This is a genomic window from Flavobacterium sp. LMO6 (assembly GCF_009495795.1).
In the GTDB taxonomy this organism is placed as follows: domain Bacteria; phylum Bacteroidota; class Bacteroidia; order Flavobacteriales; family Flavobacteriaceae; genus Flavobacterium.
Genome location: NZ_WIBH01000005.1, coordinates 114709 through 172379, shown reverse-complemented (window position 1 = coordinate 172379; position 57671 = coordinate 114709). Strand labels below are relative to the sequence as shown.

Below are 57671 nucleotides of genomic sequence, written 5' to 3'. Positions count from 1 at the left end.
CATTGGTCATAACGCAAATTATCAATGACAACGAAAAGAATAGGCTTGTCTTTTTTACGTATTTCAGGAGCGACTAATTCACCAAAAATTTCATGTGAAAGAAAGGGTTTGTCAGCTTTAGGTGTAAACCAATCTTCATAATTACGTTCAATGAATTTACCAAATTGCATATTGGCCTCAGCTTTTTGGCTTTCCAAAATTTCTACCATGCTTTGGTCTTCAATGTTTTCCAACTCTAATTCCCAGAACAATAGTTTTTTGTACAATTCAACCCAATCTTCATAGGTACGAACCATTGCCATATCCATCGCAATTTTTCGAAATTCTTTCTGATAATCTAAAGTTGTTTTTTCGGAAATCAAGCGCGAATGATCTAAATTTTTCTTCAAACTCAGTAAAATCTGATTTGGATTTACAGGTTTTATCAAATAATCTGCAATTTTAGAACCAATGGCCTCTTCCATGATATATTCTTCTTCACTTTTGGTAATCATGATTACCGGAACCGAAGACTTTTTTTCTTTTAATTCAGATAAGGTTTCTAAACCACTTAAACCGGGCATATTTTCATCTAAAAAAACTACATCAAAATTATTTTCTTCAAATAAATCAATAGCATCTTGCCCGTTATTACAGGTAGTTACATGATAATTTTTCTTTTCTAAAAAAAGGATATGTGGTTTTAATAAATCAATTTCATCATCAACCCAAAGTATTTTTATCTGGCTCATTTCTTCTTAATTTGTGTGCAAGTTACTATTTATTAAACGACGATTGTATTAAATTTAGTATAAAATTTCCCAATAGTTTTAAACAATTCTTTTTGTAAAAAATCGCTACATTTGTTACTCAAAATTTATACTTGTGAGCCAAACCAACAAACTCAAAATATTTAACGATCCTATTTATGGTTTTATTACCATTCCAAATACGTTAATTTATGATTTAATTCAGCATCCCTACTTTCAGCGTTTACGAAGAATTTCTCAAATGGGAATGTCTTATTTGGTTTATCCTGGAGCACATCACACGCGTTTTCATCATGCTTTAGGTTGTATGCATATTATGCAGAAAGCAGTTCAAACGCTTCGTTTTAAAGGTGTTTTACTATCTGAAGAAGAAGAAAATGCTTTATATATTGCTATTTTACTTCACGATATTGGTCACGGTCCCTACAGTCACGCTATGGAACATAGTATTGTAGAAGAAATTCATCATGAAGAATTATCGCTCTTGTTTATGGAGCAATTAAACAAAGAATTTGATGGGAAATTAGCACTTGCGATTCAAGTTTTTAAAGGTGAATACCATAGAAAATTCATGTTGCAATTGATTTCAAGTCAGTTGGATATGGATCGAATGGATTATCTAAAACGCGATAGTTTTTACAGCGGTGTTGCCGAAGGTAATATTAATAGCGAGCGTTTAATTCAAATGATGAATGTGCAAGATGATTATTTGGTTATCGAAGAAAAAGGAATTTACTCAGTAGAAAAGTTTTTGGTTGCCCGAAGATTAATGTATTGGCAAGCTTATTTGCATAAAACTAGCGTTGTTGCGGAATTAATCTTGACCAAAATTCTAAAACGTGCTAAAGAATTAACTCAAAAAGGAATCGTTTTGCCTTCTAGCGAATCGTTACAATTCTTTATGCAGAATAAGATTTCATTGTCAGATTTTGATAAGAATGTTTTAGATAAGTTTTCATATTTGGATGATTATGATGTAATGGGTGCTATAAAATCGTGGCAATTTCATGATGATTTTGTATTGCAATCTTTATGTAAAATGATATTGAATCGAGATTTACTAAAGATTCAAATGACTGATGATAAACCAAACAAAGAGAATTTATTAGCAATCAAGAATAAGTACATTGCTTATGCTGGAATTTCCGATAAAGAAGCTGATTATTTTGTTTTTAAAGGTAAATTAAAAAATCAGGCTTATAGTAAATCCAGTGAACCAATTCGTATCTTAAAAAAGGACAAAACGATTGAAGATGTGGTCGAAGCTTCAGATCAATTACATTTAAAAGCCTTATCAAAACCAGTTACTAAATATTTTATATGTTTTCCAAAAGTGGTCTTAGAAGTATAGCTTTTTAATTTAATTTCCTATTTTTGCCAAGATGAAGTGGAATCAATACTCAGTATTGAATGAAAAAGAGTATTTTTATATCCTAAAATCTATCTTTTTTGATAGTAATACAATTTTAAAATGAAATTTACAGCAGCTCAAATAGCAGGTATTTTAGAAGGTGAAGTAATTGGTAATCCAGATGCAGAAGTTTTTAAACTATCAAAAATAGAAGAAGGAACTAAAGGATCATTGACGTTTTTAGCGAATCCTAAATACAATAATTATATATATTCAACTCAGGCAACAATTACTATTGTAAACCATACATTTGAACCTGAACAAGATATAACAACAACTTTAATTAAAGTTGAAGATGCCTATCAATCTTTTTCAAAGTTATTAGAGTATTACAATCAGGTAAAATTAATGAAGTCTGGTATAGAGCAACCTTCTGTAATTTCACAAAATGTAGTTTATGGAACAGACTTATATTTAGGAAGTTTTTGTTATGTAGGTAAAAACGTTACAATAGGAAACAATGTAAAAATTTACCCAAATAGTTTTATTGGTGACAATGTAACTATTGGCGATAACTGTGTTTTATTTGCAGGGGTTCGTATTTATTCCGAAACGGTTATAGGAAATCGTTGTACTATTCATTCGGGTACTATTATTGGTTCTGACGGATTTGGTTTTGCACCTCAAGAAGACGGAACTTATGTAAAAGTGCCACAAATTGGAAATGTAATTATTGAAGATGATGTTGAAATCGGTGCTTGTACAACCGTTGATAGAGCTACTTTAGGTTCTACAGTTATTAGAAAAGGAGTAAAGCTTGATAATCACATTCAAGTAGCACATAATGTTGAGATAGGAGAAAATACTGTAATTGCAGCTCAAACCGGAATTGCAGGAACCACCAAAATTGGTAAGAATTGCTTAATAGGTGGGCAAGTTGGTTTTGCGGGTCACTTAGTAATTGGTGATGGCGTTAAAATTCAAGCACAATCAGGAATTGGAAAAAATTTAGAAGCAGGAGAAGTGGTTCAAGGAAGTCCAGCTTTTAATTATGGTGATTTTGCGAAGTCATTTGTTCATTTTAGAAATTTACCAAAAATTGTTTCCGATTTAGAAGACTTAAAAAACACAATTAAATAATTTAAATACAATTTTATCATGGCGAAGCAAACAACAATTGCTGCAGAAATATCATTAAAAGGTGTGGGTTTACACACAGGGCAAGAAGTCTCAATGACTTTTAAGCCAGCCCCAGTAAACAATGGATTTACATTTGTACGTGTAGATTTAGAAGGACAACCAATTATTGAAGCTGATGCAAACTATGTTGTAAATACGCAACGAGGTACTAATTTAGAAAAACTAGGTGTTTTGATTCAGACTCCAGAGCATGTTTTAGCCGCTCTAGTAGGAACTGATTTAGATAATGTTATTATAGAATTGAATGCTTCTGAACTTCCTATTATGGATGGGTCTTCAAAATATTTTGTTGAAGCTATAGAACAGGTTGGAATTGTTGAACAAGAGGCTGAACGAAAAATATATGTAGTTAAAGATGTTATTTCTTTTTTAGATGAAGCAACAGGAAGTGAAATTACAATAATTCCATCAGATAAATATTGTGTAACTGCAATGGTTGATTTTGGTACTAAAGTTTTAGGTACGCAAAATGCTACCATGAAAAGCATTAAAGAATTTAAAAAAGAAATTGCTGATTGTAGAACCTTTAGTTTTTTACACGAATTAGAATCTCTTTTAAATAATGGTTTAATTAAAGGAGGCGATTTAAATAATGCCATTGTATACGTTGATAAAGAAATTTCAACAGAAACAATGGAAAATTTAAAAAAGGCATTTAACAAAGAAACTATTTCAGTTAAATCAAACGGAATTTTAGATAATTTAACTTTGCATTTTCCAAATGAAGCTGCTCGTCATAAATTGTTAGATATTGTTGGTGATTTATCTTTAATTGGAACACGTATTCAAGGAAAAGTTATTGCTAATAAACCAGGTCACTATGTAAATACACAGTTTGCTAAGAAAATTGCAAAAATAATTAAATTAGAAGAACGTAATAATGTACCTTCTTATGATATTAATAAAGAGCCTGTTATGGATATTCATGGTATTATGGATTTATTACCGCACAGACCTCCATTCTTGTTAGTTGATAAAATTTTAGAGTTATCCGATACGCATGTAGTAGGATTGAAAAATGTGACAATGAACGAAGATTTTTTCGTAGGACATTTTCCAGGAGCTCCAGTAATGCCCGGAGTTTTGCAAATTGAAGCAATGGCGCAAACAGGTGGTATTTTAATTTTAAGTACTGTTCCAGATCCAGAAAATTACTTAACCTACTTCATTAAAATTGACAATGTTAAGTTTAAAAATAAAGTATTACCGGGTGATACCTTATTCTTTAAATGTGATTTAATATCACCTATTAGGAGAGGAATTTGTCACATGCAAGCGTATGCGTATGCCAACGGAAAATTAGTTTCAGAAGCCGAGTTAATGGCACAAATTGTTAAAGTAAAATAATTAAAACATATGAAATCGCCACTAAAATAACTTTGCGTAAGCAAATACCAAAAATAAAGGCGATAACATATTTTTCCTATAAAAAGTAAAATATTAAAATATGAATCAACCATTAGCTTACGTGCACCCAGGTGCCAAAATAGCAAGAAACGTAGTAATTGATCCTTTTACAACTATTCATAATAATGTTGAAATAGGTGAAGGAACTTGGATTGGTTCAAACGTTACCATTATGGAAGGTGCTCGCATAGGTAAAAATTGTAATATTTTTCCTGGTGCAGTTATTTCTGCGGTTCCTCAAGATTTAAAATTTGGAGGAGAAGATTCTTTAGCTGTTATTGGTGATAATACCACGATTAGAGAATGTGTCACTATTAATAGAGGAACAATCGCTTCTGGTCAAACTAAAATTGGTAAAAATTGTCTTATAATGGCAACGGCACATATTGCTCATGATTGCCATATTGGCGATAACGCTATTATTGTAAATGGAGTTGCTTTAGCAGGACACGTAACAGTAGGAGATTTTGCTATTATTGGTGGTTTAGCTGCAGTTCATCAGTTTATTTCTATTGGTGATCACGCAATGATTTCGGGTGGTTCATTAGTAAGAAAAGATGTGCCTCCTTTTACAAAAGCAGCAAAAGAACCTTTGTCTTATGTGGGAATTAACTCTGTAGGATTAAGAAGAAGAGGTTTTTCAACTGATAAAATAAGAGAAATTCAAGATATTTATAGAATTCTTTATCAAAAAAACTACAATACTACACAAGCATTAAGTATTATTGAAGCAGAAATGGAAGCAACAACAGAAAGAGATGAAATTTTAGATTTCATTAGAAATTCTTCTCGTGGAATTATGAAAGGATACACGAGTTCAATGTAATTTTAGAATTTATAAAAAATAAATAACAAACATCAAATTAAAATAAAATGGCAAGTACATCAGATATTAGAAACGGATTATGCATCAAATACAATAATGATATTTATAAAATCATCGAGTTTCTTCACGTAAAACCAGGTAAAGGACCAGCTTTCGTAAGAACAAAATTAAAATCGTTAACTAATGGTAAAGTATTAGATAATACATTTTCTGCCGGACATAAAATTGATGAAGTACGTGTTGAAACACATACATTCCAATACTTATATGCTGAAGGAGATCAGTTTCACTTTATGAATAACGAATCATTTGAACAAATTACATTAGATAAAAATGCATTAGATGCACCAGATTTATTAAAAGAAGGGACTAATGTAATGATTCAAATTAACGCAGAAACAGAAGCACCATTATCAGTAGATATGCCAGCTTCTATTGTTTTAGAAGTTACGTATGCAGAACCAGGAGTAAAAGGAAATACAGCTACAAATGCTACAAAGCCTGCTACAGTTGAAACAGGTGCTAGTGTAAATGTTCCTTTGTTTATCAATGAAGGTGATAAAATCAAAATTGATACCGCTACAGGAAACTACATGGAAAGAGTAAAAGAGTAATTTCAAAAATCAATACCAAATTCAATAACAATTTTCAACTTTTATGAAATTTTCAAAAACGTTTTCGCTCAAAGAAATAGCTCAAATTATATGTAGTGATTTTGTGGGCGATGAAAATTTTCCAGTTCAAGGTATGAATGAAATTCATGTTGTTGAACCTGGAGATATTGTATTTGTAGATCATCCTAAATATTACGATAAGGCATTGCAATCAGCGGCTACTATTGTTTTAATTAACAAAGAAGTAGAATGTCCGGAAGGAAAAGCCTTGTTGATTTCAGATGATCCTTTTAGAGATTTCAATAAACTAACCAAACATTTCAAACCATTTCAAGCTTCAAATGCAGCAATTTCAGATTCAGCTAAAATAGGAGAAGGAACTGTTATTCAACCTAATTGTTTTATTGGTGAAAATGTTCAAATTGGTAAAAATTGTTTAATTCATCCTAATGTTACGATTTACGATAATACGCTAATTGGAGATAATGTAATGATTCATGCTGGAACCATTTTAGGTGCAGATGCTTTTTATTATAAAAAACGTCCTGAAGGTTTTGATCAATTGTTATCTGGTGGTAGAGTAGTGATTGAAGATAATGTTGGGATTGGAGCTTTATGTACTATCGATAAAGGAGTTACGGGTGATACCACAATTGGTGCTGGAACTAAAATTGATAATCAAGTTCATGTAGGACACGATACAGTAATAGGAAAAAAATGTTTAATTGCTTCGCAAACAGGAATTGCTGGTTGTGTAATTATTGAAGATGAAGTAACGCTTTGGGGACAAGTAGGAACAACAAGTGGAATAACTATAGGTTCAAAAGCTGTTGTAATGGGACAAACAGGTGTTACTAAATCTATTGAAGGTGGAAAAACCTATTTTGGAACTCCTATTGAAGAATCGCGAGAAAAATTAAAGCAATTAGCTAATGTGAAACGGATTCCTGAAATTATTGCAAAATTGAAACAAAATGAAAAATAAAAAACAAATTGAATTTTTGTACAAAGAAGATGGAATACGAAATGCGGCATTTCTTGACACTCTTTTGCACGATGATTTTATTTTAGAATGGGACAGTTCAGAAGGCAATCTTTTTCTTGAAAAAAGTGCTATTATCAATTTAGCGAATGAATTGAAACAAAATTATGAAGATTCATTCATGGAAATTTCACATTTTATTGAAGAAAATAATCAAATTGTAGTTAAATACAATCATAAGGTAACTACAATTGAAAATCCTAAAGAATTCTTTTTGATAGCTAAAGTTGTGGCTATTTGGGAATTTGAAGGTGATAAAATTATAAAAGGATACCAAATTAGCAAACCTAATTAAAAAAACATAACAAAAAATATGTGATTATTTGGTAAAAAACTTACTTTTGCATCACAAATTTAAACACAATTTAATTCATATATCATGAGCGTTTTAGTAAATAAAAATTCAAAAATAATTGTACAAGGATTTACAGGTAGCGAAGGAACTTTCCACGCTTCTCAAATGATTGAGTACGGAACTAATGTTGTAGGTGGTGTAACTCCAGGAAAAGGTGGTTCAACACATTTAGACAGACCTGTTTTTAATACAGTAAAAGATGCTGTTGAAAAAGCTGGTGCTGATACTTCAATTATTTTTGTTCCGCCAGCATTTGCTGCTGATGCAATTATGGAAGCTGCTGAAGCTGGAATTAAAGTAATTATTTGTATTACTGAAGGTATTCCGGTAGCAGATATGATTAAAGCGTATGATTATATTAAAGGAAAAGATTGTCGTTTAGTTGGACCTAACTGTCCAGGTGTAATTACTCCAGAAGAAGCTAAAGTAGGTATTATGCCAGGTTTTGTTTTCAAAAAAGGAACTGTTGGAATTGTATCTAAATCAGGTACTTTAACATACGAAGCTGCTGACCAAGTGGTAAAACAAGGTTTAGGAATTACTACAGCTATTGGAATTGGTGGTGACCCAATCATTGGAACAACTACTAAAGAAGCAGTAGAATTACTAATGAACGATCCAGAGACTGAAATTATCATCATGATTGGTGAAATTGGAGGTCAATTAGAAGCTGATGCTGCTAAATGGATTAAAGCAGACGGAAATCGTAAACCAGTTGTTGGATTCATCGCAGGTGAAACTGCTCCAAAAGGAAGAACAATGGGGCACGCAGGTGCAATCGTTGGTGGTGCTGATGATACAGCAGAAGCTAAAAAACGCATCATGAGAGAAAACGGAATTCACGTGGTAGATTCTCCAGCCGAAATTGGTAAAAAAGTAAAAGAAGTTTTAGGATAATCCTTTAACTTTTAGATATAAAAAATCCCGCTATTTGCGGGATTTTTATTTATATAATTTCTGCACTTAATCCAGCATCTAGTAATGCCGAACATTGTGGTTTTAATTGGTCAATCGGACCTGTTTTAACCGTGCATTGGCCTTTATAATGTACTAATAAAGCACATTGTTCAGCTTGTAACTCATCGTGTTTGCAAACTCTCATTAATGTGTCTATCACATGATCAAAAGTATTTACATCATCATTATGTAATACAATTTCGTTATTTACTCCAACTGATTCTTCTACTAAAACTTCTTCTTGAATTTTTTCTATCGTACTCATTTTCTTTTCGGTTAAAAGTTCTTTGCAAAAATACTGAATCAAATTCAAATTCAAAAATCAAATTTAAAATTCAAGTTCAAAATTCAAGTTCAAAATTCAAGTTCAAATTCAGAAATCAAATTTAAGATTTAAAAAAGTTAAACTCCCAACTTCCATCTCCTAACTATTTCACAAATTTCAATGCTACCCAATTATTGCGTTCGAATTGTTTTACATAAGTTAATCCTTTAGAAGTACAACTTTCCGAAATAACCGGAATATCTTCGGTATAAAAACCACTTAAAAATAAAGTTCCATTTTCGTTTAAACAATCTACATATTGTTGCATATCATTTAATAAAATGTTTCGGTTAATATTAGCAATAATAATATCGTATTTTTTACCAACTAATAAAGAAGCTTCTCCTTCGTAAACTGAAATATGCTTGCAATTATTACGTTCTGCATTTTCAATAGAATTTAAATAACACCAATTATCAATATCTATAGCATCGATAGGTTGAGCACCTTTCATTTCAGCTAAAATGGCTAAAATTGCAGTTCCGCAACCCATATCTAAGGTTTTTTTATTGGTAAAATCGGTTTCTAAAATATGTTGAATCATCATGTGAGTTGTTTCATGATGACCCGTTCCAAAACTCATTTTTGGTTCAATTACAATGTCATACTCAGCATTGGTTTTTTCATGAAATGGCGCTCTAACATGGCATTTTCCATCTACTTCAATTGCTTCAAAGTTTTTTTCCCATTCTTCATTCCAATTTACTTGCTCAATTTCTTCAAAAGTATAACTGATATTAAATTCGGGATTATCTAAAATTTGAATATCTTCTAAAATTGCATCACTCCATAAATCCTTCTGAACATAGGCCGAAATTCCGGTTTCTGTTTCAATAAAACTTTCAAAAGCTTTTTCACCTAATTCAGCAATTAATATTTCACTTCCTAATTCAATAGGTTCTATTGTAAAATGATATCCTATGTATATATTTGACATGATTGTATATTTTTTGCAAAGGTAGTATTTAGTTCATCGTTAAATATTATTTTTACACAAAATATCCAGCAACATAACAAATGAAAAAAATAGTAACCCTTTTATTACTTATATTGACTACTATTACTGTGGCTCAAGATATCAAAGTTGAAACAAAAGACAACGACTTAAAATTGTCAGCACTACCTTATTATAATTACGGAAAAGGATTAGGAATAACATCGCCTGACAGTTTATTTCAATTGAATATTCGATTTAGAATGCAAAATCGTGTAACCTTTATTCAAAATGAGAATGAAGATGCAGCATATTCAGGAGAAATTAGACGTTTGCGTTTGCGTTTTGATGGTTATGTTGGAAATCCACATTTTTTGTATGTAATTCAATTATCCTTTGCTCCGGGTGATGTGGGCGAAATTCAAGATGGTGAAAATATCAATATTATTCGTGACGCGGCTATTTTTTATAGACCAAATAAAAATTGGAGTTTTTTATTTGGGCAAACAAAATTACCAGGAAATAGACAACGTATTAACTCTTCAGGAGCATTACAATTAACAGATAGAAGTATTAATAATGCACGATTTACTATTGATAGAGATTTTGGTTTTCAAGCTTATTATTTGAATCAAAAAGCGAATCAATTTTCATACAACATAAAATCTGCTATTTCTACTGGTGAAGGAAGAAATTGGACAAAATCTTCTGATGACGGAGTAGCATTAACAGGTAAAATTGAACTAATGCCTTTTGGTTCCTTTAAAAAAGACGGAACCCATTTTGAAGGTGATGTAGCTAGAGAAGAAAAGCCAAAATTATTACTTTCAGGAGCTTTTAGTCAGAATAATTTGTCTAAAAGAACTCAAGGCCAACTTGGTCAGGATTTATTTGAACAAAAAACAACTAAATCTGTTTTTTTAGATGCCATGTTGAAATATAATGGTTGGAGCTTTATGTCGGCTTATATGTCGCGTTCAGCAAAAAATCCAATTGCATTTAATCCTGACGACATTACAGAATTTAATTATGTTCCGGTAGGAAGTGGTATGGATTATCAAATGAGTTATGTATTTACTACAAACTACGAAATAATTGGTCGTTTTTCTACACAAAAAATGCATCAAGATATTCAAACTTTAACTCCCAATTCCAAACAATATTCAATAGGTGTAACTAAATATTTATGGGAGCATGCTTTTAAATTGCAAGGTGAAGTTACTTTATCCGATTTAGATTATTTTGACGGAAGCAATAAACAAAATTGGTATGTTCGTTTTCAAGTAGAAATAGGAATTTAAAATTAGAATTTTAAAACAATTTAAATCCAGTATTATAACTGGATTTTTTTTTGTTTCTAATTGCTTACCTTTGCAAAATATTTATTTTATTATGTTACATATAGGAGAGTTCAACACGTTAAAAATATTACGAGATACTAAAGTTGGTTTATTTTTAGGAAGCGAAGAAACACAAGAAGATGATGTTTTGTTGCCTAATAAATATGTTCCTAAAGAATTTTCTATTGGAGACGATTTAACGGTTTTTATATATTTAGATCACGAAGAACGTCCTGTAGCAACTACACTTAAACCTTATATTAAACTGAACGAATTTGCGCATTTGAAAGTAAATTACATGAATCAGTTTGGTGCTTTTTTAGATTGGGGATTAGAGAAAGATTTATTTGTTCCTTTTAAAGAGCAAGCGAGACCTATGGAAGTAGGAAAACGTTATTTAGTTTACATGCATTTAGATGAAAAAACAAACCGTTTAGTGGCTTCTAGTAGAACCAATAAATATTTGTCAAATGAAAATGTAGACTTAGAACCCAATGAAGAGGTAAATATTTTAATTTCTCATATAACAGAAGGTGGAATAAACGTTATCATTAATCAGAAATTCAAAGGCTTAGCCTATAAAAATGAAGTGTATGATGATGTAAAGCCAGGAATGAAAACCAAAGGATATATCAAAAATATTCGTCCTGATGGAAAAATTGATGTTTCTTTACGAAAAGTAGGAGTAGAAGCCATTGAACCATCTTCGCAAGTTATTTTAGATGAATTAAAAGCCAATCGTGGTTTCTTACGATTGACTGATAATTCGCATCCAGAAGACATTAAAACGGTATTGAAAATGAGTAAAAAGAATTTCAAAAAAGCCGTTGGGAATTTATACAAACAAAAGCTAATCGAAATCAAAGAAGACGGAATTTATTTGGTTTAAATAGTATACTATCAAATGATATTAAATAAGAATATAATTTTAGTTTCTGTTTTATTTATTTTTTTATCATGTAATAATAAGACTAAATTAGAAGATAAAAGTGTTGATAAGAAGATTGATTCTTCATTGGTTTTGAATTCACAAAATTGGTATGATTCATTAGTTTATGATTATATAAATAATTCTGAAAATGAATTGATTAAGCTTGCATTAAAAGATAATGTTAAAGTTGAATGGATTTTGGATCAAATTGAAAAGACTGATTCAAAAAATTATTATATTTTCAATATTGGTCAAAGCGTATCCGATATTGATGGTACAAATACAAGATTCTCTTCCAATGGATGGATTTATATAGATAGTATTTCAAAAATAGTTTATGAATACGATTTGCCAAATGACAGTCTAATTGTTTGGAATAAAAAGTAATTAATTATTATGACAGCAAAAAACAAAATATATCTTTTATTAAGTATTTTAGTTTTATTACTAACGTTTGTTGCTATTTTTCAAAATTTTGAAACCATTCACTTCATTGGTTTTGAAACCGAAATCATTTGGATTCCAATTTGGATAGGAGTTGTGATTTTACCACTTTTAAATTTGTATGAAATCGCTATAAATACAGACGATTACAATAAATCTTATTGGCTATCTTTAGTATTAAATATAGTAACAATTGTGTTTATGTTACGATATTTTAAGATGAATTTATTTTAATTATTCTCCCTCTTCATCATTAAACTTAAACGGATAATCGCCAAATTTTGGAGCCAATCTCTTGGTTTGATAAGGTTTTTTTGAAAATTTATTTGAAATGGCAATTATCGTAACTGAATCTTTTTGAAGCGTTACATAAGCCGAAGTATTTCCGTGCCACCACCCGTTGTGAAAGAAATATTGTTGGCCCGTTTCAAATTCTAACATACGAATTCCTAAACCATAATTTCTGGTTCCTTTGCGTTCGTAACTATATCCTTTAAACATTTCGGCTTTCATTGCAGCGCTCAAAAATTTTTCTGAGTACAATGCCAAATCAAATTGAAGTAAATCGCGAGGAGTAGAGTAGATGTTTTTATCACCATATACCTGATCTAAATATTCAAAAGCCAATCGTAAATAATTGTTTTTGTAGGATTGACTTACGCTATCTTGCTTTGTTAAATCATCAAAAACAAAGGTGTTTTTCATTCCCAATGGATCAAAAATAAGTTCTTGAAGTACTTTTGGATAGGTTTTATTTGTTACTTTTTCAATGACTAATGCTAATAAGGCATAATTGGTGTTACAATATCCAAAGCGTGTTCCAGGTGTAGATTCTAATCCAATTTTTTTAGTAGCTAAAAGAGTTAATACATCTTGATTGGTTAGCGTTTTCTTTTTATCCCAAACGCCTTTATCATCAGTGAAGTAAGCATAGTTTCTTAAACCACTTCTATGATTCAATAGCATTCTTACGGTTGTTTTTTCGTGAGGAAATTCAGGTAAAATAGAAGTTACTAAATCGTCTAGTTTTAATTTTTTAGCATCAACTAATTTTAAAATGGTTACAGCTGTTATAACTTTACTTACAGATGCAATGTGTAATGGAGTATTTTGTTTTATCGAATCTCTTTTTTCTTTGTAAGCATATCCGCTATAATTTTCATATAAAATTTCGCCATTTTTTGCTACTAAAAAGGAACCACTATAGTCTTTAGAATTAAATTTAGCATTATAAAACGCCTCTAAATCATCAGCCGTTTTTTTCTTATATACCGTTGTTAAAGGAGTAAAGTTTACAGCATATTCAGACACATTACCATCAACATCTTTAACAGTAGATTCTTTATTTTCGTCGGGTTTATTTTTGCAATTAAAAAGTAGTAAACTTAAGCTTACAAATACTATTTTATTCAACATAAGGCGTATTCTTAAATGTAATATTTTGATTTAGGCGTTGCAATGTAGCAATAAATTCTTCTTGTTTTTCAGGTGAAATATAAATATTATCATATTTATTGTAAGTAATTATGATACCTATATGACTGAGGGCTGGTTTCCAAATAGTTGGTATAATAATTCCTTTGTGATATTCTATTTTATTGATTTTTTGAATATCAATTTCACCATAAAAAGGTCCAGATTTCCAATGTAAACAGGTGTTCTCAATCTTGTAAAAAGTGGTTTTATACGTCCAAATTATAAATAAAATAATGACAAAATGAATTGAAAATAATACTAAAAAAGGTTCATAAGTATCTTCAAAAAAACTCGGAATAGAAAGGAGTATCAAAAATACAATTGTTCCAATGTAAATGAATTTATTTGCTTTACTTACAGCCGATTTATAAACCATTTACAATCCTAATTTCTTTTTAGTTTCTTTTTGAATCCCATCTTTATGAACTAAAACAGAAATAGCTTTTAATTTCATATATGCTACACTCATATATACGTAACCTCCATTAGCAACTTTTTTTTCATCAGTTCCCCAAGAGTTTTTTACTTTATAGTACATATTCCCTTTTTGGTCTTTTACTTTCCCCACAATATGCATTAAATGGTCATCGGTAGTAGAAAGATTTTCAAATTCTTGTTGACGGAATTGAGGTGTAATATTTTTTTCAGTGATAATTTCTCCTAAGCCAGTTTTTACATCTTCTTCTTTTTCTGGAATAAATGCAATACCATATTTTCCAGAGAATGTAGCTTCCGAAACATCACAATCTAAAGACAAAGAATAACCATTTGCTAACGCATTATCAATATTGGCGATAAATTCGTCTAAAGGCAAATTATACATGCTACCGTTTGAAAAATTATCAGGAATGTTTAAAATAAACGGTTTGTAATTTGCTTCATGTGTAAACGAGGTTAACGTCACATAATTTTCAGGTCTAATTTTTGCGAATTCAGCAAATGATTTTGGAGTATAATTTTTGCCTTCGTATTCAAATTTTGTCGGAATGCTTCCCAAATAAATATCTAAAACAGCATGAATCGCTTGTTTCCAATTTGTAGATAATTTTCTTCCCGGATTTTCAGCATACGTTTTTAACATGGCCTCTAAAACGGAAACCATTTCAGCGTGATTATGTTTCGATTCTCCATCGTTTAAGCCATCAAAAACACTATTCGGAACTAATCCAAACTTAGTTATACTATTCATTACATCATGTGCCAAAGCACCTTCACTAAAATTTGCCTTTCCTTGACGCATTACATAATTTTCAGCTTTTAAAGGATACGTAGTTCTCGCTTGATACATTTCCGAAAGGTCGATTTTCTTTCCTGTTAAACGAATGATTTCCGATTCTAAAAAAGAAGAAGTAGAGAAACTCCAACATGTTCCCGTTATATCTTGCGAGATAACAGGAAGTCTATCCAAGTCAATAACGTCTTGAAATTCATAGTTTTGAGCCGAAGCTGTAAATAACCCAGAGGCAAACAGCAATCCGATATATAGTTTTTTCATAAATCTTATTGTTTTGAACTTGCAATATAATGCAAAAAATGAATTATTTTTACCAAAACAAACACAAAAATCAAAGGCAAGTTCAAGTTCAATTTGAAAGATAAACATTTAAAACATTTATGGAATTAAACGAACCAACTGAAAGAATATTCAATTTAGATGAAAGATTAGTTAGATTTGCTGGTGAATCGATTTTCTTTGTTAGAAAATTAGCTAAGGCATATGAATTAGAATATTACAAAAATCAATTAATTCGTTCTTCTGGAAGTGCTTCTTTAAACTACGGTGAATCTCAAGGAACAATTACGGATAAAGATTACGTTTTTAAATTATCATTAGTTGTAAAAGAATTAAAAGAATCAAGAAATTCACTCCGAGTTTTAAATTACATCAAAGAAGGTGAAGAGAATGAAAGAAATTGGCTTTTGTCAGAAGTAGAAGAATTAATTGCTATTACATCAAGAATGATGTTAAATAAATTGAAATAATTTTAATCTTGAACTTGAACTTGAACTTGAATTTGCCCTTGAAAAATAAAATAAATTTAAAAATATGAGTACAATCAATTGGAAAACAGTAAGAGAATTTGAAGATATTACCTATAAAAAATGTGATGGAGTAGCCCGAATTGCCTTCAACCGACCAGATGTTAGAAATGCCTTTCGTCCGAAAACCACTAAAGAATTAATTGAAGCATTTTATGATGCTCAAGAAGACACATCGATAGGAGTTGTGTTACTTTCTGCTGAAGGACCAAGTTCTAAAGACGGGATTTGGAGTTTTTGTAGTGGTGGCGATCAAAAAGCTCGTGGACATCAAGGTTATGTAGGAGAAGATGGTTACCACAGATTAAACATTTTAGAAGTACAACGTATGATTCGCTTTATGCCAAAAGCTGTTATTTGTGTAGTTCCGGGTTGGGCCGTTGGTGGCGGACATTCGCTTCATGTGGTTTGTGATTTAACTTTAGCAAGTAAAGAACACGCAATTTTTAAACAAACCGATGCCGATGTTACTAGTTTTGATGGCGGTTATGGTTCGGCTTATTTAGCAAAAATGGTGGGACAAAAGAAAGCAAGAGAAATTTTCTTTTTAGGCAGAAATTACTCGGCTCAAGATGCTTTTGAAATGGGAATGGTAAATGCCGTAATTCCACATGCTGAATTGGAAGACACAGCTTACGAATGGGCGCAAGAAATTCTAGAAAAATCACCAACATCGATTAAAATGCTAAAATTCGCCATGAATTTAACCGATGATGGTATGGTAGGACAACAAGTTTTTGCAGGTGAAGCTACACGTTTAGCGTATATGACAGACGAAGCAAAAGAAGGAAGAGATGCGTTCTTAGAAAAACGTAAACCAAATTTCGAAAAGAAATATTTGCCTTAATTGGTTGATAGGTGAATGGTGTTAGGTGATTGGTTGCTGTCATTCCGAGCTTGCTAGGAATCTCCTACGAAGTAGACTAATCCTTTAGCGAAGTAAAAGCAATTGCACATGTATTTGATTTTTGAACTTGAATATTGTAATTATAACACAATGATAAACAAATTTTTAGCCTTATTTTTAGTTTGTACCAGTTTTTTATTTGCCCAAGAGGAAACTAATAAACCAACAAAATTTCAAGTAGGAGTTCATTACGTTGGGAATCTTCGTAATGATAATATCATTAGCGATGGCTTTAATGGAGTTGTTGGAATTTCAAGTAATTATGCGGTTTATCAAGACGAAATGATTTCTGTTTTTGGAGGTTTAACGGTTGATTATTTACAAACTAGAGATTACTTTTTACATAATGATATTCTTATTTGGAATCCAAATGTTAGTATTGAATTTGATGTTTTTAAAGGGAAATTAATACCTTTCTTCGGATTTGGTTATGCTTTCTTTTCTAATGAGTTTAAATTTGAAACTTCTAGTTTCGATCCTTCAGATCCAGGTTTTATTACACGAACGACAAAGTTTAACTTTAATGGCTTGACAATTAATCCGGGCTTAAAATATCATGTTTCCAATTTGCTTTTTATTGAAGGAAGCTACAAATATTTCCCAATAAATTCAAGCGACATTGATGGAAAAGCAAACACTCATTTTATTTATTTAGGTCTTGGTTTTAAAATATAAAATATGAACAACTTCTCAAATAATACAATTGATTTAGACACACTTCCAAAGTTTGAAGAATTACATTTAAATGCTTTGCATTCAAATTATGTGAAGGTTTTACTGTTTAATTTTTTATTGTTAGTAGTTCTTGCAATTGGAGGATTTACTACCGTTTTTTTTGTTGAAAGAGAAGTTTTTTCTACAAAATATTGGCTACTAATTTTTAGCGCTCTTGTACTATTTTTGGTAGCGGTTATTGTTATAGCAAAGTTAAGTTTTAATAAAAAAGGTTATGCTTTTAGAGAGCACGATGCTATTTATAAATCGGGATTAATTTCTGAGACTACTACGATTATTCCTTTTAATAGAGTACAACATGTTGCTTTGCATCAAGGATTTATTGCAAGAAGACTAGGCTTAGCTTCAATTGAGTTGTTTACAGCAGGTGGAAGTAGTTCTGATTTAGAGATTCCAGGTCTTTTGTTGGAAGAAGCACAAAAAATTAAAAACATGGTTTCTCATAAAATTAATCCAATAGATAAATTAGAAGAAACTGAAGTTATAGAAAATTCTTTACCAGAAAATTTAACGGCTGAAAGTAATGAGTAATTTGGTAGATTTTTCCATGCCTCAAAGGCAATCTCTAACAGGAATTCTTGTAATGTTTGCGAATAGCTTACAAAAATCTATTCGTGCGTTTTGGCCTATTTTAATTCTTTATTTTGTAAAATTTGAATCGTTAAATAAATTCCTTTTTTTTGGAAGTATTATAGGCGTTTTAATATTAATTGGCTTTTTTTCATATTTACAATATTGGTTTTTTACCTTTCATATCGATGAAGAAACTAATGAATTTGTAATACAAAAAGGCGTTTTAAATAAATCGAAAATTACAATTCAATTACATAAAATTCAGCAAGTAAATATCAATCAAAGTTTAATTCAGCGCTTAGTTGGTGTATATAAATTAGAAATTGATACTGCCGGAAGCGATAAAAAAGAAGCATCAATTAGTGCTATTTCACATCAATTGGCTACACTTTTAAAAGAACGTTTAATTCATTATTCAGAAATTAATCTTAATTCTAAAGTCGATACACAATCAGAAGATTTTGAACCTGTTTCTTTTGTAAAAATTGGAATAGTTAGTTTAATTAAAATAGGATTTACTTCAAATTATGTAAAAAGTTTAGCCCTTTTGTTTGTTTTTTTAACAACTATCATTGAAAATTTTAATCAATTTCAAAACGATATTATTAATGAAGATAAGGTTACAAATTATCTTGAATCTTTTCCAATAATTACATCCGTTTTAATGGTAGTTGGTTTTGTTTTTGCATTGGTTTTAATTGTTAATTTAGTTCGAACTATTTTTAGATATTTCGATTTTACCATTCAAAAAAACCAACAATCGGTTATTTTATCTTATGGTTTATTGGCTACTAAAAGTATCTTGTTAAATCCAAACAAGGTTCAAATTGTAAAAATTACTCAAAATTATTTTCAAAAAAAGTTAGATGTAACTACGATTGGAGTTCATCAAGCCTCAAGTGATGCTCAAAAAATAAAAGAGAAAGATAAAATTGAAGTGCCAGGTTGTACACAACTAGAAAGTTTTGAGATTTTAAAATTGTTATTTTCTCAGGTGCCTAAAAATGGTACTTTGTATTTGCCTAATTGGCGAAAATTAGCTTTGAATTCTTTTTTCTTTTTATTAATTCCGATTTTAATAATGTTATTTCTAAATCGTAAAACAGAATTTGTAACATGGACAGAGTGTGGCATTTACACAACTATTTTTTCCGTTTTTGCTGGAATTATAATTTGGTTTTCGTTTAAAAATTATAAGCTTTTTGTTTCGGATGATTTCATAATTAAACAAAATGGGGCATGGGATATTGACACATCAATTATTGAACCTTTTAAAATTCAAACCATAAAAACCCAACAGTTTTTTTGGCAAAAGTATACTAACATTGGTTCCGTTACTTTATCAACTGCTGGTGGTAACATAAGTTTTTCAACCGGAAATTATTCAGAAATTAAACAATTAGTAAATTATTGGTTGTATCAAGTAGAGACTTCGGAGAAAACATGGATGTAGAAGTTAAAATTAAATAAAAGAATAAATGAACATAAAACACTGGATTCAAGCCGCACGATTACGAACCTTACCTCTTTCCATTTCTGGAATTATTGTTGGAAGTGCCTATGCTTATCATCAAGGATTTTCTGATTGGAGAATTGTTATTTTGGCGTTATTAACTACCTTAGGATTACAAGTATTATCCAATTATGCCAACGATTACGGAGATGGCGTTAAAGGAACTGATGACAATAGAATTGGTGAAAAACGTTTAGTGGCAGCTGGAGTAATTACAGCTAATCAAATGAAAAAAGCCGTAATTATTACTTCAGTTTTAACGTTCAGTATTGCTTTATTACTGATTTACATCGCATTTGGAAAGGAAAATTTTGCATTAAGTTTAATTTTCATCTTGTTAGGAATTGGTTCTATCGGAGCAGCCATTAAATACACTGTAGGAAAAAGTGCATACGGCTATAGTGGTTTTGGCGATTTGTTTGTGTTTATTTTTTTCGGATGGGTTTCGGTTGTGGGTTCTAACTTTTTGTTTACCCATTTTATCGATTGGAAATTATTCTTACCCGCAACAGCTATTGGATTATTAAGTGTAGCCGTTTTAAATTTGAATAATATGCGCGACATTGAAAATGATAAAATCGCAGGAAAGAATACGTTGGTGGTGAAAATGGGATTAGAGAATGCTAAGAAGTATCAAAATTATTTAATATCCGTTTCATTTCTTTTTTTACTATTATTTACATTTTTTTTTAATATGAATTTCTTCCAATTTTTGATTGTATATCTATTTTTAGGAAAACATTTAATTAATGTCGAAAAATCAAATAAATATGAAGACTTCGATCCAGAACTTAAAAAAGTAGCCTTAAGTACATTCGCATTAAGTATCTTATTTTGGTTAACTTTAGCCTTTTTAAACTAATTACTTATTACTAATCACTTTTCACTAAAATAAAAAACTATGAAAATCACATTCTACGGACACGCTTGTATTGGGATTGAAATTAACGAGGTTCACATTTTAGTAGACCCATTTATTTCTGGTAATCCAAAAGCTTCTCATATTGATATTAATACCTTGGAAGCTGATTTTATATTACTCACGCACGCACATCAAGACCATATTTTAGATGTAGAAGCCATTGCAAAACGTACAGAAGCTGTTATTGTTTCTAACTATGAAATCGCGTCTCATTTTGGAAATAAGGGATTTGAATTCCATCCAATGAATCACGGAGGTAGTTGGGATTTTAGTTTTGGAACCGTAAAATATGTCAATGCAATTCACACGTCGTCTTTTCCTGATGGAAGTTATGGCGGTCAACCAGGCGGATTTGTTATTGAAGGCGAGCACAAAAACATCTACATTGCTGGCGACACCGCTTTAACCATGGATATGAAATTAATTCCATTGCGTACCAAATTAGATTTAGCAATTTTGCCAATTGGAAGTAATTTTACAATGGATGTTGAAGATGCCATTATTGCTTCCGATTTTGTTGAATGCGATAAAGTTTTAGGCTATCATTACGATACATTTGGTTATATCGAAATCAATCATGAAGAAGCCAAACGCAAATTTTTCAACAAAGGAAAAGATTTGATGTTATTAGAAATTGGTGAAAGTATCGAATTGTAGTTTTGGTATAAAAATTGAATGGTTACTAAACACAATAGGCACATAGTATATTAAATTATGTTTTCTATGTAAAGTGTAATGCTCTAAAAAACACACATAAAGTAGAACTATGATACTATGTGTTTAAAAATTAAAAATTAAAATGAATAAACTTTTATATTTAGTATTAGCCATATTAATTTCAGTATCGAGTTTTTCTCAAAAAGATGGTTTTTGGGACAAAGAACGCTCAACAACTAAAGAAATTTCACTTTCGGCTGGTAAAAGAGCTATAATTAAAGCAGAAGATTTACCTATTGGAACCACTGAATTCGTATACCGAATAACCGTTTTAGATGAAAATCAAAAGTTAACTTCAAGTTTGGTTTCGGTATTAAAAGCCATTCCAGATCCAACCGGAATTAGTCAAGGAACAGCTGGAGCAATTCATTTAACATCAGCAATTTCGGGTGATGACAAATGCACATTTGCTTTGTTTCAAGAAGCAAATGCAGCTAATTTATTTTTGAAAGAAGGAAAAACGGATAGAGCTTGTTGGGAACAAAAAGAAAAAGTAAACAAAGACGCCAAATTGATTTCATCTTCTTCATTATGCTTGACCAATTTACCTAATTTGTGGTTCGGATTTGAAAGCCAGAACTGGGTTATGAATCAAAAAATTGTTTTAGAAGTGGTGCCATGGGTCGATTATAAAGCGAGTAGAGGTTGGACAAAAGAAACTAAAAATGAAGTTCTAGAGCTTGCTGAAAAATCAGATGTTGCCAAAATTTTAACTTACAAAGCTGCTTTTTTAGCTACATTTATCGATTTGGTAACAACTAAATATAAGTACAATGAGTTCAAGCAGTTATTACCTGTAGAAAAAACGAAAATGATTGCATCTATTTCAGATGAAAGCTTGTTGAAATCAGGTAAAATAAATGACTATTTACAAGATTATAATGTTCACATAAGAAGACTTTCATTAACAAAACCTGAAGAGGCAATTAAGCAATTACATTATTTAATTACCGAAAGAAAATTAGGCAAGGAAAACGAATTTGATTTATTAGGTTCTTTGTGTCTAAGAACAAAACAATATCAAAAAGCTGAAGATTACATTTTAAAGGCAATTTCGATGAACAAAAATGAAATAAAGTTTCAGTTGCATTTGGCTCATGTGTATTTGGTAACAGATAGAGTATCTGAAGCAAAAGACATTCATAAAAAATATAAAGATCAAAATATCGATGTAAATACAAGTTGGGTAAAAGCTACAAAACAAGATTTTGACAACATGAAACAAGTCGGACTACCAACAGATAATTTCAATAAAATTTTGAGAATTTTAGAATAACAATATAGGTCTAGGCTTTTAAACTAGTAACCTTTTAAACATTTAACCTTATTTTGCAAGCAACCTACAAAAAATACATCCTTAATTTCAAACGTCCAAGCGGCACTTCGAGAGGCGTGATGACCGAGAAAGAAACTTGGTTTATAATTTTAGAAGAAAACGGAAAAACGGGAATAGGAGAGTGTGGTATTTTACGATCACTTTCAATAGATGACCGACCAGATTATGAGGAAAAATTACAATGGGTTTGCCAAAATATTCATTTAGGAAAAAATACATTGTGGGATGAATTAATAGAATTTCCATCGATTCAATTTGGAGTAGAAATGGCGTTTTTGTCGTTGCAATCCGAAACTCTTTTTGATTTATTTCCTTCGGAATTTACGAATGGTAAAAAGAACATGTTGATTAACGGTTTGGTTTGGATGGGAGAGGAGCAATTCATGAAAACCCAAATAGAAGAAAAATTATCACAAGGATTTTCGTGTATAAAATTGAAAATTGGAGCAATTGATTTTGAAAAAGAATTAGGTTTATTAAGGTTCATTCGTCAAAATTTTGATGCTAAAACCATTGAAATTCGTGTTGATGCTAATGGTGCTTTTACTTCAAATGAAGCTTTAAGTAAATTAAATCAATTAAATGAATTTGAATTGCATAGTATAGAACAACCAATTAAAGCGAATCAAATTCAAGAAATGAAATTACTTTGCCAACAAACGCCTTTTCCAATCGCTTTAGACGAAGAATTAATTGGAGTTTTTGGAATAGAAAATAAGCAAAAATTATTAGAAGAAATTCAACCGCAATACATCATTTTAAAACCAAGTTTAGTCGGAGGTTTCAAAGGAACTTTAGAATGGATTTCTATTGCCGAAAGTTTACATATCGGTTGGTGGATTACTTCTGCATTAGAAAGTAATATCGGTTTGAATGCAATTACGCAATTTACTTTTACTTTAAATAATTCTATGCCACAAGGCTTAGGAACAGGTGGTTTGTATACTAATAACTTCGATTGCCCTTTGGAAATTGAAAACGGACATATTCAGTATAATACTGCTAAGAATTGGGATATTTCTAGTTTAGGAATTTAGGATGGCACGCGGATGATACGGGTCCGCCTAGGCGGAGCGCTGATGGTGACGGATTTTTAGGAACACAGATTTTAGAAATTTAAATTATTTTTAAAATTTAAATGCTTAGAAATCTTTGGAAATGTATTGACTTGATTGTCACCCTGAGCGAAGTCGAAGGCTAATGAAAAATTTACACAGAGATACACCGAGCGTTTTTTGATAAGGATTGTTTTGAGAGAGTTATACAGAGTCCGAAGCTTCGGACCGAAACTTCGGACGTTTCACTTTTCGTAGTTTACATTAGACTATCTTTAACGTTTGTTATCCTGAACTCGTTTAATTACGTTGAATCTTTAATTTCAGCATCTCTTTTTGTACTTGATTTTTGAATTTGAACTTGCCCTTAAACTTATTATCCGTTTAAAAGTATTATTTCCTAAATTTGCACAACTAAATCATTTATCAAATGTTTCGTTTAAAACTACCAACCGACCCAAGATGGGCCAATATTGCTGAAGGAAATTTAGAAGAAATTCTAACGGATCATGCGTGGTGCGAATTGAAAGCTTCCTCTAATGCGATTATGTTAATTAATATGTTGCCCGAATTTACTGAAGTAACAACAGAATTAACAAAAATTGCAAAAGAAGAAATGGATCATTTTGAGCAAGTGCATGAAATCATAAAAGCACGTGGTTGGGTGTTAGGTCGCGAACGAAAAGACAGTTATGTAAACGATTTATTCAAATTCATGAAACCCGGAAATCGCAAGCATTTAATTGTAGAGCGCATGTTATTTGCCGCTATGATTGAAGCCAGAAGTTGTGAACGATTCAAAGTACTTTCAGATAATATCCAAGACGAAGAATTAGCTGTTTTTTATAGAGAATTAATGATTTCGGAAGCCAATCATTATACTTCTTTCTTGCAATTTGCTCACGAATTAGCCGAAGAAGGTTACGACGTTAAAAAGCGTTGGGAAGAATGGTTAGAATTTGAAGCAAAAGTGATTGAAAGCTACGGAAAATCAGAGACGATACACGGGTAAAAGTTTGCAGTCACAGTCTCAGTGTTCAGTGATATGCTGTGACTGAAAACTGAGACTGTCAACTATTCTTCGCTTCAATCCACTTGCTCATATATTTAGTACTTTGTAAACTTTGATGTTGCAAAATTTGTCCCAAGAAATTTTGATTTCTATTCGTTTTTAAATTCTGTTGAAGTTCTTCAATTCTATTCATAAAATCAATTGCAAATAATTCTTTCTTGAAACGTTTTTCAATGATTTCATAACCATTTTTTTGAGCGGTTTCCCAAAGCGATTTATTAGTATACAATTCGATTGCTTTTTCTACAAAATCATTTTCATTTTCTGAAATAAATCCGTTCCAATCTAAATTCCCGTTCATTGCTTCGGCTCCCACTTTGGTAGTTATTGAAGGTAATCCCAATTGCATGGCTTCAAATAATTTGCCTTTTAAACCAGCTCCGTAAGGTATTGGTGCTAATAACACTTTTGCTTTCGAATACACATCAGCAACATTTTCGGCTCTTCCTTTAATTAAAAAACCTTCTTTTTCGTTGTGCAATTGCTTTGCTTTTTCCGAAACATAAGCACCATAAACATGAAGTTCTGCTTCGGGAAGTTGTTTTTTAACGGCTTTCCAAAGTTGTTTTAATTGTAAAACGGTTTGCCAATTGGGTTCGTGTAAAAAGTTGCCAATACTTACAAAATGTTTTCGTTCTTCAAATTTTGGAATATCTGTATTAATTTCTTCCGATAAAAAAGGTAAGTAATACAAAAGGGAAGCATCAATTTTGAAGGTTTCGGTAGCCAATTGCATTTCGTATTCCGAAATCAATAAGGTCAAATCGCATCTATAAATCGAAGCCATTTCGCGCTTAAAAACATCCGAAATATAATCTTCAAAAACCAATTCCCGATGCTGTTTGAATGCCACTTCTCTGGCTTTTCGTAAAAAATGTAAATCTTCAGTGTCTAAAATTCGTAAAACATTCGGGCAATTTTCAATCACACGCCAACCGTATTGTTCTTCCATCATAAAACGGTCAAATAGTACGACATTCGGATTTAACTCAGAAATTTCAGAATCAAAGCTACTATCGTTTAGCTGAATAACTTTAGTTTTAACCGAAATCTGATTCAAATCAAACGAAAAATCTGATTTTGAAGCCGAACATAAAAACGTAATTTCATAACTTTGTTTTTGAAACAACGAAATTAGTTGCAACATTCTGCTTCCAGCTGCTGTTGAATTAGGTTCGGGCCAAACGGCTCCTATGATAACTAAATGCTTCATGTGACAAATATAGTTATAAAGAAAAGTAAAAAGTAAAAAGTAAAAAGTAAAAAGTAAAAAGTAAAAAGTAAAAAGTAAATTTGCACTAATCACTAATCACTAATCACTAATAAATGTCATTTTTCAAATTCTGTCCAAGTTGTGCGTCAACTCATTTTACGTTTCCAGATAACCGTCGTTTTTTGTGTGATGATTGTGGTTTTACCTATTATCACAACATTGCTGCTGCTGTAGCGATTGTTTTTACATTTGAAGATAAAGTATTGTTTACAGTAAGAAATGTTGACCCAGACAAAGGAAAATGGGATTTACCAGGCGGATTTATTGACCCAAATGAAACTGCAGAAGAAGCCGCTTGTAGAGAAATTAATGAAGAATTAGGAATAGAAATTTCAAACCACGATTTAAAATATATCACAACTTCACCAAACAATTATTTGTATAAAAATGTGCCATATAGAACAATGGATATTTTTTATGAGTGTGAATTAACTTCAGATGTTATTAGTGTTGAAGCTGAAGATGAAATTCAGGAATTGATTTGGGTAAAACGTTCGGAAATTGATTTGAATCAAATTGGTTTTATCTCGATACGAAAAGTAATAGGTGAAAAATATCTTTACTAAGCACAATTAAAATGACCGCTTGGCATTGGACGATACGCGTAATATTGTAACACTTCTTCAATGGCTAACTTGAGCGCTTTATTTATTGGAACAATTACATTTCCCAATTGAAAATCGATTTGGGATAAATTCATGTAGTAATCTGTAAAGATAGGAACAGGTAAACCTTTATTGATTAATTCTGTTGATTTATTGTATTTCTCTGTTTGTCCTTCCTTTATGATTTTACATGTAGCTAATCGCAATTGACCATATTTATCAGTATTGGCACCAAATCCAAAAAGACGGCAAATTAAACCTCTATATTGATAACTACTGCAATTTCCTTTATTTTTATCCAACAATGACAGCGGATTATAAATATAGCAACGATTTTCAGATGATTTGTTTAGTGTTAACAATACTTTTTCTGCTTCACCATTTAAAAAAAGATGAAATGCCCATGGTAAAAATTCTAAAGGAGATGCGTCAAGTTCGGGATGGTTACAGCATTTTCCACAACCAGAAACACAACTTAACTTGGTTTGCGATTGGAATTCAGATATTTCTATGTCTAATTTATGAAATAATTCTTCTACCAAAACAACACGTTGCTCTATGGTCATAATTTTTTACCGAAGGTAGACTATAATAACTAAGTTTGTTAGAATTATAGATTAATAGTTCAGTTAATCGTACTGATACAATTTGATTAGGTTAATTTCTTATAATTGTCAGGAAAAGGACGATAGGAATAATATTGCAAAACTTCTTCTAAAGCCGTTTTCATCGCTTTGTTTACAGGTTGAAAAATATTTCCAAGTTTAAAATCTATTTGAGAAAGTTGCATGTAATATTCTGTAAAAATTGGTACAGATAGATTTGAATTTATTGCAATTGTAGCGTTTTCAAAATGTACAGCTTGGCCTTCTTTGATAATATTGCAAGTAGCAATTCGTAATTTTCCGTATTTATCTGTTGTGGCACCAAAACCAAAAAGTCTACAAATTAAACCACGATATTGGTATGTACTACAATTTCCTGATGTAAATTCTGCCAATGATTTTGGGCGATATAAAAAACAAGTATCAGTTGTGTTCTGTTCTAATTCTAGAAGTGTTTCTTCGGCTTGACCGTTTAAAAAAATATGAAAAGCCCAAGGCAAAAACTCTAAAGGTGAAGCGTCAATTTCTGGTGTTGAGCAACATTTTCCACAACCTGCAATACAACCTAATTTAGTTTCTTTTTGGAACTCTATAATTTCCACCTCAAGATTTTGAAACAATGTTTCAACTAATCTTACGCGATGTTCAATTGAGTTATCCATTTTCGAGGCTTTTTTACAAAGAGTTAAGGTATAAAAAAAGCGTTCAGTTAATTGAACGCTTTGTTTTTTTGTGACCTCGACTGGATTCAAACCAGTAACCTTCTGAGCCGTAATCAGATGCGCTATTCAGTTGCGCCACGAGGCCTTAATGCGGGTGCAAATATAGGAATTAATGTCTAATTTGCAAACTCAATTTGTAAAAAATAATAATAAATTTGAATTTATAATATTATGTGTATGATATTCAGTATTTTCCAAATGTATAATATTTGATTTAATATTTTATATTACTTAAAATAGAAATCAATCAACTATTTTTTTGTTTCATAATTGTTCTAAATCAATTGGCTATTTGAAAACACAAAAATAAATAGGGGTAATGAACAGCTTCTTTGTTCTTTTTTTATTAATTTTTATTTTAAAAAAAACCATTCGCAACGCGAATGGTTTTTTTAAACAAACTAAACCAATTAATTGCTGTATTAAAAAGCGTATTTATTTTCGCTAATAATTTTTGCAGCAATTTTTTCACGAAGACCAATTACATTTGGCATATTCGTATATTTTGTAAAACGTTTTAAACCCATTAACATCATACGTTGTTCGTCGCCATCAGCAAAAGAAACAATTCCTTCTTTTCCTTTTTGGTTTACGATATCTACAGCATGATATAAGTATAATTTTGCCATAGCAATTTGTTCTTGAACTTTGTCTTCGCCTTCTTTTTTAGCTAATTTCTCTGTTCTAAGAATAGTACTTTCAGCCATATAGATTTCGATTAAGATGTCAGAAGCGGCCATTAATAATTGTTGGTGTGATTCTAATTCTGCTCCGTATTTTTGAACTGCAGCCCCAGCAACCATTAGGAATACTTTTTTCAATTTGGCAATCATTTCTTTTTCTTCAGCAAATAACTCTGTATAATCAGGAATATCGAAAGATGGAATTCCCATTAATTCTTCTGCCACAGCCATTGCTGGACCTAATAAATCAACGTGACCTTTCATTGCTTTTTTTACTAACATACCAACTGATAACATTCTGTTGATTTCGTTAGTTCCTTCGTAAATTCTCGCGATACGAGCATCTCTCCAAGCACTTTCCATTGGAGCATCTTCTGAGAATCCCATTCCACCAAAAATTTGAATTCCCTCATCTGTACACGCTTGAACGTCTTCAGAAACCGCTACTTTTAAGATTGAACATTCGATTGCGAATTCTTCAACTCCTTTTAATTCAGCATCTTGATGTGAGTTTCCTTCGTTTATTCTGATATTAATTCTGTTTTCAATATCTGATGCAGCTCTATAAGTTGCACTTTCACCAGCATAAGCATTCGTTGCCATTTCAGCAATTTTTGCTTGGATAGCTCCAAAACTTGAAATAGGTGTTTTAAACTGAACTCTTTCGTTAGCATAATTTACAGCTCCAGTAATGGTTCTACGTTGTGCTTCTAAACAAGCAGCTGCTAATTTAATACGGCCAACGTTTAAAGCATTCATCGCAATTTTAAAGCCTTCGCCACGACCTGCCAACATATTTTCTACTGGAACTTTAGTTTCGTTAAAGAAAACCTGACGAGTAGAAGAGGAGCGAATTCCTAATTTGTGCTCTTCGTCACCCATTGAAATTCCGTTTGAAGGATCATTTTCAACGATGAAACCGGTAATATTTTTATCGTCTTCAATACGAGCGAAAACAATCATTAAATTACAAAAACCAGCATTTGAAATCCACATTTTTCCACCAGTAATTTTATAATGTGTTCCATCGTCTGAAAGAACTGCTTTTGTTTTTCCAGAGTTTGCGTCAGAACCAGCTCCAGGTTCTGTTAAACAGTAAGCTCCAAACCATTCGCCAGAAGCTAATTTTGGTACATATTTTTGTTTTTGTTCTTCCGTTCCGTATAAAGTAATAGGCATAGTACCAATTCCTGTATGCGCTCCAAAAGCAGTTGAAAATGAACCAGTTGCTCCTGAAATATAATCACACACTAAAACAGTATTTACAAATCCCATTTCCATTCCGCCATAAGCTGCAGGAACTGCAACGCTTAAGTAACCTAATTCACCTGCTTTACGCATGATGTCTTCAGTTAATGCGTAATCTTTCTTTTCGAAGCGTTCTTTATATGGCCAAATCTCTTTGTCTACGAATTCGATAACCGAATCACGCATCATAACTTGTTCTTCGTTGAAGTCTTCTGGTGTGAAGATGTCTTCGCATTTTGTTTCTTTAACAAGGAATTGACCTCCTCTAATGATATCTGACATAATTAGCCCCCTATCCCCCAAAGGGGAACCTATTAGGGGTCAATAGGGTTTAAATTTTACAATATATTTTATTTATAGTATTTCAGTACAAAGTATAACCACAATCCATATTCCCTTTTTGGTGGTTAGGGGTTTTTACTTCAAAAATTCATAAATTCCTGCTGTTCCTTGTCCAGTTCCCACACACATAGAAACAATTCCATATTTACTTCCTCTTAATCGCATTTCGTCAAACAATTGAACAGAAAGTTTTGCACCTGTACATCCTAGTGGGTGGCCTAAAGCGATAGCTCCACCATTTACGTTTACGATATCAGGATTTAAGCCTAATTCTCTAACAACAGCTAACGATTGAGAAGCAAAAGCTTCGTTTAATTCAATTAAATCAATATCAGATTGTTTCAAACCTGCTTGTTTTAATGCTTTTGGAATTGCTTTTACCGGACCGATTCCCATGATTCTTGGTTCTACACCTGCAGAAGCAAAGTTTACTAATCGAGCAATAGGTTCAAGGTTTAATTCTTTTACCATTTCTTCGCTCATTACTAATACGAAAGCGGCTCCATCACTCATTTGAGATGAGTTTCCTGCAGTTACACTTCCGTCAGCAGCAAATACGGGTCTTAAACCTGCTAAAGCTGCAACAGAAGTTCCTGCTCTTGGACCTTCATCTTTATTTACTACATAAGAACGCGTTTCTTTTTTGCCGTTTTCGTTAATAAAAGTTTCTTCTATAGTAATAGGAACTATTTGTTTATCGAATTTACCTTCTGCTTGTGCTTTTAAAGCCTTCATGTGTGAATGATATGCAAACTCATCTTGATCTTCACGAGAAACGTTGAATTGTTTTGCAACCGCCTCAGCAGTTAATCCCATTCCCCAATAATAATCTTCGTGACCTGCAGCTGCAGCTTTATAATCTGGTGTTGGTTTGTAGCCTCCCATTGGAATATAACTCATACTTTCGGCACCACCTGCAATGATACAATCCGCCATTCCTGATTGAATTTTAGCTGTTGCCATTCCGATAGTTTCAATTCCTGACGCACAATATCTATTTACTGTTACACCTGGAACATCTTCAATTTTTAATCCCATTAATGAAATTAATCTACCAACGTTTAAACCTTGTTCTGCTTCAGGCATGGCATTTCCTACCATAACATCATCAATACGAGTTTTATCAAAATTAGGAAGCTCTTTCATCATGTGTTCGATGGTTTCTGCTGCTAATTCGTCAGGTCTTTTAAAGCGAAAAACTCCTTTTGGTGCTTTTCCAACTGCTGTTCTATATGCTTTTACTATGTATGCTGTTTTCATATTTATTTGTATTAAGATTGGAGTATTAAGTATTAAGACTTACCAATCGTTATATTAATTTTCTTTAAGAGATTTTTGAAAAGAAAAACTCATGTTACTAATTTCAACTAATTGATTTATGATTGGCTGAATTATTTCTTCACTAACTAAACTTAATCGTTTTGCTAATATTAATTGCGTTATGAGTTCAAATGTAGAGCCATTTGCAATTCCTAAAAATTGAATAAACTCTTTATTTGAATTTCTTCCAGAACCTTCTGCAATATTTGAAGGAATAGAAACGGCACATTTCTTAATTTGATGAATTAGATTGAATTTTTCATCAACAGGAAGTAAAAGTGAAACTTTGTAAACTTCAACAGCTACGTCCATTGCTTTTTGCCAAATCTTTAATTTTTCAAAATTATGCATAGGTCTTAATACTTAATTCTTATTACTTTATACTAATTTCTTAACGGTTTCCCTTTGGTTAACATGTACTGAATTCTTTCTAAAGATTTTCTTTCTCCAGTTAATGATAAAAATGCTTCTCTTTCTAAATCCAATAAATATTGTTCAGAAACTAAAGTTGCTTCTGATAAATCGCCACCAGCCATTACATAAGCTAGTTTGTTTGCAATTTTTTTATCGTGTTCAGAAATGTATTTACCCGCTTCCATTTGGTCCGTTCCAACTAAGAACATACCTAAAGCTTGTTTCCCTAATACTTTAATATCTTTTCTTCTCACAGGTTGGGTATACCCTTGTTCTGCCATTTGTAAAGCCACTTGTTTAGCGGTTGCAATTTGACGGTCTTTGTTTACTACTACGATATCTCTTCCTTTTTGTAAAACTCCGGTATCAAATCCTTCGTAAGCCGAAGTAGCTACTTTTGCCATACCAACAGTTAAGAAATATTCTTGTAAGACGTTTAATTCAACATCATTTTTACGGAATAAATCAGAAGCTCTCAAAGCCATTTCTTTAGATCCACCACCACCAGGAATTACTCCAACACCAAATTCTACTAATCCTATGTACGTTTCTGCAGCAGCAACCGCTCTATCAGCGTGCATAGTTAATTCGCAACCACCACCTAAAGTCATTCCGTGAGGAGCTGCAATAACTGGAATAGCTGAATAACGACAACGCATCATCGTGTCTTGGAACATTTTGATAGCCATGTTTAGTTCGTCATATTCTTGTTCGACTGCCATCATGAAAATCATTCCTAAATTAGCTCCAACAGAGAAATTTGCACCTTGATTTCCAATAACTAATCCATTGTACTCTTTTTCAGCAATGTCAATAGCTTTATTGATTCCTTGTAAAACACCAGCGCCAATAGAATTCATTTTAGATGTAAATTCTAAATTGATGATTCCATCACCTAAATCGGTAATGATTGCATCGCTGTTGTTCCATATTTTTTTGCTTTCGCGAATATTATTTAAGATAATAAAAGCATCTTGACCTGGAATTTTCTCTACTTTTTTATTAGCGATAGAGTAGAAGTGCGTTGCACCATCTTTAATTGAATAGAAAGAAGTGTTTCCTGAAGCTAACATATCGGTTACCCAAGAAGCAGGTTGATACCCTTTCGCTTTCATTAATTCAATTCCTTTTTCAACTCCTATGGCATCCCAAATTTCGAATGGACCATTTTCCCAACCAAATCCAGCTTTCATAGCATCGTCGATTTTGTAGAAAGCGTCTGTGATTTCAGGAATTCTGTTTGAACAATATTGGAACATAGAAGCGAAGTTTTTTCTATAGAAATCTCCTGCTTTGTCTTTTCCAGTCACTAAAACTTTGAATCTATCGATTGGTTTTTCAATCGTTTTGGTTAATTCTAAAGTAGCGAAAGAAGCTTTTTTATTCGCTCTGTATTCTAATGTATCTAAATCTAACGTTAGAATGTCTCTTCCTTCTTTTTTGTAGAAACCTTGTCCTGTTTTGCTTCCTAACCATTTGTTTTCCATCATTTTGTTTACAAATTCAGGAAGTTTGAATAATTCATGTGCTTCGTCGTTAGGACAATTTTCATAAATTCCATTAGCTACGTGAACTAAAGTATCTAAACCAACCACATCAACCGTTCTAAAAGTAGCTGATTTTGGACGACCAATAACAGGACCAGTTAATTTATCCACTTCTTCAACCGTTAATCCCATTTCTTTTACTTGATGAAATAAACTTTGAATTCCGAAGATTCCAATTCTATTTCCAATAAAAGCTGGAGTATCTTTAGCAACAACAGACGTTTTTCCTAAGAATTTTTCACCATAACCATTCAAGAAATCTAATACTTCATTAGATGTTTTTGGACCAGGAATGATTTCAAATAATTTTAAGTATCGTGCAGGATTAAAAAAGTGTGTTCCACAGAAATGTTGTTGAAAATCTTCGCTTCTTCCTTCGCTCATAAAGTGAATTGGAATTCCAGATGTATTTGATGTTACTAAAGTTCCTGGTTTTCTGTATTTTTCAACTTGTTCAAAAACCAACTTTTTAATATCAAGTCTTTCTACAACTACTTCAATAATCCAATCTGCAGTTGCAATTTTTGCCATATCGTCTGTAGTATTACCAGTAGAAATTCTGTTGGCAAAACTTTGATGATAAATAGGAGAGGGCTTCGATTTTAAAGCATTAGCTAAATGATCATTAACTAATCGGTTTCTAACAGCTTTACTTTCTAATGTCAATCCTTTTTTCTGTTCTGCATCGGTTAGTTCGTTTGGAGCAATGTCTAATAATAAGACTTCAACACCAATATTGGCAAAATGACAAGCAATGCCACTTCCCATAATTCCGGAACCAATAACAGCAACTTTTTTAATATTTCGTTTCATTGTATATAGGTTGATTATTTATCGTTATAGATTTTTTTATCAGCAATTAATTCGTTTATAATTTCAGCTACTTCCATAAAATGTTTTAATTTTTCTTCACTAATATGTTGTTTTACAGCTTCATTAAATCGTAATACGGTATCTTTAGATAGTTCTCTTTTTTCTTTTCCATCTTTAGTTAACTGAATAATTACACCACGTCCATCTGTTGGATTTTTTTTGCGAGTAATTAATCCTCGTTCTTCCATTGATTTTAATGTTCTGGTTAAACTAGTTGCTTCCATTCCCATTTTAGGGCCAAGTGTAGTAGAAGGAGATCCTTTATCTTTATCTATACTTAAAAGCGCAAATCCTGTAGCCATTGTTGCACTGTACTTTGATGCCTCTTCATTATACATTCTGGCAACAGCTTGCCAAGTTGCTCTAAGTATATAATCTATTGTTTTATCTTTCATAGAATTACTATCTAAACTTTTTCAAATATAAAAAAAAAATACTATGCATGCATAGTATTTTTTGTGTTTTTTATAAAATTTAACATTTTAATAAAATAAAGCCCACAATTTGTGGGCTTTATAATTTTTATCCATAAATTTTTTGATATAAAACAGCATATTTTTCTTTAATAATTTTACGTTTCAATTTCATGGTAGGAGTAAGATGTCCGTCTACAATTGACCAAACATCTGGTGTAAGTTCAAAACGTTTAACTTTTTCCCAATTACCAAATTTTTCGTTACAATGGTCAATTTCTTCTTGAATTCGGTTAATTACCATTTGGTTAGTACATAACTCTTCATTGGTAGCACCAACATTTAAATTGTGATGACGATGCGCCCATTCTCTAACAAATTCAAAATTTGGCTGAATAAATGCTGCTGGCATTTTTTCTCCGTCACCAATTACCATTATTTGTTCAATAAAACGCGACTGTTTGAAAGTATTTTCTAAAACTTGAGGAGCCACATATTTACCACCTGAAGTTTTGAACATTTCTTTTTTACGGTCGGTAATTTTTAAGAAACCATCAGCATCAATTTCACCAATATCACCTGTATGGAAATAACCGTCTTTTAAAACTTCGCTAGTTTGTGTTTCGTCTTTGTAATATCCAATCATTACGTTTGGACCTTTACACAAGATTTCACCGTCTTCTGCAATTTTAACTTCAACTCCGTCTAATACTTTACCAACTGAACCTACTCTAAAACCTCCATTTCTCATATCGTTTACAGAGATTACAGGAGAAGTTTCTGTTAATCCATAACCTTCCATAACAGGAATATTAGCAGCGCAGAAAACTTTTGTTAAGCGAGATTGTAATGCAGCACTTCCTGAAACTAGTAATTCTAATTCGCCACCTAAACCTTCTTGCCATTTTGAAAAAATTAATTTTCGGGCAATTTTAAGTTTAAATTCATAAAAAGCACCATTTTGTTTGTAAGGTTTGTATTCCATTCCTAAATTTAATGCCCAGAAGAAAAGTGCTTTTTTAATACCAGTTAAATCTGCTCCTTTAGCATAAATTTTATCGTATACTTTTTCTAATAAACGAGGAACTACTGACATAACGTGTGGTTTTACCTCTTTTAAGTTATCAGAAATCTTCTCAATACTTTCGGCGAAGTAAATAGAGATACCATAATATTGGTATAAGTACGTCAACATTCTTTCGAAGATATGACAAATAGGTAAGAAGCTCAAAGCTCTTGTACTTCCTGCTCTTAAAGGTACTCTTGGAGCACTCATTAAAACATCGGAAACAATGTTTTGATGACTAAGCATTACACCTTTTGGTCTTCCTGTAGTTCCAGAGGTATAAATGATTGTTGCTAAATCTGTTGTTAATACATTATTTTTTCGGTCTTCAACGACGTCTTGATTGTCAGTATTTGCACCTAATTCTAAAACTTCTTTCCAACTTTTACAACCTACAATATCATTATAACAATACACTTCTTTTAATAATGGTACATTAGATTTAATGCTTTGTAATTTCTCATAAACTTCAAGGTCAGAAACAAAAACGTATTGTGATTCTGAATGGTTTAAAATGTATTCGTAATCTTCGGCAGAAATTGTTGGATACATTGGAACGGTTTGAGCACCAGTTTGTAATACACCAATATCTGTAATATGCCATTCAGTTCTATTATTAGACGAAATGATTGCTATTTTATCATTTTTATTTACGCCTAATCGAAGTAGACCTCTTGAAATCGCATTGGCTTTGTCTAAATATTCTTGGGTAGAAGTTTTTACCCATTCATTTCCATATTTAGTTACTAGAGCATCTTTTAAATTATACTTTTCTAATTGGTAGTAAGGAAAGTCAAATAAGCGTGTGATATTGTTCATAATTCGCAATTATTATTTTATGCAAATTATAAAAATAAAATTAATAATACAATTTTTTATATAGTTGATAATCTTTAGATTATAATTTTAACAAAAACAAAATAGTATGCTTGCCTACTAATTTCTACATTATTTGTGAAAGTGTAATAAAAATTATTGAAACCATTGCTAAAAAGATACCAAAGTAGTTCCATTTTGTTATTTTTTCTTTAAAAATTAAAATCCCAGCAATACTACCTAAAATAATTACTCCCATATTCATACCAGCAAAAACAGTGGATGGATTTTCTGATAAAGCTCTGTGAGCTTTTAAGTAAAACAAAATATTTCCAAAATTTAAAATCCCTAAAGCCAATCCCCAAAGTATATTTTTGAATTCTATTTTTTCTTTTTGAACAAGTATCTTTCCAATTAGAAATAAAATCGAAAATAAAAAAGCCCCACAAAAAATGATGAACAACGAAGTTGTAAAACTAAATTCTTTAAAAACTGCTACTTTTTTAAATAAAATATCTATGATTCCAAATCCCAATAAAACCAATATTGGATAAACCCAATTATCTGATTTGTTTTCTGATTTTTTATTCAAGGTGAAAAAAATCGCTGAAAATCCGATTATAAATCCAATAATTTTAATTTGGCTAAACGTTTCATTAAATAGAAAGTAGGAAGCAATTAACGGAATAAATAATGATAAACGTTGTGCAATATCAGTTTTTACGATTCCTACTTCTTTAATAGATTTCGCTTGAATTAAAAATACAATAGGTAGTAAAATGGCTAAACCAATAAAAAGCGAATAAGGAATTGTTTTTTCTTGGAAAGTTAATTCGGGTTGGTAAGTTAAATAGGTGAGAAGTAAAGCTGAAAAATAATTAAACGTAATAATTTGAAATATATTCAATTGAAATCGTTTGGCTACTTTTAAAAATATCCCAACAGTTACACTACAAATTACACTTAGAATGACAAACCACATATTCTTTTATTTTGACACAATAGTACAAAAAAAGCACCTTAATTAAAAGATGCTTTTTTATAAAGTTTAGGTAAATTATTTCTTATTTTCAATCCATTTTCTAGCATTCACAAAAGCTTCTAACCAAGGTGAAACTTCGTCTTTTTGACCTCTTTCTGGATAATGTGCCCAGTTCCAAGGGAAAGTCGAACGCTCAATGTGTGGCATCATTACTAAATGTCTTCCAGTAGTATCACACATCATAGCAGTATTGAAATCAGAACCATTTGGATTTGCTGGATAACCTTCGTACGCATATTTTGCTACAATGTTATATTTCTCTTCCGAATATGGTAATTTGAATTTTCCTTCTCCGTGTGAAATCCAAACCCCTAAAGTAGTTCCTTCTAACGTTGATAACATCACCGAATTATTTTTCTGAACGGTTACCGAAGTAAAACCACTTTCGTGCTTGTTTGAAGTATTGTGATGCATTTTTCCGTGAACTTCATGTTCTGGATTGATCAATTCTAATTCCATTAACAACTGACAACCATTACAAATTCCAACCGAAAGTGTGTCTTCGCGTTTATAGAAGTTTTTCAGTGCCGTATTGGCTTTTTCGTTGTATAAAAATGCTCCAGCCCAACCTTTAGCCGAACCTAAAACATCTGAATTCGAGAATCCTCCAACAGCTCCAATGAATTGAATGTCTTCTAATGTTTCTCTTCCCGAAATTAAATCGGTCATGTGTACGTCTTTTACATCAAATCCTGCCAAGAACATAGCGTTTGCCATTTCACGTTCTGAATTACTTCCTTTTTCGCGAATAATAGCGGCTTTTGGCTTTTCGACTCCACTCGAAATCAATGGTAATTTACCAGTAAAATGCGATGGGAACGTGAATTGTAATTTTTGGTTTTTATAATTGTCAAAACGTTCCTGAGCCATTCCGTTTTTAGATTGTTTCGAATCTAATAAGAACGATGTTTTAAACCAAGTATCACGTAGGGAAACTACATCTAAATTTAATACTGAAGCTTCAGAAATAATTTCTAAATTTCCATTAGTTGTGACTGTACCTAAATTGAAAAATTCAACTTGTTTTTGGGTTAATTGTTTTTCAAATTCCTCATTATTAGCTGGTTGTACAACAACTCCAATATTTTCTGAAAACAATATTTTAACTAAATCTTTTTCTTCAAAGCAATCAAAATTTAACGTCATCCCAGTTTCCTCAAAGTGAGGAATTCCCCCTTCGGGGGTTAGGGGGCTAAAACACATTTCTAATAATGTAGTGATTAAACCACCGCTTCCAATGTCGTGTCCAGCTTTAATTTTTCTGTCTTTGATTAAATCTTGTAAAACGTTGAACGCTTTTTTGAAGAATTCCGAATTTTGAATTGTTGGAACATCATTTCCAATTTTATTTAATACTTGCGCGAATGAACTTCCACCTAATTTGAAACTATCTTGCGATAAGTTAATGTAGTAAATGTTTCCGCCATTTCTTTGTAAAACTGGTTCTACAACTTTAGTAATGTTCGAACAATTTCCAGCAGCTGAAATAATAACCGTTCCTGGTGCGATTACTTCGTCATTTGGATATTTTTGTTTCATCGAAAGCGAATCTTTTCCTGTTGGAATATTGATTCCCAATTCAATAGCAAAATCAGAACAACCTTGAACAGCTTCATATAAACGAGCGTCTTCGCCTTCATTTTTACAAGCCCACATCCAGTTAGCTGATAATGAAACCGATTTCATTCCTTCTTTTAAAGGTGCCCAAACTAAATTTGATAAAGCTTCACCAATCGCAGTTCTTGAACCCGCAACCGGATTTACTAAAGCCGAAATAGGTGAGTGCCCAATCGAAGTTGCAATTCCTTCTTTTCCTTTAAAATCCAATGCCATTACACCAACATTGTTCAAAGGCAATTGTAATGGACCCACGCATTGTTGTTTTGCTACACGTCCGCCTACACAACGGTCCACTTTATTGGTTAACCAATCTTTACAAGCTACTGCTTCTAATTGTAAAACTTGACTTAAATAGCTTGCTATATTTTCTTTTGAATATTCTAAATCTGAATAATTTGTTGCAACGGTTTTATCCGTCATGATTGTTTTTGGCGAACTTCCGAAGAAATCTTCTAAATCATAATCCATTGGTTTTTCACCCGTAGATTTTGATTCAAAGGTAAATCTATGGTCGTTTGTTACATCACCCACTTGATACATTGGAGAACGCTCTCTGTCAGCAATTCTTTGTAAAGTTTCGATGTCTTTTTCACCAATCACTAATCCCATTCTTTCTTGCGATTCGTTTCCGATGATTTCTTTAGCCGAAAGCGTTGGGTCACCAACCGGTAATTTGTCTAAATCGATTAATCCACCAGTTTCTTCTACTAATTCCGATAAACAATTCAAATGTCCACCAGCACCATGATCATGAATTGAAACGATTGGATTGTTATCGCTTTCAACCAAACCACGAATAGCGTTGGCAGCACGTTTTTGCATTTCTGGATTAGAACGTTGGATAGCATTTAATTCAATTCCTGAACCAAAAGCACCAGTATCTGCAGAAGAAACTGCAGCACCACCCATTCCAATTCTATAATTTTCTCCACCTAAAATAACGATTTTATCGCCAGCCGTAGGTTTCTTTTTAATGGCTTGATCTAATTTCCCGTAACCAATTCCACCTGCTTGCATGATCACTTTATCGTAACCTAACTTTCTACTTGTCCCACTGAGCTTGTCGAAGTGTTCGTGCTCGAACGTTAAAATAGAACCCGTGATTAAAGGTTGTCCAAATTTATTTCCAAAATCAGAAGCTCCGTTTGATGCTTTAATCAAAATATCCATTGGCGTTTGGTATAACCAAGGTCTTTCAGCCATTCCGTTTTCCCATGGACGTTCATCATTAAGGCGAGAATAAGAAGTCATATAAACCGCTGTTCCTGCTAATGGTAACGAACCTTGTCCTCCTGCTAAACGGTCACGAATTTCACCACCAGAACCCGTTGCAGCTCCATTGAATGGTTCCACTGTTGTTGGGAAGTTATGTGTTTCTGCTTTTAATGAAAGAACTGATTCAAATTCTTTTTCTTCATAAAAATCAGGTTTATCTGCCCTTTTAGGAGCAAATTGGGTTACTTTCGGACCTTTTACAAAAGCTACGTTATCTTTATAAGCCGAAACTATATCGTTTGGATTGGTTTCCGATGTTTTTTTAATTAATTTGAATAAAGAAGTTGGTTTTTCTTCGCCATCAATCACAAAAGTTCCGTTGAAAATTTTGTGACGGCAGTGTTCTGAATTCGCTTGTGAGAAAGCAAAAATCTCAGAATCCGTTAATTTTCTTCCTAATTTTGTAGAAAGGTTATTCAAATAGTCCACTTCTTCAGGACTTAATGCTAAACCTTCTGACTTGTTATATCCGTCAATATCTTCGATATCCAAAATAGGTTCTGGCTTGATATTAATAGTATAAATGTCTTGATTTAATTCGGTATACTTTTGCGAAAGCATTGGGTCGAAATCATTAAAATCGGCAGCTACTTTTTCAAATTCCTCAATACGAATGATGCCCGAAATTCCCATGTTTTGAGTAATTTCTACTGCATTGGTACTCCAAGGTGTAACCATAGCGGCACGTGGTCCAACAAAAAAATCCGACAATACGGATTTTTCTATTTTATGTGCGTTGCCAAAAAGCCAATTTAATTTGTTGATGTCTTCTGTCGATAGTTCGTTTTGCGTTTGAACTGCAAAAACCGTGTTGGATTGGTTTCCGAAGAAATGAATCATTTTAGTTGTGTTTTTAGAGACAAGTCATGACTTGTCTGTACGTTTTGTGTTGTTGTTTGAAAGTGCAAATTTATTCTAAAAAGTTAGAAGTTCAAAGTTTTAAGAGTGTATAAAAACAAAAAAAGCTGTTCTTTTTTGAACAGCTTAATATTTATTTGTTGATAACTACATTTTACGTTTCGAAACTACTTGCATCGACTTGAATTCTTTGCCATCTTCAGAAACATCAAACATTTCCATTTTTTGGTTGTTATCGTCAATGTAGGTAATAACTTCTTTTATTTTTTTAGCTTTTTTGGTTACTGGATCTACCATTTCGCCATAAAATGTAGATGTTTTTGTAGCTTCATCATATTTTCCTTTGGTTACCATCATTCCAGTTCCCATATTGTCAATCCAAGTGGATACAAATTCTTCGGTTGCATTATCATAGGCAACCATTCCTCTTCCTTCAAATGGCATTCCGAACATATCACCAGAATATGTTCCTTCTTGATATCTTCCGCCCATAATCATTTTATAGGTTACAGTAGCAGTTGATTTCATTTCCTGTGGATTATCAGGTGACCAAAAAGTTAGTTCGGCATCCCAAGTTCCTGTATCTTTAGCTAACATTTCATGCCCTTTTGATGGAGTAGCATAGTCTGTCCAAGCTTTAGCAACGGTCGCAGAATCGGGTTTAGCTTCCGCTGTAATTTCTTCTTTCGAGGTGTTTTCTTCTGGTTTTTGTGCTTCTTCTTTTTTACAAGAAACGAATGTTAAACCAATAATTAAAAGAGATAAAGAGAGATTTTTCATAATTGTATAGTTTAATTGATTAGTCAAAAGTTGTCCAATTGTAAGCACCAATATCTGATGGATTAGTTCTGGATTGATTTAAAATATCATTAAAATTAGAGTAGGAATTGTTTGCAGTTCCTTTAGCTGCCGAATCTTCTCCAATGATTAAATCATTATTTTGGGGATCTCTAAAAAAAGGCTTGTTAATAGTTGTATTGGTTGCAATTAAGCAGTTTGCATATCTAGGGTTAACAGAAAATTGATATAAAGTATTATTTACAAACTGATTACTATAATCGGCAAACTTAATAAGGCAATGATCAAAATCATAATTAAAAGTTGTCCCTTTTTTTATTAACGAAAGACTAAAATTTGAAGAACCATAAATGATACAATTTTTAAAATCGGCTTTTACTAATGGTTCTATTAAATCACCTGTTTCGGTTCTAATGTAATCATCTAATGTAATACAAGTTTGGGTAGAACTTGTCCAATAATTTGCAAAGGTACAATGCGTAAATTCATAACTTCCTCCATAACTTCCTGAAAAAGAAGCTTGACCGCAATTATTTATCACTACATTTCTTCCTGCAATATTACCTGTACGTGCTAAAATTCCAACATTTGCAGAATTATAAATTTGAGTGTTATCTAAATTTAATGTTGGAGTAGATGTGCCATCGTTTCCTGAAACTAGAAAACCAACAGTAGCATTTTTTATCGTTAAATTTTTTATTTGATTGTCTGTACTTCCTTGTGTAAGCCAAATGGTTCCCCATTGTCCAGGAACATCAGAAAAATCAGGCTCTAAACGGTCGCCTTCAAAAATTACTTCATTTTCTAATGCATCGGTAGTTGAATTGTCTCCTTCTATATGAAGAGAAGCATTATTAGCTACTATTAAACCCGATTCTGCATGAAAATGAACTCTTGCACCAGCATCAACAACAAGTGTTTTGTTTGAAGGTACTGCAGCATAACCATAAATGACATAAGGTTTTGTGTTGGTCCAATGCAATTCGTTTCCATTAGTTGCATCTGCTTCATCTAAGAAAAAACCGTAAATTTCATCATCTCCAATAGGTAAAGTTTCGGTTGTTCCATCGCCAAAACGTTGCGGGTATAAGAAAACAGCATCTTGAATTAAAGTTACCAATTCTACTTTTTGTTGATTCATTCCGTCTCCAAATAAAATTTGATCGGTATATAAAAAATCAGTTGGATTTGCATCTGCTACATCGGCTGTAACCGATATAAAAATATACATACTATCTTTCGCAAGCATTTCTACATTTTCAAATTCTTGCCCAGCCATTCCATCTACCATTAATCGGTACTTTGAATTTACTCCATTCGCTAATCGTAGTGTTGGTATAGCTATATTTTTATCGCTTTTATTGTACACTTTTAAAGTATAAGTACTAGAACCTATGTTTGTAAAGACAGTATCTAAATAGACCGTGTCTTTTGAAAAACGCAAACTTCCTGTGTTAGATTCAAAATCTAAATCATTTCTACAAGATGTTATTGAAACAGCAATTCCTATTAATAATAAAAGTAATAAACGACGCATGTATATAGTAATTTTTGTAAATGTAATTATTAATTTAAATTTTTGAAAATAAACTTTTCGTTTTAACCACAGAGAAACATAGATAACCTTTTTAACTGAGTTCATTTTAGTTCAAATATTGAATTACATAGCGCTATGTTTCCTAATGTAAAGTTTGAACGCCTTTAAATTCAATTTTAGGACTATGTTTCTATGTGGTAATTATTTTGTTCTAGTCAATTTTAGTTACGTACAAATATTTATAAAACGTTAAATAACATAAAATATTCTATTCGGAATGCTTAATTTTACAAAAAATAAAATAATGATGTTTGATAGAGAAAAAATGCTACAGTTGTGTAATGATTGGAGCAAAAATACTTTAATGAATACTTTAGATATTGTATATACAGATGCAGGAGAAGATTTTTTAACTGCTACAATGCCTGTAAATCCTCGAGTACATCAACCTATGGGATTATTGCACGGAGGAGCAACAGTAGCATTAGCAGAAAGTGTAGGAAGTGCTGCTTCATTAATGTTTGTAAATCCAGAAAAACAAGAAGTTCGAGGTATTGAAATTTCGGCCAATCATTTGAAAAGTAAGCGTGAAGGAATGGTTACAGCTACAGCAAAAATCATTCATAAAGGAGCAAGCATTCATTTGTGGGAAATACGAATTGTAGATGAACAAGGAAAGTTAATTTCATTATGTAAATTAACGAATATGGTCTTATCTAGAAGACAATAATGAAAGTTTTTGAAGAAATAACACAGCTTATAGCAAATAAAAATCCGTTTGTTTGTTATGTAAAACCAAATGAAACCATTTGGAATTTACTTGTACAAGAAACCGATGAAATTGTTACTTTTTCCGATCAATCTGGATTTGTATTTATGCCTTTTAATGATGGGATTAAAATAGTAATTCCGTTTGAAGGAAACCTTTTTTTAAAAGGGAATCTTGAAAATTTTGAAAAGAAACCAGCTGAAAAATTCACTTCAGAAAGAAATCAAAAAGAATCCTTTGAAAGTTTAGTTACCAAAGGAGTTTCGGCTATTCATCAGGGTGAATTTGATAAAGTGGTTTTATCTCGAAAAATTGTTTTAGAGCAAAAAATTGCCATTCTAGAAACATTTCAAAACCTTATAGTTTCGTATGATAATGCTTTTCGTTATTTATTTTATCATCCAGAAATAGGTTTATGGATGGGAGCAACGCCTGAGCAATTGGTTAAAATAAATGCTAATCAGTTTGAAACAGTGGCTTTAGCAGGAACACAATTGTATTCAGAAAATGTTTTATGGGAAACTAAAGAAATTGAAGAACAACAATTTGTAACCGATTATATTGTATCTAAAGTAACTAATAAAGTATACCAACTTACTGTTTCTGAACCTAAAACAGTCAAAGCAGCAGATTTAGCACATTTAAAATCAATAATAGCTGCAAATCTAACATCGGAATTTAACGCAAATGATTTGATTAATGCCTTGCATCCAACTCCTGCAGTTTGTGGTTTGCCTAAAGAACGAACAATTGATTTTATTCTAAAAAATGAAGATTATTATAGAAAATATTATGCTGGATTTTTAGGTGAGTATAAAAAAGACAATGAAACCGATTTATTTGTAAATTTACGCTGCTTAGAAGTAGATAAAAATACTGTGAATATTTACGTAGGTTGTGGTATTACTAAAGATAGCAATCCGGAAAAAGAATTTATTGAAACAGAAAATAAGTCCATGACAATGCGAAATGTTTTAGTTTCAAAATAAAAATAAAACACATAGGCACATAGAAAAATTTGAAAGGCATTGTATTTTAAATAGTTCTCATAGAAATGATCTGTAAACTATGTTAAGTGAAACGTCCGAAGCTTCGGACTAAAAATGAACACAAAGAAAATCTATGGTTCTACGTGTTTAAAAAAAAAAAAAAAAGTTTAAAAATGAAATTAGACATATTAGCTTTTGGAGCGCATCCAGATGATGTAGAATTAGGTTGTAGTGGCACAATTGCCAAAGAAGTTAGCCTTGGTAAGAAAGTTGGGATTATTGATTTAACTCGTGGTGAATTGGGTACGCGCGGTTCGGTTGAAATTCGAAATTCAGAATCAGCCAAAGCTTCTGAAATTTTAGGAGTAACCGTACGTGAAAATTTAGATATGCGTGATGGTTTTTTTCTAAATGATGAAGCACATCAATTAAAGATAATTGAAATGATTCGTAAATACCAACCCGAAATGGTTTTGTGTAATGCAATATCAGATCGTCACATTGACCACGGGAAGGGAAGTAAATTAGTAAGTGATGCTTGTTTTTTGTCGGGATTAGTTAAAATTGAAACCGAATTGAATGGAGAAAAACAACAAGCTTGGCGACCAAAAGTGGTGTATCATTATATTCAATGGCAAAATATTGAACCAGATTTCGTAGTTGACATTTCTCAATTTATTGATAAAAAAATGGAATCGGTGTTGGCTTATAGTTCTCAATTTTATGATCCAAATTCAAAAGAACCAGTTTCTCCAATCACTTCAAAAAACTTTTTAGATAGTGTAAAATATCGTGCTCAAGACCTTGGTAGACTAGTTGGAGTAGAGTATGCAGAAGGTTTTACAACAGAGAGATATTTGGCTGTCAATAGCTTAGGTGATTTAAAGTAAATTTGTAGTAAAAAAGTATAAAAAATCTTTGCAAGATTAAAGGAAACCACTATATTTGCACTCGCAAATGAAGCTATGCGGATTAGGTAAATACCAAATACAACAGATTCTTTGCTAAATAAAACAAATGGTGATTGTAGCTCAGTTGGTTAGAGCGTCGGATTGTGGTTCCGAAGGTCGCGGGTTCGAGACCCGTCTTTCACCCTTTAAATTAGAAAGCTTCGAGGAAACTCGAAGCTTTTTTTATTACTCTTATTTTAAATCTCAATTTTTTACTATAAAGTATATAAATAGTAAAAGCCTTGAATTTCTTCAAGGCTTTACTATATATTGTTTAATAAACTTAATTAATTTACAATTACTTTTTTGGTAGCTACTGCATTTTCAGAAGCCATTTGAACTAAATAAAAACCATTAGGTAAATTACTTACTTTATATGAATTGTTAACGCGAGTAGGGTTTTTAATTTCTTGAATAATTTGCCCGTTGATATTGTATAAAACAATTGAATTTAGTTCTTTTACAGATGAAATAGTAATCTCGTTATTAATAGCAGGATTTGGATGTATAGAAATTGTGTTTTCTAAAGTAAATGAATCATTTTCTAAGAAACTATTCCAAATAGTACCTACATATTCTGGATGGTCAATATATGGATTTCTGTTACTTTGGTGATTATAATATATATCGTTATTAATAGCAATTTCTTTAGCGCTCACAGGATCATTAATATGCCATTGAACTAAAATATCTAAGAATGGGTTTGCAAATACTCTTCCTGTTGATCCATCAAACATATTTTTAGCTTGACATGTAGCCGCATTTGCAGCGTTGTAGAAATTTGTCATATCACTTTCGTAGCGAGTGGCAAAGTAGAAAAAAGCTCTGGCAACATCACCTTTGAATTCATCAATAGGCTCAAAAACAACACCAGAGTAGCCTAAGGCATATCCTGAATTTAATCCATTTCCTCTTTTTGAACCATTCTGTGAAGTGTATGTTGCAGTACCAACTTCACCAAAAGGTAAATTATTTCTATCTCCATTAACTTTTCCGTCAGAAGGAACCACAAAAAACGGATCGTTTTTCATAGGATTCGTAGCATATCCATCAAAATAGGATTGTGGAATTAAATGCTCTCTATTGTAACAGTCACCTTCACTGGAATATGTACCACACTGTTGAGAAGTGTTTGCATAAATATATGGATCTGCTCCAGAAGGATTTTCAGAATATATATCTAATAAACTACCATCATTTTCATAGTAATTATCTCTAAATGCAGTATGGGTATAAAGTGTCCAAAGGGCTGGATATCCTTGATCTGAATGTAAATGCTCTGATGGAATTCCATCACTTACATTATCTATTATTTTTTTTAGATTCGTTTTTAATGTTAATCCTGTTCCAGTGGCAGTAGTGTAATAGTCAGCAGGTATTTGTGCAAAGCCAATTAATGAACATAATAAAAACGTTAGTAGGTATTGTTTTTTCATATTTTATTTATTTAATTTTTCTTTCTAATAATGCCATGTAAAATCCGTCAAAGCCACTTTCATGCGCTAAAACTTTTTTATCTTGAACAAATGTAAACTCTTTTCCAATTTCAGTGCTTAAGAAATGCTTAATTTGTTCTTGATTTTCTGAAGGCAATACGGAACAAGTAGCATATACAAGTTTTCCGCCTGGTTTTACAATTTTTGAATAATTTTCTAAAACTTCAGCCTGAATTTTTTTGATGTTTTCAATAAATTCGGGTTGTAGTTTCCATTTACTGTCTGGATTTCTTTTTAATACACCTAAACCACTACAAGGAGCATCAATTAAAACTCTATCTGCTTTTTCGTGTAATTTTTTTATAGTTTTAGTACTTTCTATAACTCGTGGTTCAATGTTGAAAGCACCATTTCTTTTAGCACGAATTTTTAATTGCTTTAATTTACTTTCATATAAATCCATTGCAATTAATTGCCCTTTATTTTCCATTAATGAAGCTAAGTGTAAGGTTTTTCCACCTGCACCTGCACAAGTATCAACAACTCGCATTCCTGGTTGAACATCTAAGAAATAGGCTACCAATTGAGATGATGCATCTTGAACTTCAAAAAGACCATCTTTAAAAGCATCTGTTAAAAAAACATTGGCTCTTTCTGTTAAAATTAAAGCATCTGGATATTCTTTATGAAACTCAGTAACAATATCTAAATCCATTAAGATTGCTCTTAATTTTTCTTTAGTAGTTTTAAGTCTATTAACTCTTAAAATAACTTTAGCTTGTTCGTTTTGAGCAGCCAGTTCTTTTGTCCAAATTTCCTCCCCTAATTCTTTAACTCCCAATTCATCCATCCAATCTGGAATAGATTCTTTGAATTTTCTAGTTTTAGTTAATTCGTCAAACTTTCCTTTAATTCTTCTAACTGGAGTTTCTTCAAAATATTTCCAATCGGGTAGAGTATAACCTCTTAAAACTGCCCAAACGGCAAAAATTCTCCAAATATTATCTCTGTCAAAAGGTTCTTTTACTTCAGCAATTTCAACGTATAAACGTTTCCAACGAACTATTTCGTAAATTGTTTCTGCAACAAACTTTCTATCATGACTTCCCCAACGTTTGTCTTTTTTTAAAGCTCTTGCAACCACTTTATCGGCATATTCACCTTCATTAAAAATTGCCATTAGCGAATCAATGGTAGTAAATACTAAATTTCTATGTAATCTCATTTTAAATTTTAAATCATCCCGAGAATTCGGGACGCAAATATACGAATTAAAATAAAAAAAGCTGCCAAATTTGGCAGCTTTATCATTTATCCTCTTCCAGATGTTCTTGAATTCGAATTTCTTGAACTTGATGAACTTCTTGAAGGACTACTCTGAGCATTTGAACTTCTTCCTGATGTACTTCCTCTAGTTTCAGAATTATTTCTAGTACTACTGTTAGAAACACTGCTTCTTTCTCTTGATGGATTGTTTATATTTTCGGTGTAAACTCTTGTATTACTTCCTCTAGTACTAGTATTTCTATTTTCAGTAGTTACTCTAGGTGTTGTATTAACTCTAGTAGAAGTAGCCGTTCTAGTTTCATTATTTCTAGGAGTTCTAGTTTCTGTTCTTGTTCCACTATTTCCTCTTGTACTACTTGTAGAAGTTCTGGTATTATTAGTAGCCATTTCACTTCTACTTCTAGGTGTTCTAACGGTTCTATTATTGTCTAATTCCTGACGATTGCTGTATCCTGAATTTCTGTGAGCGAATGAACGATTAGGATGCATTCTTTCATAACCATTTCCTCGTCTTCCATAATAGGAAGCATAAGCAGTTTGGCATCTTCTATTGGTTACATAATGATAAGAATGACCAAAATTAATATGAACATGAATATGATTTCTGTATCTAAAAATTGGAAATGGGTTCCAGTAAGAGTAGTAGCTTGGGTAAAAATTCCAATACCAAGATGAGTAATACGGACGATAATTTCTAACCCAAAATGTATTGTATATTATAGGTGTATGAACATAAACAGGTTCGTAAATATAATTGTTTCCATACATATATACATCTCCCACTACCTGAACTTGAACTCGGTTATTGCTATCGCGTTCTACTTCAATTGTAGCAACATCCTGATAAACATCTTTATCTAAAACGGCTTGTACAATTACTAAATGTGCATTTCCTTCAATAGATTCAATAACTCTTAAATAATCAACGTAGTTATCATTATTTAAATCTAAGTTTGAAATTTGTGTCTTAGGATCGTTTAATCTTCTTTCAAAGTCTTCTAAGTCAGAAGCATCACCAAAAACTGTAGCTACCGCTCTTAAATCTAAGTTTTCACTAATATCTGAGTTTTGAGCCGTTACCGTTGTTTTGTCTTGTGCGAAAAGCGTGCTTATTGAAAATGTAGCCATAACGCTTAATGTTAGTAATTTCGTTTTCATAATATATCGTATTAGATTAAACATTTATGTGTTGTAATGTTATAACCAATATCTGTGCCAAAAAATATAAATATTTATAAGTATTTGAATTTCAGGTTATTAAAATTTATTTTCGTTACTAAAAATTAAAGAATTATATTTGAAAATAAAACAATACCTAATGAAGTCTGTAATAATTTTAATTGTCCTATTGGTTTCGGGTTGCTCCTCTATTTCGCATAAAAACTCCATGTATAGTCATTTTGAATCCAAAGTGATTTCAAATGAAAAAATGAGTTGCCGAGCTATTTTTGTAGACGAGACTAAAGTTTGGCTAGGAATGGATAAGGGTAGAATAGGAGTTTATGACAAGCAAAAAGACACTTTAGTGATAAAAACGATTGCAAATGTTTCTAATACAACCGAATTTAGAAGTATTGCGAGTACAAAAAATGCAATTTTTGTTTTATCTGTTGGAAACCCAGCAATGCTTATTAAAATTGATAAAAACACCCTTCAGGAAACAATTGTTTACAGAGAAGATAATGAAAAGGTGTTTTATGATAGTATGCAATTTGCCGATGAATTAAATGGTTTTGCAATGGGTGATCCTATTTTAGATTGTATGGCTATAATTAAAACTTCAGATGGAGGAACTACTTGGCAAAAAATTTCATGTAATAAATTACCTAAAGTTACTGATGGTGAAGCGGCTTTTGCAACTAGTAACACAAATTTAATAGTAAAAGATAAAACTATTTTTATGGTTTCTGGTGGAAAAAAAGCGAGAGTTTTTGTATCAAATGATTTTAGCGAAACTTGGAAAGTATATGAAACACCAATTGTGCAAGGTGAAGAAATGACCGGAATTTTTACGGCCGATTTTTATGATGCTAAACTAGGAATAATTGCGGGTGGAAATTACATGAAGCAAACTCAAAACTCGTTAAACAAAGCCATAACAACAAATGGTGGAAAGACTTGGGAATTAATTGCTAATAACGAAGCTTTTGGTTATGCATCTTGTGTGCAATTTGTTCCTAACAGTAAAGGAAAGCAGCTAATTTCAGTAGGAGGAACGGGTATGTTTTATTCATCTGATTTTGGCAAAAGCTGGATAAAATTCTCAGATGATAATCAATTTTATACCTTTAGATTTGAATCGGATACTGTGTTTTATGCTACTGGAAAAAACCAATTAGTTCGATTTGAAATGAAATAACTTTTATTACTCAGAACTTGTTTTAGTTTTTAAATTATAATAAAAAAAAAGCTGAACTATGTTCAGCTTTAAAATGATAAAATTGAATTAACCTTTTCTTCTCTCTTTAATTTGTCTTAATAACGTTCTATTAAAATCTTCTTCAGCTTTTTTAAGCTTAATTATTTTTTTAGCGCTAATAACACCTTGTAAATCTTTAATAAATTTTTTGCGAAGGGCAAACAAACTTTCTTCTACAGATTCCATTTGTGTCAGTAGAGTAGAAGCTTCTTTTTCTGATAATTTTTCTACATTTTCTGGTTCAAATCGGTCTAAAATGGCTCTCATTTTTTCATGACGTAGTTCCGATTGTTTGTCGTCAAAAGCATTATAAATAGGCCAAAACTTTTGCGCTTCTTCAGTAGTTAAATCTAATTGCTCTGTAATATAAGCTACTTTTAAAGCTTTTACTTTTTCTTTTTTGTCTTTAAATCCTTGAGAAAAGGATAAAGAAGAAATTAAAAGAAACACGATTGGATATATAATTTTTGTTTTCATAAGGATAAATTTATTCGTTTAATAGGTAATCTAAATTGGCAGTTTCTGATAAATAATTTTCAATAGTCTCATCTGTAACATTGTCAATGGCTAAAGCATTTTGTAGTTCCGAAATATCTTCATCGGTTAAATGTTTTATTAATTCTGTTGTTCCTACACTTTGCTGATCTGCTAAATAACTTTCAATTGTATTGGTATCTAAATTACTTTCTTTAGCCATATTAAAATATACCGGAATTGCAATTGCTAGTAAAAATAATGCTGCAATACTACTAATCCATACTTGTTTTTTATAGAATAAAGAAACCAATTTAACTTCTTTTTCTTTTGAAACACGTTCCATCATTTTGGCTTCAAATTGCTCAAAATAATTTTCTGGAATTTTAAATCCTGAATCTATTTTTTCTGTATTTTCTAAATCTATTTGTTTCATGATATATATTAGACAAAATTAAGAGTAAATGGTTTAATTGGTTTTTAAATATTCTTCAATTTTTTTTACTGCTATATGGTAACTTGCTTTTAAAGCTCCTACAGATGTAGATAAAATATCCGACATTTCTTCGTATTTTAGTTCTTCAAAGTATTTCATTTTAAAAACTAATTGTTGTTTTTCTGGCAGTTGAGTTATTGCTTTATGCAACTTAAGTTGAATTTCATTTCCGTCAAAAAAAACATCACTTTCTAATTTATTTATTGCTTTTTGTTGTACTTCTTCATTAGAAATACCTTGCTTTTTAGCTCTTTGTTGCATAAAAGTAATGGCTTCGTTTGTTGCAATTCGATACATCCAAGAATATAATTTACTATCGCCTTTAAAATTTTTCAAGTTAGCAAATACTTTTATAAATGTATTTTGAAGTACATCATCAGTATCATCATGGTTTAAAACCATATTTCTAATATGGTTATACAACGGTTTTTGATACAATTGCAAGAGTGTTCTAAACGCTTCATTTTGCGTTTTAGGATTAAGTAACTCTAATATAAATGTTTTTTCGTCTTGCAAAATATACTTGTTATTTTCTTTAGACTAAAGATATTCAAAAAGGTTTAATTTTAATTTTTGTTTTATTAAAAAAACAAGATGTTGTTTGTAACTTTGCTTTTTAAACCTAATTCAATTTATGAAAGATTTAAGTAATTACAGAAAATCCTATGAGAAAAGTGAGTTATTGGAAAATCAAATTCCAGAAGATCCAATTAATTTATTTCATAAATGGTTTTTTGAAGCCGAAGATTTAAACGCTGCCGATGAAGTAAATGCTATGACTGTTTCTACAATAGGTTTAGATGGTTATCCAAAATCGCGCGTAGTATTACTTAAAAAGTTTAATGAAGAAGGTTTTATTTTTTACACCAATTATAATTCGGAAAAAGGAAAAGCTATTTTAAATAATCCAAATGTTTGTTTGTCATTTTTTTGGCCAGCAGTTGAACGACAAGTTATTATAAAAGGTATTGCAGAAAAAACGGAGGAAACTATTTCTGATAATTATTTTGCTTCTCGTCCAGACGGCAGTAAATTAGGAGCAATTGTATCCCCACAAAGTGATGTTATTCCAAATAGAGCCTTTTTAGAAAACAATTTAAAAGAACTAGAAAAAGAGTGGGAGGGAAAAGAAATTGTGCGACCTGCTAATTGGGGTGGTTTTTTAGTACGCCCAGTAGAAGTTGAATTTTGGCAAGGAAGACCAAATCGTTTACATGATAGAATTCGCTATCAATTAACCGATTCTTACGATTGGAAAATTGATCGATTATCACCTTAATTTTTGAAGTTCTATTTTTTACTCGTTTTTTATTTATTGACTTTTCTTCAAAGTAATGATTGGTTTAAATTCAACTTTTTCACAAGCGTAACAATTTTCTTTTTTATATTGTTCAAATTCACCAAACTTTGTTTTATAAAGTTCATAACCACTCTTCTCTATCTCAAAATTTGCATAGCAATAAGCTATTGGTAAATCCAAAGGAGTATGAAACCAATCTATTCTTGATTTTTCTTGAAAATAGAAATTTCCATTTTTGTCGGTTTTAACACTTTCTGTTCTTAATTCTGTTGACTCATTAGAACCAATTTTTTCATCAATAAAATATTCTTCTTCAATTCTGTATACTGTTGCATTGAAAATAGGTTTTTTATTTTCATCAATTACTTTTCCAGTAATTTTTGCTTCATAGATAACCTTTTGAGGACGTATGAAAAGTAAAGTGATAAAAACTATAATTATTGCCAGGATTATTTTAAAAATTCTCTTCATTTTTAGTTTTCAGGTAAAATAGCGGCTAACTTAAAAATATGTTTCAATATATTACTATTTATGTTACATTTTCATAACAATAAATTCGCTTCTTCTGTTTTTTTGATGGTCTTCTTCGCTACAAAGAATACCATCTGAACACTCGTTTACTAGTTGTGTTTCTCCATATCCTTTTGCGGTTAATCGGTTGCGATTTATGCCACTTTTAACCATAAATTCTAAAGTAGCTTTAGCTCTTCTGTCTGATAGTAATTCATTATAGGCATGCGTTTGTCTGCTATCGGTATGCGATCGAATATCAATAGTCATTTCTGGATATTTGTTCATAACCGCTAAGATTTTTTCTAAATCTTCAGCTGCATCTTGTCTAATATCCCATTTGTCTAAATCAAAATATATAATACTTATGTTGAACAGCTTTGCCAAATCGGTTCCTACTTGTATAGGAAATACATTGCGTTTTAATTCAATGTTTAATTCAGATTTTCCTGTTTCTGTAACTGGACCAAATGGCTTTTCGCTAGTTTCATATTCTTCTTTAGAAGCTCTTACGAAGTAAGCTTTGTTACAGTCAATCTTAAAGCTATATACACCTTTATCTGAAGAATAAGTTTCACTAATTTCATTCATTTTATCATCAAAAAGGACAACCTTTGCATTAATTAAAATTTCGTTTGTCTCTGCATCAGTGATAACACCACTCAGTAAATGTGTACAAATTGTAAAAGTATAAATATCATCAAAGCCAGTTCCTCCGGTTCTATTTGAAGTAAAAAAACCTAAATTATCAGAGTTTACCACATAACCAAAATCATCCATAGAACTGTTTATAGGTTTTCCTACATTTACAGGTTTTGCGTAGCCATTATTTATAAATTTAGCTTCAAAAATATCTAAACCGCCTAAGCCTGGGTGTCCGTTTGACGCAAAAAACAATGTATTATCAGCAGCTACAAACGGAAAAGTTTCTCTGCCTTCTGTGTTAATGGTAGGACCTAAATTTTCGGGTTTGCCAAAACTTCCATTGCTTTTAATAGCTACTTGGTACAAATCAGCATTTCCTATAGTTCCCGGCATATTGGATACAAAAAATAATGTTTTCTCATCAGGACTTAATGCTGGGTGAGCTGTTTTATAATTATCGCTACAAAAAGGAAGTTCCTTAACATTAGTCCATTCTCCATTTATAAATTCTGCTCTATAAATTTTTTCCATGATTTCTTTATCGTCGCTCTTTCTTTTTTTACCATCATTGTAATTGTTTCGGGTAAAATACATTGTTTTTCCATCTTTAGTAAAAACTGGCGAAGACTCGTTAAATTTGGTATTAATAGTTGTAGAAAAATTGGTAACATTTTCTAATTTTCCAGTAGAATCAATTTGGGCAACAAATAAATCGGTAAAATTTTGTTTCGTCCAATCATGAATTTTAGAATATAAATTACCTTCACTTCTAGACGATGTAAACACAATTTGATTTCCAAAAAACGAAGGGCCGTAATCATAAAACTCAGAGTTTATGTCTGTTTTATTTATTTTATATTTTGGCGTAACAGCTTCAATATCTTTTAAATAGTTTTTATTTTCGTTAAATAACTTTCCTCTAGAATCGGTTGTTTTCTCATTAAAAAGTTCCATGTAGTAATTCGACTTTTCGTAATTTTCCTCTGCTTTTAAGGCTTGTGCGTATCTAAAATAGTATTCGGGTTCTACCGTTTCATTTAAATTAAACAAAGCTCCGTACCATTTAGAAGCATTAGGAAGGTCACTATTAAAATAATATGCATTTCCTAATTTCTGAAATAATTCAACAGATTTGTATCCTTTTTCTGCTACTTTTTCATAAATTTCAATGGCATCTATATACGAGTATTTATCGTATTTTTTATCGGCTTTGTTTAGTTTAGTTTCCTGTCCGAAAGCATTATTTATAATACTTAAGAGCATTAAAAGAGAAAATATTTTTTTCATATTCTTACCGTTTAAAAGAATCTTGGAGCAGAAACTCGACTTCTGTTTGAAAATTCATATCTAAGAAATAGTTCATGTGAACCAGAATTATAGTTAGAGAGTTGAGTGGTTTCCATGTCATAACCATATCCAATAAACCATGATTCTGAAATTTGAAATCCGGCTAAACCGCTAAAAGCAGCATTCCATCTATAAGCACCACCAAGCGTAAGTTTATTAAAAAACAAAAAATTAGCGGTAATATCGGTTTGAAACGGAGCGCCTTCAACAATTTTAGATAAAAGTGCGGGTTTAAAATCGACACTTTCGCTAAGCTTAAATACATGACCAGCAATGAAATAGAAATGCATTTTTTGTTTTGTTATTTCAATATTGTTGTCATTATATCTAAAAGATTCAAAAAAACTAGGAACAGATAAACCAAAATAGGTTTTATCTGAATATAAATACAATCCGGCACCAATATTTGGAGAAAATTCGGTTTTAACGTTTTGAAATTGAGGATCAAGCGGGTCGTAAATTCTTAATTTATTAATATCTAAGTTGAATAAATTAGCTGTTCCTTTTAAACCTAAAGAAAGTTTGAAATTTTCTGAAACCTGAACTAGGTAAGCTAGGTCTAACGAAATTTCATTTTCAGTAACCGGACCAATTTTATCGTTTACAAAATTTAAACCAATTCCTAAATTTGAATCTCCTAAAGGAGAATTCACAGAAAAATTATTAGTAACAGGAGCGCCATCTAAACCCACCCATTGATTTCTATACAATAAAAAAGCAGATAATGTTTCTCTAGTTCCTGCATACGCTGGGTTTACTAGAGTGGTGTTGTACATGTATTGTGTGTATTGAGAATCTTGTTGCGAATAGCACAAAAAGCTTATAAAGTATGTAAAAACTAGGACTACCGATCTTTTCATTTGACTCTTATTTTTAGCCTAAATCTTTTTAATATGAATAAATTTAATTGTCTAATATAGTAAATAAATCAATTATAGCTTTATTCCTTGTACTAATTAAATGAAATAATGATTAATTATTCAATTTTAAAATATTATATGGTGATTAGATAAAATAAATTCATTAATTTAAGTGTTTCTAAACAAAGAGCTATGAAAAACTTATTTTTAATTAGACATTCAAAGTCAAGTTGGGATGTGCCTGTGCAAGACATAAATCGTTCAATTTCTGCACGCGGAGTAAAGGATGCACATTTAATAGCTTCAAAATC

Annotated in this window: 57 protein-coding genes and 2 tRNA genes (2 of these 59 only partly in view); 30 read left to right on the top strand and 29 right to left on the bottom strand. The window is 31.5% G+C overall.

Features of this window, described 5'->3' with window-relative positions:
• A protein-coding gene (locus GFJ99_RS07015; RefSeq protein ID WP_008257907.1) for a bifunctional response regulator/alkaline phosphatase family protein crosses the window boundary here: on the bottom strand, positions 1 to 731 show its beginning. 823 nt of this gene lie to the left of the window's left edge; 731 of the gene's 1554 nt are visible here — the first part of the coding sequence; the start codon lies at positions 729 to 731; the stop codon falls past the left edge of the window.
• A gap of 133 nt (positions 732 to 864) precedes the next feature.
• Here GFJ99_RS07015 and GFJ99_RS07010 point away from each other — a divergent pair, with 133 nt between their 5' ends.
• The 8 genes from GFJ99_RS07010 (at position 865) to sucD (ending at position 8441) form a co-directional block, all read left to right on the top strand.
• Complete coding sequence (locus tag GFJ99_RS07010; protein ID WP_008257906.1) at positions 865 to 2100, top strand: HD domain-containing protein; 1236 nt, start codon at positions 865 to 867, stop codon at positions 2098 to 2100.
• A gap of 120 nt (positions 2101 to 2220) precedes the next feature.
• A complete protein-coding gene (gene lpxD / locus GFJ99_RS07005; protein WP_153208120.1) occupies positions 2221 to 3240 on the top strand; it encodes a UDP-3-O-(3-hydroxymyristoyl)glucosamine N-acyltransferase in 1020 nt (339 codons plus the stop codon).
• A gap of 18 nt (positions 3241 to 3258) precedes the next feature.
• Positions 3259 to 4647, top strand: a complete 1389-nt coding sequence (locus GFJ99_RS07000) for a bifunctional UDP-3-O-[3-hydroxymyristoyl] N-acetylglucosamine deacetylase/3-hydroxyacyl-ACP dehydratase (protein ID WP_153208119.1) — start codon at positions 3259 to 3261, stop codon at positions 4645 to 4647.
• A 100-nt stretch (positions 4648 to 4747) separates the two neighbouring features.
• Entirely contained in the window at positions 4748 to 5533 is a 786-nt protein-coding gene (lpxA, locus tag GFJ99_RS06995) for an acyl-ACP--UDP-N-acetylglucosamine O-acyltransferase (RefSeq protein ID WP_008257903.1), read from the top strand.
• Between the two features lie 47 nt (positions 5534 to 5580).
• Positions 5581 to 6147 (top strand): elongation factor P, encoded by a 567-nt coding sequence (efp, locus tag GFJ99_RS06990; protein WP_008257901.1) that lies wholly within the window; start codon positions 5581 to 5583, stop codon positions 6145 to 6147.
• 43 nt (positions 6148 to 6190) lie between these two features.
• Positions 6191 to 7132 (top strand): UDP-3-O-(3-hydroxymyristoyl)glucosamine N-acyltransferase, encoded by a 942-nt coding sequence (locus tag GFJ99_RS06985; protein ID WP_153208118.1) that lies wholly within the window; start codon positions 6191 to 6193, stop codon positions 7130 to 7132.
• Positions 7122 to 7484 (top strand): nuclear transport factor 2 family protein, encoded by a 363-nt coding sequence (locus tag GFJ99_RS06980; RefSeq protein ID WP_153208117.1) that lies wholly within the window; start codon positions 7122 to 7124, stop codon positions 7482 to 7484. The genes GFJ99_RS06985 and GFJ99_RS06980 overlap by 11 nt, the downstream gene beginning before the upstream one ends.
• Before the next feature lie 84 nt (positions 7485 to 7568).
• The gene (gene sucD, locus GFJ99_RS06975) at positions 7569 to 8441 is read left to right on the top strand and encodes a succinate--CoA ligase subunit alpha (protein ID WP_008257877.1); all 873 of its coding nucleotides are present in this window, start codon (positions 7569 to 7571) and stop codon (positions 8439 to 8441) included.
• Positions 8442 to 8490: 49 nt separating this feature from the next.
• Here the strand turns inward: sucD and GFJ99_RS06970 are convergent, their stop codons facing one another.
• Complete coding sequence (locus tag GFJ99_RS06970) at positions 8491 to 8766, bottom strand: ATP-dependent Clp protease adaptor ClpS (RefSeq protein WP_153208116.1); 276 nt, start codon at positions 8764 to 8766, stop codon at positions 8491 to 8493.
• 163 nt (positions 8767 to 8929) lie between these two features.
• The gene (gene prmA / locus GFJ99_RS06965; RefSeq protein WP_153208115.1) at positions 8930 to 9763 is read right to left on the bottom strand and encodes a 50S ribosomal protein L11 methyltransferase; all 834 of its coding nucleotides are present in this window, start codon (positions 9761 to 9763) and stop codon (positions 8930 to 8932) included.
• Positions 9764 to 9843: 80 nt separating this feature from the next.
• Between prmA and GFJ99_RS06960 the strand changes: the two genes are divergently transcribed.
• From GFJ99_RS06960 to GFJ99_RS06945, 4 genes are all read left to right on the top strand, one after another.
• On the top strand, positions 9844 to 11061 hold the full coding sequence (locus GFJ99_RS06960) for a porin (protein WP_153208114.1): 1218 nt from the start codon (positions 9844 to 9846) through the stop codon (positions 11059 to 11061).
• A gap of 91 nt (positions 11062 to 11152) precedes the next feature.
• Positions 11153 to 11989 (top strand): S1 RNA-binding domain-containing protein, encoded by an 837-nt coding sequence (locus tag GFJ99_RS06955; RefSeq protein ID WP_153208113.1) that lies wholly within the window; start codon positions 11153 to 11155, stop codon positions 11987 to 11989.
• Between the two features lie 15 nt (positions 11990 to 12004).
• On the top strand, positions 12005 to 12418 hold the full coding sequence (locus GFJ99_RS06950; RefSeq protein WP_008257856.1) for a hypothetical protein: 414 nt from the start codon (positions 12005 to 12007) through the stop codon (positions 12416 to 12418).
• A gap of 9 nt (positions 12419 to 12427) precedes the next feature.
• The gene (locus GFJ99_RS06945; RefSeq protein WP_008257854.1) at positions 12428 to 12709 is read left to right on the top strand and encodes a hypothetical protein; all 282 of its coding nucleotides are present in this window, start codon (positions 12428 to 12430) and stop codon (positions 12707 to 12709) included.
• Here GFJ99_RS06945 and GFJ99_RS06940 read toward each other — a convergent pair whose 3' ends face one another.
• The 3 genes from GFJ99_RS06940 to GFJ99_RS06930 are packed head-to-tail and all read right to left on the bottom strand — an operon-like array spanning position 12710 to position 15446.
• Positions 12710 to 13891, bottom strand: a complete 1182-nt coding sequence (locus tag GFJ99_RS06940) for a serine hydrolase (RefSeq protein ID WP_153208112.1) — start codon at positions 13889 to 13891, stop codon at positions 12710 to 12712.
• Positions 13881 to 14327, bottom strand: a complete 447-nt coding sequence (locus GFJ99_RS06935; protein WP_153208111.1) for a PH domain-containing protein — start codon at positions 14325 to 14327, stop codon at positions 13881 to 13883. Before GFJ99_RS06935 ends, GFJ99_RS06940 begins: the two co-directional genes overlap by 11 nt.
• On the bottom strand, positions 14328 to 15446 hold the full coding sequence (locus tag GFJ99_RS06930) for a C1 family peptidase (protein ID WP_153208110.1): 1119 nt from the start codon (positions 15444 to 15446) through the stop codon (positions 14328 to 14330).
• A 119-nt stretch (positions 15447 to 15565) separates the two neighbouring features.
• Here GFJ99_RS06930 and GFJ99_RS06925 point away from each other — a divergent pair, with 119 nt between their 5' ends.
• The 10 genes from GFJ99_RS06925 (at position 15566) to GFJ99_RS06880 (ending at position 24761) form a co-directional block, all read left to right on the top strand.
• The gene (locus GFJ99_RS06925; RefSeq protein WP_008257848.1) at positions 15566 to 15934 is read left to right on the top strand and encodes a four helix bundle protein; all 369 of its coding nucleotides are present in this window, start codon (positions 15566 to 15568) and stop codon (positions 15932 to 15934) included.
• Between the two features lie 64 nt (positions 15935 to 15998).
• A complete protein-coding gene (locus GFJ99_RS06920) occupies positions 15999 to 16838 on the top strand; it encodes a 1,4-dihydroxy-2-naphthoyl-CoA synthase (protein WP_008257847.1) in 840 nt (279 codons plus the stop codon).
• Positions 16839 to 16988: 150 nt separating this feature from the next.
• Positions 16989 to 17573, top strand: a complete 585-nt coding sequence (locus tag GFJ99_RS06915) for an outer membrane beta-barrel protein (RefSeq protein ID WP_162523931.1) — start codon at positions 16989 to 16991, stop codon at positions 17571 to 17573.
• A 3-nt stretch (positions 17574 to 17576) separates the two neighbouring features.
• On the top strand, positions 17577 to 18164 hold the full coding sequence (locus GFJ99_RS06910) for a PH domain-containing protein (RefSeq protein ID WP_153208108.1): 588 nt from the start codon (positions 17577 to 17579) through the stop codon (positions 18162 to 18164).
• A complete protein-coding gene (locus GFJ99_RS06905) occupies positions 18157 to 19659 on the top strand; it encodes a PH domain-containing protein (protein WP_153208107.1) in 1503 nt (500 codons plus the stop codon). The genes GFJ99_RS06910 and GFJ99_RS06905 overlap by 8 nt, the downstream gene beginning before the upstream one ends.
• A gap of 25 nt (positions 19660 to 19684) precedes the next feature.
• Positions 19685 to 20581 (top strand): 1,4-dihydroxy-2-naphthoate octaprenyltransferase, encoded by an 897-nt coding sequence (menA, locus tag GFJ99_RS06900; RefSeq protein ID WP_153208106.1) that lies wholly within the window; start codon positions 19685 to 19687, stop codon positions 20579 to 20581.
• A gap of 39 nt (positions 20582 to 20620) precedes the next feature.
• On the top strand, positions 20621 to 21298 hold the full coding sequence (locus GFJ99_RS06895) for a metal-dependent hydrolase (protein ID WP_153208105.1): 678 nt from the start codon (positions 20621 to 20623) through the stop codon (positions 21296 to 21298).
• A 142-nt stretch (positions 21299 to 21440) separates the two neighbouring features.
• Entirely contained in the window at positions 21441 to 22634 is a 1194-nt protein-coding gene (locus GFJ99_RS06890) for a M48 family metallopeptidase (RefSeq protein ID WP_153208104.1), read from the top strand.
• A gap of 53 nt (positions 22635 to 22687) precedes the next feature.
• On the top strand, positions 22688 to 23731 hold the full coding sequence (locus GFJ99_RS06885) for an o-succinylbenzoate synthase (RefSeq protein ID WP_153208103.1): 1044 nt from the start codon (positions 22688 to 22690) through the stop codon (positions 23729 to 23731).
• Between the two features lie 448 nt (positions 23732 to 24179).
• Complete coding sequence (locus GFJ99_RS06880) at positions 24180 to 24761, top strand: tRNA-(ms[2]io[6]A)-hydroxylase (protein ID WP_008257827.1); 582 nt, start codon at positions 24180 to 24182, stop codon at positions 24759 to 24761.
• A gap of 58 nt (positions 24762 to 24819) precedes the next feature.
• On the opposite strand, the gene GFJ99_RS06875 is transcribed toward GFJ99_RS06880, so the two are convergent.
• Positions 24820 to 26034: a glycosyltransferase family 4 protein gene (locus GFJ99_RS06875; RefSeq protein WP_153208102.1), complete on the bottom strand. Its 1215-nt coding sequence runs from the start codon at positions 26032 to 26034 to the stop codon at positions 24820 to 24822.
• A gap of 113 nt (positions 26035 to 26147) precedes the next feature.
• On the opposite strand from GFJ99_RS06875, the gene GFJ99_RS06870 reads away from it, so the two are divergent.
• Positions 26148 to 26660 (top strand): NUDIX domain-containing protein, encoded by a 513-nt coding sequence (locus GFJ99_RS06870; RefSeq protein WP_153208101.1) that lies wholly within the window; start codon positions 26148 to 26150, stop codon positions 26658 to 26660.
• Here GFJ99_RS06870 and GFJ99_RS06865 read toward each other — a convergent pair.
• The 13 genes from GFJ99_RS06865 to GFJ99_RS06805 form a co-directional block, all read right to left on the bottom strand.
• Entirely contained in the window at positions 26657 to 27265 is a 609-nt protein-coding gene (locus GFJ99_RS06865) for a YkgJ family cysteine cluster protein (RefSeq protein WP_153208100.1), read from the bottom strand. The two genes, GFJ99_RS06870 and GFJ99_RS06865, sit on opposite strands and share 4 nt — an antisense overlap.
• Positions 27266 to 27351: 86 nt before the next feature.
• Positions 27352 to 27966 carry a YkgJ family cysteine cluster protein gene (locus tag GFJ99_RS06860; RefSeq protein WP_153208099.1) on the bottom strand — a complete coding sequence of 205 codons (615 nt, stop codon included), beginning with the start codon at positions 27964 to 27966 and terminating at the stop codon, positions 27352 to 27354.
• Between the two features lie 71 nt (positions 27967 to 28037).
• Positions 28038 to 28111: transfer RNA gene (locus tag GFJ99_RS06855), tRNA-Arg, on the bottom strand.
• Positions 28112 to 28448: 337 nt separating this feature from the next.
• Positions 28449 to 30239 carry an acyl-CoA dehydrogenase family protein gene (locus GFJ99_RS06850; RefSeq protein ID WP_153208098.1) on the bottom strand — a complete coding sequence of 597 codons (1791 nt, stop codon included), beginning with the start codon at positions 30237 to 30239 and terminating at the stop codon, positions 28449 to 28451.
• Between the two features lie 135 nt (positions 30240 to 30374).
• A complete protein-coding gene (locus tag GFJ99_RS06845) occupies positions 30375 to 31559 on the bottom strand; it encodes an acetyl-CoA C-acyltransferase (protein ID WP_153208097.1) in 1185 nt (394 codons plus the stop codon).
• A 54-nt stretch (positions 31560 to 31613) separates the two neighbouring features.
• Entirely contained in the window at positions 31614 to 31970 is a 357-nt protein-coding gene (locus GFJ99_RS06840; protein ID WP_153208096.1) for a four helix bundle protein, read from the bottom strand.
• A 32-nt stretch (positions 31971 to 32002) separates the two neighbouring features.
• The gene (locus GFJ99_RS06835; RefSeq protein WP_153208095.1) at positions 32003 to 34393 is read right to left on the bottom strand and encodes a 3-hydroxyacyl-CoA dehydrogenase/enoyl-CoA hydratase family protein; all 2391 of its coding nucleotides are present in this window, start codon (positions 34391 to 34393) and stop codon (positions 32003 to 32005) included.
• Positions 34394 to 34407: 14 nt separating this feature from the next.
• Positions 34408 to 34848 (bottom strand): MarR family winged helix-turn-helix transcriptional regulator, encoded by a 441-nt coding sequence (locus GFJ99_RS06830; protein ID WP_153208094.1) that lies wholly within the window; start codon positions 34846 to 34848, stop codon positions 34408 to 34410.
• Between the two features lie 127 nt (positions 34849 to 34975).
• The gene (locus tag GFJ99_RS06825) at positions 34976 to 36751 is read right to left on the bottom strand and encodes a long-chain fatty acid--CoA ligase (protein ID WP_153208093.1); all 1776 of its coding nucleotides are present in this window, start codon (positions 36749 to 36751) and stop codon (positions 34976 to 34978) included.
• A gap of 124 nt (positions 36752 to 36875) precedes the next feature.
• Positions 36876 to 37730, bottom strand: a complete 855-nt coding sequence (locus tag GFJ99_RS06820; protein ID WP_153208092.1) for a DMT family transporter — start codon at positions 37728 to 37730, stop codon at positions 36876 to 36878.
• 75 nt (positions 37731 to 37805) lie between these two features.
• On the bottom strand, positions 37806 to 41525 hold the full coding sequence (gene purL / locus GFJ99_RS06815; RefSeq protein ID WP_153208091.1) for a phosphoribosylformylglycinamidine synthase: 3720 nt from the start codon (positions 41523 to 41525) through the stop codon (positions 37806 to 37808).
• 165 nt (positions 41526 to 41690) lie between these two features.
• Entirely contained in the window at positions 41691 to 42323 is a 633-nt protein-coding gene (locus tag GFJ99_RS06810; RefSeq protein WP_040471000.1) for a DUF1579 domain-containing protein, read from the bottom strand.
• A 19-nt stretch (positions 42324 to 42342) separates the two neighbouring features.
• Positions 42343 to 43878, bottom strand: a complete 1536-nt coding sequence (locus GFJ99_RS06805) for a hypothetical protein (protein WP_008257801.1) — start codon at positions 43876 to 43878, stop codon at positions 42343 to 42345.
• A gap of 304 nt (positions 43879 to 44182) precedes the next feature.
• On the opposite strand from GFJ99_RS06805, the gene GFJ99_RS06800 reads away from it, so the two are divergent.
• The 4 genes from GFJ99_RS06800 (at position 44183) to GFJ99_RS06785 (ending at position 46731) form a co-directional block, all read left to right on the top strand.
• Positions 44183 to 44608 (top strand): hotdog fold thioesterase, encoded by a 426-nt coding sequence (locus GFJ99_RS06800; protein ID WP_040471031.1) that lies wholly within the window; start codon positions 44183 to 44185, stop codon positions 44606 to 44608.
• Positions 44608 to 45636, top strand: a complete 1029-nt coding sequence (locus tag GFJ99_RS06795; RefSeq protein ID WP_153208090.1) for an isochorismate synthase — start codon at positions 44608 to 44610, stop codon at positions 45634 to 45636. The genes GFJ99_RS06800 and GFJ99_RS06795 overlap by 1 nt, the downstream gene beginning before the upstream one ends.
• A gap of 173 nt (positions 45637 to 45809) precedes the next feature.
• Positions 45810 to 46526 (top strand): bacillithiol biosynthesis deacetylase BshB1, encoded by a 717-nt coding sequence (gene bshB1, locus GFJ99_RS06790; RefSeq protein WP_153208089.1) that lies wholly within the window; start codon positions 45810 to 45812, stop codon positions 46524 to 46526.
• 129 nt (positions 46527 to 46655) lie between these two features.
• Positions 46656 to 46731: transfer RNA gene (locus GFJ99_RS06785), tRNA-His, on the top strand.
• Between the two features lie 142 nt (positions 46732 to 46873).
• Here GFJ99_RS06785 and GFJ99_RS06780 read toward each other — a convergent pair.
• The 3 genes from GFJ99_RS06780 to GFJ99_RS06770 all read right to left on the bottom strand — a co-directional run bounded on the left by GFJ99_RS06780 (position 46874) and on the right by GFJ99_RS06770 (position 50467).
• Positions 46874 to 48022: an endonuclease gene (locus GFJ99_RS06780; protein WP_153208088.1), complete on the bottom strand. Its 1149-nt coding sequence runs from the start codon at positions 48020 to 48022 to the stop codon at positions 46874 to 46876.
• Positions 48023 to 48029: 7 nt separating this feature from the next.
• Positions 48030 to 49247: an RsmB/NOP family class I SAM-dependent RNA methyltransferase gene (locus GFJ99_RS06775; protein WP_153208087.1), complete on the bottom strand. Its 1218-nt coding sequence runs from the start codon at positions 49245 to 49247 to the stop codon at positions 48030 to 48032.
• A gap of 86 nt (positions 49248 to 49333) precedes the next feature.
• Positions 49334 to 50467 (bottom strand): hypothetical protein, encoded by a 1134-nt coding sequence (locus GFJ99_RS06770; protein WP_153208086.1) that lies wholly within the window; start codon positions 50465 to 50467, stop codon positions 49334 to 49336.
• 160 nt (positions 50468 to 50627) lie between these two features.
• Here GFJ99_RS06770 and GFJ99_RS06765 point away from each other — a divergent pair, with 160 nt between their 5' ends.
• On the top strand, positions 50628 to 51668 hold the full coding sequence (locus GFJ99_RS06765; RefSeq protein WP_238990076.1) for an oxidoreductase: 1041 nt from the start codon (positions 50628 to 50630) through the stop codon (positions 51666 to 51668).
• An 87-nt stretch (positions 51669 to 51755) separates the two neighbouring features.
• On the opposite strand, the gene GFJ99_RS06760 is transcribed toward GFJ99_RS06765, so the two are convergent.
• Genes GFJ99_RS06760 through GFJ99_RS06750 form a run of 3 tightly spaced genes read right to left on the bottom strand, consistent with a single transcriptional unit; the run spans position 51756 to position 53214 of the window.
• Entirely contained in the window at positions 51756 to 52205 is a 450-nt protein-coding gene (locus GFJ99_RS06760; protein ID WP_153208085.1) for a sensor of ECF-type sigma factor, read from the bottom strand.
• Positions 52206 to 52215: 10 nt separating this feature from the next.
• Positions 52216 to 52638, bottom strand: a complete 423-nt coding sequence (locus GFJ99_RS06755; protein ID WP_153208084.1) for a hypothetical protein — start codon at positions 52636 to 52638, stop codon at positions 52216 to 52218.
• Between the two features lie 33 nt (positions 52639 to 52671).
• The gene (locus tag GFJ99_RS06750; protein ID WP_153208083.1) at positions 52672 to 53214 is read right to left on the bottom strand and encodes an RNA polymerase sigma factor; all 543 of its coding nucleotides are present in this window, start codon (positions 53212 to 53214) and stop codon (positions 52672 to 52674) included.
• A gap of 118 nt (positions 53215 to 53332) precedes the next feature.
• Here GFJ99_RS06750 and pdxH point away from each other — a divergent pair, with 118 nt between their 5' ends.
• Positions 53333 to 53977, top strand: coding sequence for a pyridoxamine 5'-phosphate oxidase (pdxH, locus tag GFJ99_RS06745; RefSeq protein WP_153208082.1), 645 nt, complete (start codon positions 53333 to 53335; stop codon positions 53975 to 53977).
• 33 nt (positions 53978 to 54010) lie between these two features.
• Here the strand turns inward: pdxH and GFJ99_RS06740 are convergent, their stop codons facing one another.
• From GFJ99_RS06740 to GFJ99_RS06730, 3 genes are all read right to left on the bottom strand, one after another.
• Entirely contained in the window at positions 54011 to 54469 is a 459-nt protein-coding gene (locus GFJ99_RS06740) for a hypothetical protein (RefSeq protein WP_153208081.1), read from the bottom strand.
• A gap of 63 nt (positions 54470 to 54532) precedes the next feature.
• A complete protein-coding gene (locus GFJ99_RS06735) occupies positions 54533 to 56440 on the bottom strand; it encodes an OmpA family protein (RefSeq protein WP_153208080.1) in 1908 nt (635 codons plus the stop codon).
• An 11-nt stretch (positions 56441 to 56451) separates the two neighbouring features.
• The gene (locus GFJ99_RS06730) at positions 56452 to 57360 is read right to left on the bottom strand and encodes a type IX secretion system membrane protein PorP/SprF (protein ID WP_153208079.1); all 909 of its coding nucleotides are present in this window, start codon (positions 57358 to 57360) and stop codon (positions 56452 to 56454) included.
• A gap of 192 nt (positions 57361 to 57552) precedes the next feature.
• Between GFJ99_RS06730 and GFJ99_RS06725 the strand changes: the two genes are divergently transcribed.
• Positions 57553 to 57671, top strand: the 5' portion of a protein-coding gene (locus tag GFJ99_RS06725; RefSeq protein WP_153208078.1) for a histidine phosphatase family protein. It continues 373 nt past the right edge of the window; the window shows 119 of its 492 coding nt (coding positions 1–119); its start codon is at positions 57553 to 57555; its stop codon lies off the right edge, out of view.

What these genes read in the sequence shown, in the direction of transcription:
- GFJ99_RS06890 (WP_153208104.1), top strand. Translation starts at nt 21,441, where the DNA reads ATGAATAAACTTTTATATTTAGTATTAGCCATATTAATTTCAGTATCG.
- GFJ99_RS06765 (WP_238990076.1), top strand. Translation starts at nt 50,628, where the DNA reads ATGAAGTCTGTAATAATTTTAATTGTCCTATTGGTTTCGGGTTGCTCC.
- GFJ99_RS06865 (WP_153208100.1), bottom strand. Translation starts at nt 27,265, where the DNA reads ATGACCATAGAGCAACGTGTTGTTTTGGTAGAAGAATTATTTCATAAA.
- GFJ99_RS06800 (WP_040471031.1), top strand. Translation starts at nt 44,183, where the DNA reads ATGATGTTTGATAGAGAAAAAATGCTACAGTTGTGTAATGATTGGAGC.
- GFJ99_RS06930 (WP_153208110.1), bottom strand. Translation starts at nt 15,446, where the DNA reads ATGAAAAAACTATATATCGGATTGCTGTTTGCCTCTGGGTTATTTACA.
- GFJ99_RS06925 (WP_008257848.1), top strand. Translation starts at nt 15,566, where the DNA reads ATGGAATTAAACGAACCAACTGAAAGAATATTCAATTTAGATGAAAGA.
- purL (WP_153208091.1), bottom strand. Translation starts at nt 41,525, where the DNA reads ATGATTCATTTCTTCGGAAACCAATCCAACACGGTTTTTGCAGTTCAA.
- sucD (WP_008257877.1), top strand. Translation starts at nt 7,569, where the DNA reads ATGAGCGTTTTAGTAAATAAAAATTCAAAAATAATTGTACAAGGATTT.
- GFJ99_RS06735 (WP_153208080.1), bottom strand. Translation starts at nt 56,440, where the DNA reads ATGAAAAAAATATTTTCTCTTTTAATGCTCTTAAGTATTATAAATAAT.
- menA (WP_153208106.1), top strand. Translation starts at nt 19,685, where the DNA reads ATGAACATAAAACACTGGATTCAAGCCGCACGATTACGAACCTTACCT.
- GFJ99_RS06985 (WP_153208118.1), top strand. Translation starts at nt 6,191, where the DNA reads ATGAAATTTTCAAAAACGTTTTCGCTCAAAGAAATAGCTCAAATTATA.
- GFJ99_RS06905 (WP_153208107.1), top strand. Translation starts at nt 18,157, where the DNA reads ATGAGTAATTTGGTAGATTTTTCCATGCCTCAAAGGCAATCTCTAACA.
- GFJ99_RS06875 (WP_153208102.1), bottom strand. Translation starts at nt 26,034, where the DNA reads ATGAAGCATTTAGTTATCATAGGAGCCGTTTGGCCCGAACCTAATTCA.
- GFJ99_RS06945 (WP_008257854.1), top strand. Translation starts at nt 12,428, where the DNA reads ATGACAGCAAAAAACAAAATATATCTTTTATTAAGTATTTTAGTTTTA.
- pdxH (WP_153208082.1), top strand. Translation starts at nt 53,333, where the DNA reads ATGAAAGATTTAAGTAATTACAGAAAATCCTATGAGAAAAGTGAGTTA.
- bshB1 (WP_153208089.1), top strand. Translation starts at nt 45,810, where the DNA reads ATGAAATTAGACATATTAGCTTTTGGAGCGCATCCAGATGATGTAGAA.
- GFJ99_RS06880 (WP_008257827.1), top strand. Translation starts at nt 24,180, where the DNA reads ATGTTTCGTTTAAAACTACCAACCGACCCAAGATGGGCCAATATTGCT.
- GFJ99_RS06950 (WP_008257856.1), top strand. Translation starts at nt 12,005, where the DNA reads ATGATATTAAATAAGAATATAATTTTAGTTTCTGTTTTATTTATTTTT.
- GFJ99_RS06915 (WP_162523931.1), top strand. Translation starts at nt 16,989, where the DNA reads ATGATAAACAAATTTTTAGCCTTATTTTTAGTTTGTACCAGTTTTTTA.
- lpxD (WP_153208120.1), top strand. Translation starts at nt 2,221, where the DNA reads ATGAAATTTACAGCAGCTCAAATAGCAGGTATTTTAGAAGGTGAAGTA.
- GFJ99_RS06955 (WP_153208113.1), top strand. Translation starts at nt 11,153, where the DNA reads ATGTTACATATAGGAGAGTTCAACACGTTAAAAATATTACGAGATACT.
- GFJ99_RS06730 (WP_153208079.1), bottom strand. Translation starts at nt 57,360, where the DNA reads ATGAAAAGATCGGTAGTCCTAGTTTTTACATACTTTATAAGCTTTTTG.
- GFJ99_RS06820 (WP_153208092.1), bottom strand. Translation starts at nt 37,730, where the DNA reads ATGTGGTTTGTCATTCTAAGTGTAATTTGTAGTGTAACTGTTGGGATA.
- GFJ99_RS06840 (WP_153208096.1), bottom strand. Translation starts at nt 31,970, where the DNA reads ATGCATAATTTTGAAAAATTAAAGATTTGGCAAAAAGCAATGGACGTA.
- prmA (WP_153208115.1), bottom strand. Translation starts at nt 9,763, where the DNA reads ATGTCAAATATATACATAGGATATCATTTTACAATAGAACCTATTGAA.
- GFJ99_RS06845 (WP_153208097.1), bottom strand. Translation starts at nt 31,559, where the DNA reads ATGAAAACAGCATACATAGTAAAAGCATATAGAACAGCAGTTGGAAAA.
- GFJ99_RS06910 (WP_153208108.1), top strand. Translation starts at nt 17,577, where the DNA reads ATGAACAACTTCTCAAATAATACAATTGATTTAGACACACTTCCAAAG.
- GFJ99_RS06850 (WP_153208098.1), bottom strand. Translation starts at nt 30,239, where the DNA reads ATGTCAGATATCATTAGAGGAGGTCAATTCCTTGTTAAAGAAACAAAA.
- GFJ99_RS06870 (WP_153208101.1), top strand. Translation starts at nt 26,148, where the DNA reads ATGTCATTTTTCAAATTCTGTCCAAGTTGTGCGTCAACTCATTTTACG.
- GFJ99_RS07000 (WP_153208119.1), top strand. Translation starts at nt 3,259, where the DNA reads ATGGCGAAGCAAACAACAATTGCTGCAGAAATATCATTAAAAGGTGTG.
- GFJ99_RS06780 (WP_153208088.1), bottom strand. Translation starts at nt 48,022, where the DNA reads ATGAAAAAACAATACCTACTAACGTTTTTATTATGTTCATTAATTGGC.
- GFJ99_RS06740 (WP_153208081.1), bottom strand. Translation starts at nt 54,469, where the DNA reads ATGAAGAGAATTTTTAAAATAATCCTGGCAATAATTATAGTTTTTATC.
- GFJ99_RS06970 (WP_153208116.1), bottom strand. Translation starts at nt 8,766, where the DNA reads ATGAGTACGATAGAAAAAATTCAAGAAGAAGTTTTAGTAGAAGAATCA.
- GFJ99_RS06960 (WP_153208114.1), top strand. Translation starts at nt 9,844, where the DNA reads ATGAAAAAAATAGTAACCCTTTTATTACTTATATTGACTACTATTACT.
- GFJ99_RS06825 (WP_153208093.1), bottom strand. Translation starts at nt 36,751, where the DNA reads ATGAACAATATCACACGCTTATTTGACTTTCCTTACTACCAATTAGAA.
- GFJ99_RS06895 (WP_153208105.1), top strand. Translation starts at nt 20,621, where the DNA reads ATGAAAATCACATTCTACGGACACGCTTGTATTGGGATTGAAATTAAC.
- GFJ99_RS06835 (WP_153208095.1), bottom strand. Translation starts at nt 34,393, where the DNA reads ATGAAACGAAATATTAAAAAAGTTGCTGTTATTGGTTCCGGAATTATG.
- GFJ99_RS06795 (WP_153208090.1), top strand. Translation starts at nt 44,608, where the DNA reads ATGAAAGTTTTTGAAGAAATAACACAGCTTATAGCAAATAAAAATCCG.
- GFJ99_RS06755 (WP_153208084.1), bottom strand. Translation starts at nt 52,638, where the DNA reads ATGAAACAAATAGATTTAGAAAATACAGAAAAAATAGATTCAGGATTT.
- GFJ99_RS06775 (WP_153208087.1), bottom strand. Translation starts at nt 49,247, where the DNA reads ATGAGATTACATAGAAATTTAGTATTTACTACCATTGATTCGCTAATG.
- GFJ99_RS06935 (WP_153208111.1), bottom strand. Translation starts at nt 14,327, where the DNA reads ATGGTTTATAAATCGGCTGTAAGTAAAGCAAATAAATTCATTTACATT.
- efp (WP_008257901.1), top strand. Translation starts at nt 5,581, where the DNA reads ATGGCAAGTACATCAGATATTAGAAACGGATTATGCATCAAATACAAT.
- GFJ99_RS06805 (WP_008257801.1), bottom strand. Translation starts at nt 43,878, where the DNA reads ATGCGTCGTTTATTACTTTTATTATTAATAGGAATTGCTGTTTCAATA.
- GFJ99_RS06810 (WP_040471000.1), bottom strand. Translation starts at nt 42,323, where the DNA reads ATGAAAAATCTCTCTTTATCTCTTTTAATTATTGGTTTAACATTCGTT.
- GFJ99_RS06760 (WP_153208085.1), bottom strand. Translation starts at nt 52,205, where the DNA reads ATGAAAACAAAAATTATATATCCAATCGTGTTTCTTTTAATTTCTTCT.
- GFJ99_RS06920 (WP_008257847.1), top strand. Translation starts at nt 15,999, where the DNA reads ATGAGTACAATCAATTGGAAAACAGTAAGAGAATTTGAAGATATTACC.
- GFJ99_RS06770 (WP_153208086.1), bottom strand. Translation starts at nt 50,467, where the DNA reads ATGAAAACGAAATTACTAACATTAAGCGTTATGGCTACATTTTCAATA.
- GFJ99_RS06940 (WP_153208112.1), bottom strand. Translation starts at nt 13,891, where the DNA reads ATGTTGAATAAAATAGTATTTGTAAGCTTAAGTTTACTACTTTTTAAT.
- lpxA (WP_008257903.1), top strand. Translation starts at nt 4,748, where the DNA reads ATGAATCAACCATTAGCTTACGTGCACCCAGGTGCCAAAATAGCAAGA.
- GFJ99_RS06980 (WP_153208117.1), top strand. Translation starts at nt 7,122, where the DNA reads ATGAAAAATAAAAAACAAATTGAATTTTTGTACAAAGAAGATGGAATA.
- GFJ99_RS06830 (WP_153208094.1), bottom strand. Translation starts at nt 34,848, where the DNA reads ATGAAAGATAAAACAATAGATTATATACTTAGAGCAACTTGGCAAGCT.
- GFJ99_RS06860 (WP_153208099.1), bottom strand. Translation starts at nt 27,966, where the DNA reads ATGGATAACTCAATTGAACATCGCGTAAGATTAGTTGAAACATTGTTT.